Raw genomic sequence first — 55,727 nt, forward strand, 5'->3', positions numbered from 1 at the left:
GGCGCCTTTGGGGCTGCGTCTTCCCATCTATCCGGCCAAGGGGTATTCCGCGACGGTGCCGGTGAAAAGCCTGATTGCCGCGCCTATGGTCAGCATTACGACGAGGCTTGCAAGCTGGTGTTCAGCCGGCTGGGCGACCAGCTGCGCATCGCGGGCACCGCTGAGCTGGCCGGTTATTCCTCCAGCCTCAATCCGGTGCGCTGCCAGGCGCTGATCCGGCGCGGCCGGGCTCTGTTTCCCGATGCTTGCGACTGGGACTCCGCCCGCTTCTGGAGCGGCTTGCGGCCGGCCACGCCGGGCAATGTGCCGCTGATAGGCAAGAGCGCGCTTGGGCGGCTGTATCTGAACACCGGCCATGGCACGCTGGGCTGGACCGAAGGGGCTGGCTCGGGCAGGGCGCTGGCCGAGATCGTCAGCGGCAGGCGGCCGCAACTGGATTTCGCCTTTTTAGGTTTGTAATAGCGGTAGCGGCCGCAAAGCGGAACGGGTTGGAACGGGGGTCGCGGCAGGCGCCTGTCTGAAGGATGCGCCGGGTAGATGAAACCGGCCAATGGAGTGCGAATGAGCGAAGTGCAGGAAATGACGCCGTACCAGTTGCTGGGCGGCGAAGGGGTGGTGCGTTGGTTGTGCGACCGTTTTTACGACATCATGGACAGCGAGCCGGCGGTTGCGCCTTTGCGGGCGATGCATCCGGCCGATCTGGCAGGATCCAGGCAAAAGCTGTTCATGTTCCTGTCAGGCTGGCTGGGTGGACCGTCGTTGTATATGGAAGCCTTTGGCCACCCGCGTTTGCGCATGCGCCACATGCCGTTTGCGGTGGACGAGGCGGCGCGCGACCAGTGGATGTTGTGCATGCGGCAAGCGGTGGGCGAACTGGTGGTGGAAGACTGGCTGAAGCATAAACTGCTGGAGGCGTTCTACAACACCGCCGACTTCATGCGCAACCAGTAAGGTTCAAGATAGGCTTGAAGTCGGCGCGGCCTTGTCCATGATTAGAGTATCCACGCGCGGAGTCTGGTCATGGGACGCTGTCCGCTATCGCCGCTCGCCATCGCCCTGGCGTGCCAGGTTGCTTGGGCTGGCTGTCTGCCGCAGGCGCTGATGTGCGCCTCGCCGCGCGATCCTTCGGTGCAGCAGCAAGAGCTGCTGCCCAAGGGCTTGCAGTTGGGGCCGTTGCGCCTGGAGCAGGATCCGGAAAGCCATGCGATGCGTTTGGCCCCGGCGCTGGATCTGGGCAAGCATACCCACTTGTCGGTCAAGATGAACCACAAGGATGTCGGCTTGCGGCTGAAATTCAATACCGACTGATGTCCCCGCCGCGCCGCCTCAATGCGGCCGGTGGCCGCGTTCGATCTGCACCCCCACCCGCTTGACTCCCGGCAGGATGCCTAGCTTGGTGACCGCCACCGCACCCATGGCGCGCCGAACTCCTCGCGCACCATTTTGGCGATATGTTCCGCCAGCGCCTCCAGCAGCAGGAAGTGCTGTTCCTCCAGCGATTGGCGCAGCCGCTCCACCACCACGCCGTAGTGGATGGTGTCGCCGATATTGTCGCTATGGCAGGGCGTGTCGCTGGGAATGCCGATTTCCAGGTCGATCTCAATGGTCTGAGCGGCTTTGCGCTCCCAGTCATACACGCCGATCACGGTGTCGGCGCGCACTTCGCGCAGGAATATGATGTCCATCTGTCTGTCAGGTGGTTGGGCTTTGCCGCCCGATACCGTAAAATCCGAAGCCTCCTATTCTAATCTAACGGATACTCCTCGACCATGACCACGACAGCATTTGCTTTTGTCATTGCGGCCTACCTGATCGGCTCGCTGTCTTTCGCCGTGATCGTCAGCAAGGCGATGGGCATGGCCGACCCGCGCAGCTACGGCTCGGGCAACCCCGGTGCCACCAATGTGCTGCGCAGCGGCAAGAAGCTGGCCGCGGTGCTGACCCTGATTGGCGACGGCGCCAAGGGCTGGCTGGCGGTGGCGCTGGCATCCTGGCTGGGGCCGCGCTACGGCCTGAGCGATCAGGGCATCGCCATGTGCGCGCTGGCGGTGCTGTTCGGCCACATGTGGCCGGTGTTCTTCGGCTTCAAGGGCGGCAAGGGCGTGGCTACCGCGGTAGGCATTCTGCTGGGCATCAATGTCTGGCTGGCGCTGGCTGCATTGGCCACCTGGCTGTTCATGGCCTTCGTGGTGAAGATCTCGTCGCTGTCGGCTTTGGTCGCCTGCGTGCTGGTGCCGGTGTACGCCTATTTCATCGTCGGCCCCAAGAGCGTGTTTTTCGGCACCTGCATCATCATCGCGATCCTAGTCATACATCGGCACAAGTCCAACCTGATCAAGCTGATGACCGGGCAGGAAGACAAGATAGGCGGCAAGACCGACGCCAGCTGACGCCTGAGCGCCAGCCAAGCAAAAGCCGTCCCTCTGGGGACGGCTTTTTGTTTGTGAATGGATGGTTTAGTGGAAGTCGCTGGCGAAGCGGCTCCAGCGCGGCATCCCGTTGCCGGTGATGTCGGCGGAGGCGATCACGCCCATCGCCCGGCCTATCAGCAGATTGCGCGGCACCGTGCCGAAGTAGCGCGAGTCGGCGCTGTCGTCGCGGTTGTCGCCCAGCATCAGGTACTGCCCGGCTGGCACCTTGAGCGGGCCGAAGCTGCTGCGGGCGTCGACTCCGGCCGGCCATTGCACGCGGTGCGGTGGCAGTACGCCGCTCTCTCGGGAGCGTAGCGCCGGCAGGACGGTATGGGCGGCGACGTTTTCCATCCGCTGCTGCAAGGGCTGGTAATGCGCGGCCTGGCCGTTGATCCGCAGTTCCTCGTTGCGCATTTCCACGATGTCGCCGGGCAGCGCCACCAGCCGTTTGATCAGGCGGGTGCGGTCCTTGGGCGACGAGAAAGTGACGATGTCGCCGCGTTGCGGTTCGCCGGTGCGCTGCAAAATAACGTTGGTCAGCGGCAGCTTCAGGTCGTAGGCCAGCCGGTTGACCAGCACCACGTCGCCCTCCAGCACGGTGGGACGCATCGATCCCGAAGGAATGGTGTTCCAGTCGGCGACGGCGGTGCGGAACAGGCCGAAAACCAGCAGGAAAACCAGGAAGCCGCGGTTGTTTTGCAGCCAGTTCTTCATTGCGTTCCTTGATCGTCAAAAATTGAATCAGCCATCCGACAGCACGCGGATGTGGGCGGCGACGCTGCGGCCCAGCGCCGACAGGTCATAGCCGCCCTCCAGCACCGACACCACGCGGCCGGCGCAGTACTGGTCGGCAATCTGCAGCAGATGGCGGGTGACCCATTCGTAGTCGGCTTCGGTGAGGCCCAGCGAGCCCATGTCGTCCTCGCGGTGGGCGTCGAATCCGGCGGAGATGAACAGCATTTGCGGCTGGAATTCGTGCAAGAGCGGCAGCCAGACGTTTTCTACCGCCTCACGGAATTCGCGGCCGCCGCTGCCGGCCCGCATCGGCACGTGATGCATATTGGGCCCCAGCGGGACATCGCCGCTATAGGGATAGAACGGGTGCTGGAAAATGGACACCATCAGCACCCGCGGGTCGTCGCGCAGGATTTCCTCGGTGCCGTTGCCGTGGTGGACGTCGAAATCCACCACCGCGACCCGTTCGAACTTGTAATGCGCCAGCGCGTGGGTGATGCCGACGGCGATATTATTGAAGAAGCAGAAGCCCATCGCCTTGTCGCTTTCGGCATGGTGGCCGGGCGGGCGGATGGCGCAGAAGGCGTTGGGCGCCTTGTCCTCGGCCACCAGCTCCACCGCCTTGACCACGGCGCCGGCGGCGTGGCGCGCGGCTTTCAGCGTGCCGGGCGACATCGCGGTGTCCGGGTCCATGCGGAACGTGCCCACGCTGGGCGCGCAGGCTTCCAGGTATTCGACATAGCGCGGCGGATGCACGCGGGCCAGTTGTTCGTAGCTGACTTCCGGCGCCTCCACCTCCTGCAGGCTGTCGAAGATCTGCGAGGCCATCAGCTGGTCGCGGATGGCGCTCAGCCGCTCCGGACACTCGGGGTGGCCCACCCCCATATTGTGCTGCAGGCAATCGGCATGGGTGATGTAGGCGGTCAAGCCATTGCGCTGCAAGCGGTTTTTCAGCCAAGTCAACACGAGAGCCCCCTGCGTGCTTACAATGGAATGTCGATTATCTATTTTTGATAAATACTGCGCGCAACCGGGGTCAAATGCAATCACTCTCCCTTGCCTACCGGCAACTGAATACGCTGATTCTGGGCAAGCCGCAGGCTCTGCGGCTGGCCTTCGCCTGCCTGATCGCCCGCGGCCACCTGCTGATCGAGGATGTGCCCGGCGTGGGCAAGACCACGTTGGCGCATGGTCTGGCCACGGTGCTGGGGCTGGATTACCGCCGGGTGCAGTTCACCAGTGACCTGCTGCCGGCCGATATTCTGGGCGTCAGCATCTACCAGCGCGACAGCGCGCGCTTCGAGCTGCACCGCGGGCCGGTATTCACCCAGGTGCTGTTGGCCGACGAGATCAACCGCGCGTCTCCCAAGGTGCAGTCGGCGCTGCTGGAGGCGATGGAGGAGAGGCAGGTGTCGATAGACGGCGACACCCATGCGCTGCCGTTGCCGTTCTTCGTCATCGCCACTCAGAATCCGGGCGAGCAGATGGGCACCTTTCCGCTGCCGGAGTCGCAGCTGGACCGTTTCCTGATGCGCATTTCGCTGGGTTATCCACCGCGCGAGGCCGAGCGCGCGCTGCTGATGGGCGAGGACCGCCGCAGTCTGCTGGAGCGTTTCAAGGCGGTGATGACGCCGGACGAATTGCTGGCGCTGCAGCAGAAGGCGGCGGCGGTGGTGGTGAGCCCGGCGCTGGCCGACTACCTGCTGGCCTTGCTGGAGGCCACGCGCCAGTCCGGCCTGTTCGCCACAGGGCTCAGCCCGCGCGCAGGCCAGGCGCTGGTGGCGGCGGCGCGCGGCTGGGCCTTGCTGGCGGGGCGCGACCACCTGCTGCCGGAGGACATCAAGGCCATCTTCCTGCCGGTGGCGGCGCACCGGCTGCAGGCGGTGGCCGGCAGCGATGCCGAGCAGGAACTGGGGCGCTTGCTCTCGCATGTCGCGATTCCGTGAACGGCTGCAGCGCTGGCTGCTGGCGCGGCTGCCGCTGGAAGAACGCTGCGAACTGTCCCAGCGCCGCATCTATCTGCTGCCCACCCGCTTCGGTCTGCTGCTGCTGGCGGTGGGGCTGGCGGTATGGGTGGGCGCGCTCAATTACCAGGTGAGCCTGGCATACGCGCTGGCGTTCTGGATCGTCAGCCTGGTGCTGGTGGCGGTGCTGATGGCTTATCGCCAGCTGTCCGGGTTGCGGCTGCGGGCGGAGCCGGGCGCGGCGGTGTTTGCCGGCGATCCGGCCTGCTTTCGCCTGGTGCTGGAGAATCCGTCCGCATTGCAGCGGCAGCTGCAGGTGCATTTGCAGGGGGATGACCGGCGCTTGCCGTGCGGCCTGGCGGGGCAGGGCAGCGGCAGCGTCGAGCTGACGCTGCCGACCAGCGGCCGCGGCTGGCTGGCGCTGCCTGCCTGCGTGGTGGCGAGCGAAGCGCCGTTCGGCCTGATCCGCGCCTGGGCGGTATTGCGCTTGCAATCCCGGTTGCTGGTGTATCCGGCCTTGTTGCCGGATGCCGCGCGCGGGGGCAGCGAGGGCGATGGCGGCAGCGGCGGCCGAAGCCGGCCCGGCGGCGACGATTTTTCCCATCTGGACGCATACCGCCATGGCGACACGCCGCGCCAGATCGCCTGGAAAGTGTTGGCCCGGCGCGATGTGCTGACCAGCAAGCGCTTCGCCAGCGAGAGCGGCGGCGACTTGACGCTGATCCGCTGGAGCGACTACGGCGCCGAGGCGGATGCCGAGCGGCGCCTGTCGCGGATGGCCTGGCGGGTGGAGCAGTGCGAGCGCCGCCAGCAGCGCTACCGGCTGAGCCTGCCGGACGACGAGATCGGCCCGCAGCCGCGCCAGCGCGAACAGGCGCTGAGCGCGCTGGCCTTGTTCGGGGGGCGGCCATGACGCCGGACGCCGAGCGGGGACGCAGCTGGCCGGTGCTGCTGGCGCTGGGCTGGACCGCGCTGCCCCTGGCCTGGTATCTGCCATGGTGGCTGCTGGCTCTGTTTGTCGCGGCGCTGGCCGGCAGGGCGCGGCTGGAGCATGGCGGCGGCCGCCTGCCATCGCGCTGGCTGCTGCTGCCGACGCTGCTGGCCGCCATCGCCATGCTCTGGCTCAGCCTGCAGACCCTGGTGGGGAGGGAGGGAGGGGTGGCGCTGCTGGTGCTGCTGATCGCCTTCAAGGCGTTTGAAACCGCCAGTCTGCGCGACTGGCGGGTGTTGCTGGCGTTGGGTTTCTTCCTGGCGGCTATGCCGCTGCTGTTCGACCAGTCGCCGCTGATGGCCGCCTGGCTGGTGGCCAGCCTGCTGCTGCTGACCTGGGCCACGGCGGTGCTGGCGGGGGCCTTGCCGCGCGGCAGCTGGCGCAGCGCCGCGCAGGCGCTGTTGCTGTCCCTGCCGATGATGCTGGTGCTGTTCGTGGTGATGCCCCGGCTGCCGGAGCCGCTGTGGAGCATGCCGGGCCAGGAGCGCGCCGCCGCCAGCGGTCTGGGCGAGGATATGGCGCCGGGCAGCATCAGCCAGCTGATACTCAATCGCGAGCCGGCATTTTCCGTGGCGTTCACCGGCGCGCCGCCGGCCCAGGACCAGCTGTACTGGCGGGTGATGTTGCTGGACGACTTCGACGGGCAGCGCTGGATCAATGTCGGCGGCCAGCGCGGCGAACCCTTGCAGCAAGCCGAAGGCAGGCAGGTTGCCTACAGTATGACGCTGAAGCCGGACAAGGGCCGGTTGCCAGCGTTGGACCTGCCGCAGCGGGCGGCCCAGGGCAGCCACCTGGAGGCGGGAGGCTTGCTGCGCCAGGACGAGAAGCAGGACGAATTGGCCCGCTATGCGCTGGCCAGCCGGCTGGGCGGCCGTTATCCGTCGCCGCTGTCGGCCGCCGGGCAGGCTTTCTACCGGCGGCTGCCGCCCGGCAATCCCCGCAGCCGGGCCTTGGCGGCCAGGCTGGCGCGCCAGGCCGGCAGCGAGCAGGCTTTTGCCGGCGAGGCGCTGCAATATCTGCGGCTGGGCGGTTTCAGCTATACCCTGAAGCCGCCCTTGCTTGGCCAGCAGGCTGTCGACCAGTTCCTGTTCGACAGCCGACAGGGCTTCTGCGAACACTACGCCTCCGCCTTCGCGTTCCTGGCGCGCGCGGCCGGGATTCCAGCCCGGGTGGTGGTGGGATATCAGGGCGGAGAATACAACCCGGTAGGCCGTTTCTGGCAAGTGCGCTCGTCCGATGCCCATGCTTGGGTGGAGATATGGCTGTCCGGCCCGAGGCAATGGCTGCGGGTGGACCCGACCGCAGCGGTGGCGCCTGGCCGGCTGGAACAGGCTGCGGAGCAGGCGCTGCCGGCCTTGCGCAGCGATGGCGGAGCGGCGGGAGTGCTGCCGCCGCAGTGGCTGCGGCGTTGGCGCCAGCAGTGGACGGCCGCCAATTTCGCCTGGCAGCAGTGGGTGGTCGGCTATGACGCCAGCCGGCAGCAGGGGGTGTTCCAGCGGCTGGGCCTGGGGACTAGAGTGGATGGCGGCAGCGTGGTGCGGGGCTTGTTGATCGGCATGCTGCTGGCGGTGTTGCCGTTGATGCTGTGGTGGCGCCGCCGACCGGCGCAAGCGCCGATGGCCGCTGGCTGGGAGCTGATACGGCAGGGTTTGGCGAAGCGCAGCATCGCGGCGGGTCCTGCACTGGGGCCGCTGGAGTTGCTGAAGGCTGCCAGGGGTTTACCGCGCGACGATTATCGCCGTTTGAAGCGACTGGTCAATGAATACATCGAATTGCGCTACCGGCGGCAGGTGGCGGATGCCGGGAGGGAGCGGCGCTGGTTGCGGCAGGCGAGGCGCTGGAAATGACAAAGCCCGGCTGAGCCGGGCTGGGGTACTGCGCGCCGGTTCGGCTCAGAGCAGGAAATCGCGCGAGATGCCCTTGCGGCGCAGGATGCGGCGCAGTTGCTCCAGGCCTTCGATCTGAATCTGCCTGACCCGTTCGCGGGTCAGGCTGAGCGATGCCGCCAGCTCCTCCAGCGTGCAGATCTCGTAGCCGTTGAGGCCGTAGCGCCGCTCTATCACCAGCCGCTGTTTCTCGTTGAGCTGGCTCAGCCAGTCGTGGACGAACATTTCCAGCTGGTTGTTGTGCAGCTGCAGTTCCGGCTCTTCATGCTGTTCGTCGGGGATGGATTCGCCGATGGACAGCATCGGGTCGATGTCCAGCGGGGCGTCCAGCGAGGCCATGCGCTCGTTCAGGTTCATCACCTTGCGCACATCCTCCACCGGCTTGCCGACCAGGTGGGCGATTTCCTCTATGCTGGGCTCGCGGCCGATCTGGCTTTCCAGATGGCGCGAGGCGCGCAGGTAGACGTTGAGTTCCTTGATCACGTGCACCGGCAGGCGGATGGTGCGCGACTGGTTCATGATCGCGCGTTCTATGCTCTGGCGTATCCACCAAGTGGCATAGGTGGAGAAGCGGAAGCCGCGCTCGGGGTCGAACTTCTCCAGCGCGTGCATCAGGCCGATATTGCCTTCCTCGATCAGGTCGAGCAGCGCCAGCCCGCGGTTGATGTAGTGCTTGGCGATGTTGACCACCAGCCGCAGATTGTGCTCGATCATCTTCTGTCGGGCTTCGAACTCGCCGGCAACCACCCTGCGCGCCAGCGCCAGCTCCTCCTGCGGGGTCAGCAGCGCGTTGTTGCCGATGTCGTTCAGATAGATCTGGGTGACGTCGGCGACAACATCCTCAAAGACCGCGGTGCTTTCCGCGGCCTCTTCCGCTTCTGCTTCGGCGGCGGCTTCCTCGCCGCCTTCCTCGTCCAGAAGCTCGTTCTCGTCCAGGATATCTATTTCGTTGCTCATCTCTCTACCCCCGTCGCTGTCTTGTTCTGACGGGGGCTGTGCCTACCCGTTCAGGACTTGTGTTCAAGATACTGCATCGGGTCCACCGGCTTGCCAAAACGGCGGATCTCGAAGTGCAGTTTGACTTGGTCGGCATCGGAATTGCCCATTTCGGCAATCTTCTGCCCTTTCTTGACAGACTGTCCTTCCTTTACCAGCAGCTGGCTGTTATGCGCATATGCCGACAGGAAGGTCTTGTTATGTTTGATGATGATCAGCTTGCCGTAACCGCGCAGCCCGGCGCCGCTGTACACCACCTTGCCATCACCTGCTGCGAGCACCGCTTGACCCATGCGCCCGCTGATTTCAACGCCCTTGTTGCTGTCCGAGTAGCCTTTCACCACCTTGCCCTCGGTCGGCCAGGACCATGCCACAGCGTCTTCTTCCTGCTTGGCGGCCGGCGCGCTGGCATCCTTGGCGGGAGCCGGAGCGACAGTCGCCGCGCTGGCTTCCGGCTTTTTCCCCGGTGCCGGCGAAACCGCAGGGCCAGACGCCTGAGCGCTGTTCTTGCTGCCAGGACGTCCCTCGCTCTGGGCCGCCAGGTCTTTTACCGCTTCGCTGCCGTACGGCAGCTTCAAGGCTTTGGGATAGGCCTTTACCGTTCCGTTGCCCGTTGCCGGCACCGCCGCGGCGTGTTCGACCGCGGCGCTCGCCGCGACCACCGGCGCCGCCTTGGCCGCGCCGTTCTGCGCGGCGCCGCCGGGCGGCGTCAGACGCAGCACCTGCCCCACCTTGATGCCGGTGTCGGGCAGATTGTTCCAGGCGGCCACGTCCTTGTACTTCAGGCCATGGTTCAGCGAGATGCGGAACAGATTGTCGCCCGGCTTCACCACATAGCTGCCGTCGCCGTCGCCGTCGCCGCCGGCGGCCGGCGCGTTGGCTGCCGGCTGCACGTTCAGGCTGCCCTGGTCCCGGTAGGGGGTGGCGACGGTATTGCCGGAGGTCGCCGTCGGGGCCGGTTTGGCCTGGCCGATAGGGGCTGGCGCCGCGTTTTCCACCGGAGCTGCCTGCTGAGCCATGCTGCTGCAACCGGTCAATCCTGCACCAAGTGCGGCAACTAATATATACGCATACCTGCAATGCATTTTTAGCATGTTTTTTTTGTTGAAACGTTGAATAAGAGTTTTGCTTGATTGTCTGACAGCGATAGTGTTGCGTTTTTGCAGTTTCAACTACGCCCGTTCAGCAGCGGAACAAATTTTACCGGGTCCAGCTTGGCCTTCTGAAGGCCTTGCGTGGTTTTTTCCAGCAGCCACAAATGTTGCTCGGTTTCGCCCAGCGGCAGCACCAGCCGGCCGCCTTCCGCCAGCTGTTCCACCAGCGCGTTCGGCACGGCGCGGGCGGCGGCGGTGATGATGATACCGTCGAACGGAGCCGCTTCCGGCAGGCCGACGTTGCCATCGCCATGCACCAGGCGGGCGTGGACCAGCTTGGCGGCGCGAAGATTGCGTCTGGCTTGGTCAAGAATCGCGCCCAGTCGTTCCATCGAATACACTTCGGCGCCGGTTTTCAGCAGCACCGCGGTCTGGTAGCCGCAGCCTGTGCCAATTTCGAGGATCTTTCCCGGTTGGCGCCCCTGCAGCAGCAGTTCGGTCATCCTGGCCACAGTCAGCGGCTGGGAGATGGTCTGGCCATGGCCGATGGGCAGCGACACGTCGTCGTAGGCGCGGGTGGCCAGCGCCTGGTCGACGAACAGGTGGCGGGGCACCTCGTGCATGGCCTTGAGTACTCTTTCGTCGCTGATGCCATGCTGGCGCAAGCGGTCGGTCATGCGCCGGCGGGTGCGCTCGGAAAGCATGCCGTAAGCCTGGCTGTTCGGTATCAGCGGTGAAGCCATGTAGAAATCCTGTCCAATTGCCCATAGGCGGTCAAATCCAGCATCAGCGGGGTGACGGATGCCTGCCCGGCCGCGATGCAGCCGAAATCGGTGCCTGCGCCGGCATCCTGCACGGTTCCCACCGGTCCTACCCAGTATATCGTTTCTCCGCGCGGATTCTGAGATTTGATTACCGGCTGCGCGGCATGGCGGCGTCCCAGACGGCTGACGCACAAGGGACCCAGCGCCTCTTCCGGCAAGTCGGGGACATTGACGTTCAGCAGCATCGGCTGGACGAAAGGCTGCTCCAGGCAGCGCTCCACCAGTTGCTCCACCACTTTGCCGGCGGTGGCGAAGTGCCGCCCGCTGTAGCCTGCCAGCGAGACGGCGATCGAGGGGATCCCCAGCATGAAGCCTTCGGTGGCGGCCGCGACGGTGCCGGAGTAGAGGGTGTCGTCTCCCATATTGGGGCCGTTGTTGATGCCGCTGAACACCATGTCGGGCCGGTAGTCGAGCAGGCCGGTCACCGCCAGATGCACGCAGTCGGTCGGCGTGCCGTTGACGTAGTAAAAGCCGTTGGCGGCCTTGCGCACGGTCAGCGGCCTATCCAGCGTCAGCGAGTTGCTGGCGCCGCTGCGGTCGCGCTCCGGGGCTACCACCACCACGTCGCCGTAGCGTTGCAGCGTCTGGGCCAGCATGGCCAGGCCGGGCGCGGAATAACCGTCATCGTTGCTGAGCAGAAACTTCATACTGTCTTTCGGTTGGTATCGGATGATTGTAGCGCCGCCAGGATGACGGAGAATAGGGTCCGAGCGGCGCGCGAGGCGTAAAAAAACCCGCGGCGGGCGGGTTTCTTGGCCTGGGTCAGGCGTAGTAGCGCTGGCTGAATTCCAGCATGCGCTCGATCGGCACGCGGGCGGCGTCCATCTGCGTGGGCGTCAGGTAGTCGATCTCCAGGCCCAGGCCCTGCTGAGCGCGTTTGACCGCCTCTATGGTGTTCATCTTCATGTACGGACAGGAATTGCACTGGCAGCCGGCGTAGATCGGCGCCTGGCGCAGGTCCAGGTCGGGACGGGCCAGGCCCATGTTGTAGAGGATGCCGTCTTCGGTGGCGACGAAGATCACCGCCTTGGCGCTGCCCTGGTAGTTTTTCACCCAGTTCAGCATGCCGGAGGTGGAGCCGACGTAATCGGCCTTCTTCAATACCGGCAGAGGGCTTTCCGGGTGGGCGATCAGGTATTTGTCGCCGGGAACCGCGGCGAAGGCCTCGCTCAGCGCGGTTTCGTTGAACTTGTCGTGCACCTCGCACACCGCCGACCACAACGGCATGTCGTAGCCGTACTGGTCGTTGAGGTAGCCGCCCATATTGCGGTCGGGAGAGAAGATCACCTTCTTACCCTCGGCGTACAGGTGGGCGATGATGTCGTCGACGTTGCGGCTGGTGACGATCCAGTCGGACACGGCTTTGTGCTCGGCGCTGGAGTTGATGTAGGACACGTGCACATGGTCCGGGTAGCGCTTGCGCCATTGCGTCAGCTCGGCCACGTCGGTCTGGGTGACCAGCGAACAGGTGGAGCCGGCGTCCGGCAGCATCACGGTGGCCTGCGGATTGAGGATCTTGGCGGTTTCGGCCATGAAGCGCACGCCGGCGAAGACGATGATGTCTGCCTGGGCTTCCTTGGCGTACAACGATAATTCCAGGCTGTCTCCCACCTTGTCCGCCATCTGCTGGATTTCGGGCTGGGTGTAATAATGAGCGAGGGTGACGACGCGTTTCGTCATGGTTGAGTCGGCTCCTGCCTGACCGGGCGCATTGGCCGCGGCTGGCTGAATGGTGCAGCGCAATAAAGGTTTGTTGCGAAATAGTAAAGATTAGCAATATTGTAAAGCCAGCGCCACTGGCTGGATACGGCGGCGAGGAAATTTGCCGGCGGCCGTGGCGTGAAATGCATCTGTCGGCGGTTTGTCTGAGGTCAATATGACGTCGAGCTGCCCTGCGCATGATTGAGGGCGGGTGGACTGCGTTTGCGGCGGCGGCCCGATGCCGGTTTTCCCGGCCAGATTGCCGTCCGGCGCGGGCTGTCGCGGCCCGGCCTGGATCGCGTAAGCTTGCCGGCGGAATGGCCGCTGCCCGCCCGCCGGCAAGCCGGCGTCTAATTGAATCGTTTCCTGAGGACAAGCACGCATGAGGCCGCATTATCTGACTCCGCTGTTTTCTCCGCGCACGGTGGCCGTGGTCGGCGCGAGCGACCGTCCCGGCTCCATTGGCCAGGCGGTGTTTTCCAGCCTGCTGGCCGGCTCGTTCCAGGGCAAGCTGTATCCGGTCAACCTCAATCACAAGGTGGTGGGCGGCATTCCGGCGGTGGCTTCGGTGCGGCAGATAGACGAGCCGGTGGAGCTGGCGGTGGTGGTGACCGCCATCCGCTCCCTGCCGGCCATCATCAAGGATTGCGGCAAGAAGGGCGTCAAGGCGGTGCTGCTGGCCAAGGAGTTCTCCGACAGCGAGCAGCTGGAGCAGGAACTGATCAACGAGGCGCTGTCGATCGCCCGCCACTTCGGCATCCGCATCCTGGGTCCCAATGTGCTGGGCCTGATGCGCCCGGTGGCCGGCTTCAATGCCAGCAACTACGCCGGCAAGGTGCGGCCGGGCAATCTGGCGCTGGTGTCGGAGTCGTCGGCCTTGTGCGCGGCGATGCTGGACTGGGCCGACAGCAAGGAAATCGGTTTTTCCAGCGTGATCTCGCTGGGCAAGGCGCTGGATGTCGGTTTCGGCGAAATCCTGGATTACCTAGTAGCGGACAACTTCACCCAGGGCATACTGTTGCATGTTCACCACATACACGACGCGCGCCGTTTCATGTCGGCGCTGCGGGCCGCCGCTCGCACCAAGCCGGTGGTGGTGATCAAGTCCGGCCGTTTCGAGAGCGACGCCAGCGGCCTCACCCATTCCAGCAATCTGGTGGCCAGCGGCGAGGTGTTCGACGCGGCGCTGGCGCGGGCCGGCGTGCTCAGGGTGTCGTCCATCGCCCAGCTGTTCACCGCCGCCAAGGTGTTGGCGGCCAATTACCGCGTCGGCGGCAAGCGGCTGGCCATCGTCACCAACGGCTTCGGTCCGGGCATGCTGGCGGCCGATAGCGCCATAGATTACGGCGTGGAGCTGGCGAAGCTGGGGGAAGCAACCCTCACGCTGCTGGACAGCGTGCTGCCGCGCAACTGGTCGCACGGCAATCCGCTGGACATCATCGGCGACGCCAGTCCGATGCGTTTCCGCACTGCGGTGAAGGCCTGCGTCGACGACTCTGGCGTGGACGGGGTGATGGTGATCTTCACGCCGCAGGCCGGCACCGACCACCTGACCACCGCGCAATTGATGATAGGGCTGCAGCGCGAGACCGCCAAGCCGCTGTTCCTGTCCTGGCTGGGCGACGCCAAGGTGTCGGAAAGCCGCGAGCTGTTCTCCAAGGCCAAGTGCGCGCATTTCCGCGCGCCGGAATACGGGATAGAAGTGTTCCGCCACCTGGCCGCCTATCAGCACAACCAGCAATTGCTGATGCAGACGCCGGGTCCGCTGGAGGGCCGGCGCGCCGATCCGGACGTGGCGGCGGCGCGCAAGGTGATAGACCGGGTGCTGGCCGAGGGCCGCACCATCCTGTCCGAGCGCGAATCCAAGCAGGTGCTGGCCGCCTTCCACATCCCGGTCAACCCGACCACGCTGGCGCGCACGCCCGGCGAGGCGGTGAAGCAGGCCGACAAGATAGGCTATCCGGTGGTGCTGAAGATCGATTCGCCGGACATCATCTACAAGTCGGACGTCGGCGGCGTGGAGCTGAACATCAGCAATGAGGCTACTCTCAAGAGCGCGTTCGACGCCATCCTCGCCCGCACGCGCCAGGCGCGGCCGGACGCGCGCATCGACGGCATTTCGGTGCAGCCTATGCGCAAGCGCCGCTTCGCCCGCGAACTGATGGTGGGAGTGGCGCACGACGCCGCTTTTGGCCCGGTGATCACCTTCGGCGCAGGCGGCATCGCGGTGGAGGTGATGCGCGACTTGGCCTTGGCGCTGCCGCCGCTCAACGATTATCTGGTCGACAATATGGTGGCCCAGACCCGCATCGGCCAGTTGCTGGGGCCGTTCAAGAACCTGCCGCCGGTGGATATCGACGAACTGCGCCATGTGCTGCTGCAGGTATCGGAAATGGTGTGCGAGCTGCCGCAGCTGCGCGAGATGGACATCAATCCGCTGGTGGCGGACGAAAAGGGCGTGATCGCGCTGGACGCGCGCATCTTCGTCGAGCCAGCACGCGCCGACCTCAAGCGCTACGGCCATATGGCCATCATGCCTTACCCCTCGCACATGGTGGTATGCGCCAGGCTGCGGGACGGCACGGCGGTGATGATACGGCCCATCCGTCCGGAGGACGCCGACATGCAGCAGGCCTTCGTGCGCAATCTGTCAGAGGAAAGCCGCTACAACCGCTACCTGTCCAGCATCAAGCAGCTGTCGCAGAGCATGCTGGTCCGCTTCACCCAGATAGACTACGACCGCGAGATGGCGCTGGCGATGACGCGCGACGAGCAGGGCGGCGAGCAGATGCTGGCGGTGGCGCGCTTCATCACCGATCCGGACAACGAGGCCTGCGAGTTCGCGCTGGAAGTGGCCGACGACTGGCAGGGCCGCGGCATTGGCAATCTCTTGATGCAGGCGTTGTTCGACGCGGCGCGCGAGCAGGGGCTGAAGATCATGCGCGGCGAGGTGTTAGCCGGCAACAAGGGCATGCTGAAACTGATGCATAAACTGGGATTTAGCGTCGAGACCCACCCCGAAGACCGAGCGCTGAGCCTGGTGTTGAAGACGCTTTAAGAGGCTGGCGGAACAGGGACTTGCATTAAGCGCTTGCAAGATAAGGGAAATCTGCCCTAAAATCGTGGGCTTTTCTATACACAGTTTTTTTCAAGGACAATCGACAATGGTAGTGATTCGTCTGGCACGCGGCGGCGCCAAGAACCGTCCGTTCTACAACATCGTGGTGACCGATTCCCGTAACCGTCGTGACGGTCGCTTCATCGAGCGCGTTGGCTTCTACAATCCGGTAGCCAACGAAAAGCAAGAGCGCGTTCGCTTCACCATGGATCGCCTGAACTACTGGGTAGGCGTCGGCGCTCAACTGTCCGACTCCGTAGCCAAGCTGCTCAAAGAGCAGAAGGTTGCTGCCTGATCGTTCGTTGATCCAGATTTAACGGACTAAGGGCGCATGCGCAACGAAGATCTCGTACCGATGGGCTTTGTGCGCGGCGCCTTCGGTATCAAGGGCTGGGTGAAAATCCACGCCGATACCGAACACGCTGACGGCCTGTTTGACTACCCGGTCTGGTGGCTGGGCAAGGACGGCAGCTGGAAGCCGTATACATTTGAGAATGGCACCGTCCAGCCCAAGGCGCTCGCCGCCAAGCTGGAAGGCATCGACGACCGCGACGGGGCGGAAGCCCTGTGCGGCATGCAGATCGCCGTGCCGCGCAGCGAACTGCCAGAGGCTGGCGATGGCGAATACTACTGGAGCGATCTGATCGGTCTGGCGGTCGTCAACCAGCAGGGCGAAACGCTGGGCACGGTGGACGGCCTGATGGAAACCGGCGCCAACGACGTATTGGTGGTGAAGGGCGAACACGGCCAAAGGCTGATTCCCTTCGTCGACCAGTATGTGTTGGAAGTGCTACCGGCCGAAGGCCGCATCCTGGTGGACTGGGGTCTGGATTACTGATGCAGATCGACGCGGTTACGCTGTTCCCCGAGATGTTCGACTCCATCGCCCGCTTTGGCGTCAGCCAGCGGGCGCTTGACCTGGCCATCTGGGGCTTCAAGGCCTGGAATCCGCGTGATTTCACCCACGACAACTATCGTCGGGTGGATGACCGGCCCTATGGCGGCGGCCCGGGCATGGTGATGCAGATCGAACCGCTGGAGCAGGCCATCGCGTCTGCCCGCGGCCGCCAGCAGGCGGCCGGCGTCGGGCGCAGCCATGTGATCTACCTGTCGCCGCAAGGCGCGCGGCTCACGCACGCCAAGGCGGCGGAGCTGTCGCAGCGGCCGGGCCTGATCCTGCTGTGCGGACGCTACGAAGGCGTGGACGAGCGCCTGATAGAAACCGTGGTCGACGAGGAGATATCCATCGGCGACTACGTGCTCTCTGGCGGCGAACTGCCGGCTATGGTATTGATGGACGCGGTGGTGCGTTTGCTGCCCGGCGTGCTCAACGACGCGCAGTCGGCCTATGAAGACTCATTTGTGGACGGTCTTTTGGACTGCCCGCATTACACCCGACCCGAAGAGTATCGCGGCATGCGGGTGCCGGACGTGCTGTTGTCCGGTAATCATGCCTTGATCGCCAAATGGCGGCTCAAACAGTCGCTGGGCAGAACGTGGAAACGCCGGCCCGAGCTACTGCAAGACCGCATTTTGACAAAACAGGAATCTCGGCTGCTGGCGGAGTACCAGCAGGAACAAGATATCCGCAAAAAACCGGAGTAAAAAATGGATCTGATCCAGAAACTCGAGCAAGAAGAAATCGCCCGCCTGGGCAAAACCCTGCCGGAATTCGCTCCTGGCGATACCGTAGTGGTTCAGGTCAAGGTAAAGGAAGGCACCCGCGAGCGTCTGCAGGCTTACGAAGGCGTGGTCATCGCCAAGCGTAACCGCGGTCTGAACAGCGCTTTCACCGTGCGCAAGATGTCCGCCGGTGAAGGTGTTGAGCGTACCTTCCAAACTTACTCCCCGCTGGTGGCTTCCGTTGAAGTGAAGCGCCGCGGCGACGTACGTCGCGCCAAGCTGTACTACCTGCGTGGTCGTACCGGCAAGTCCGCACGTATCAAGGAAAAACTGCCGGCTCGCAAGCAGGGTTAATCCTGTCGGCGACAGCCGCTATGATCAAAGCGCAAGGCATGGCCTTGCGCTTTTTTTATTGGGGAGCAGCGCATGGTTTACAGCGCGGTGGTGACAGCGCCGTTTGGGCGGCTGGGGGTCCTGTGCATCGATGGAGAATTGCTGGAGCTGTGCTTCTTGCCAGCCGATCAACCGCTGCAATCGCCGATGGCCGGCAGCCTGGAGGCGGAGGTGGCGCGCCAGTTGAACGCCTATTACGCCGATGCCGGCCACGTCTTCGATCTGCCCTGGCGTTTGCGCGGCACCGCATACCAGCTCAGGGTGTGGCGCGAGATCGCGGCGATACCCTGCGGTCAGACCCGCCGCTATCTGGACCTGTCCCGAGCGTTGGACTCGTCGCCACGTGCGGTGGGCGGCGCTTGCGGCCGCAATCCGATCCCCATCATCGTGCCCTGCCACCGGGTGGTGGCGAGCTCGGGACTGGGCGGTTTCAGCCAGTCCACCGGCGATGCAACCCTGGATATCAAGAAATGGCTGCTGCAGCATGAATACCGATAAGGACAGCATCGACGCCTTCCTGGATCAGCTGTGGCTGAGCGACGGCCTGTCGCAGAACACGCTGGCGGCTTACCGGCGCGATCTGGCGAAGTTGTCGGGCCGTTTGCAGGCGCTGGACTGCTCGCTGCAGCGGGCGGATGCCGATCAGCTGCAACAGGCGCTGCTGGCCGGCGTGGACAGCGAAAAGCCGGCGACGCGGGCGCGGCTGGTGTCGGCGCTGCGCCGCTACTACCAGCACCTGTTGCAAAGCGGGCAGCGGCAGGATGATCCCAGCGCCAGGCTGGCCACGCCCAAACAGGGGCTGCGCTTGCCCAAATCGCTGTCCGAGCAGGCGGTGGAGGCGCTGTTGCTGGCGCCGGAGGTGGACACGCCGCTGGGCCTGCGCGACCGGGCGATGCTGGAGGTGCTGTACGCCAGCGGTCTGCGGGTGTCCGAGCTGGTGGGGCTGACGCTGACCCAGCTCAATCTGCTGGACGGCGTGGTGAAAACAGTGGGCAAGGGCAACAAGGAGCGGCTGGTGCCGCTGGGCGAAATCGCCCAGGAATGGCTGCTGCGCTATATGCGAGAGGCGCGGCCGCTGCTGTTGGCGGGATTGCCGTGCGACGCGGTGTTCGTCACCCAGCGCAAGGCCGGCATGACGCGGCAGATGGCCTGGTACCTGATCTCGCAATACGCCAGGCGGCAGGGCTTGCCAGCGGTCAGCCCGCACGTGCTGCGCCATGCTTTCGCCACCCACTTGGTCAACCATGGCGCCGACCTGCGGGTGGTGCAGCTGCTGCTGGGCCATGCCGACATCTCCACTACCCAAATCTACACCCATGTCGCGCGCGAGAGGCTGAAGCAGCTGCACGCGCGCCATCATCCGCGCGGCTAGGCGGCAATGAAAAACGCCCGCTTGCGCGGGCGTTCTGCCATCGGTTTGAACCGACGCGGGTTCAGGCGGGTTCGGCGGCCAGCGCGGGCTGGTCGAACTGCAGCTCCACCTTGTCGTCCACCACGGTGATGGTGACTTCGCCGCCGGCCACCAGCTTGCCGAACAACAACTCGTCGGCCAGCGCCTTGCGCAGCGTGTCCTGGATCAGCCGTGCCATCGGCCGCGCGCCCATCAGCGGGTCGAAGCCGTTCTTCGCCAGGAAGCGGCGCAGATCGTCGGTGAAGTGGATGTCCACGTGCTTCTCCGACAATTGCTGTTCCAGCTGCATCAGGAACTTGTCCACCACCTGCAGGATGATCTGCTCGTCCAGCACGCTGAACGGGATGATGGCATCCAGCCGGTTGCGGAATTCCGGACTGAACAGGCGCTTGATGTCGCCCATCTCGTCGCCGGCGGCCTTGGTCTGGGTGAAGCCCAGCGCAGGCTTGGACAACGATTCGGCGCCCGCGTTGGTGGTCATGATCAGCACCACGTTGCGGAAGTCTGCCTTGCGGCCGTTGTTGTCGGTCAGGGTGCCGTGGTCCATCACCTGCAGCAGCACGTTGTAGATGTCTGGATGCGCCTTTTCGATCTCGTCCAGCAGCACCACCGCGTACGGATGCTTGTTGATGGCCTCGGTCAACTGGCCGCCCTGTTCAAAGCCGACATAGCCCGGAGGCGCGCCGATCAGCCGCGACACCGCATGGCGCTCCATGTACTCGGACATGTCGAAGCGGATCAGCTCGACGCCGAGGATGTAGGCCAGTTGCCGCGCCAGCTCGGTCTTGCCGACCCCGGTGGGGCCGGAGAACAGGAAGGAGCCGATAGGTTTCTGCGGATTGCCCAGGCCGGAACGCGTCATCTTGATGGCGCTGGCCAGCCCTTCGATCGCCTTTTCCTGGCCGAACACCACGTTCTTCAGATCGCGCTCCAGGTTCTTGAGCACGTTCTTGTCGTCCGAGGAGACGGTTTTGGGCGGAATGCGGGCGATCTTAGCGACGATCTCTTCGATCTCTGACTTGTTGATCACCTTCTTCTGCCGTGACTTGGGCAGTATCTTCTGCGCCGCGCCGGCCTCGTCGATCACGTCGATGGCCTTGTCCGGCAGGTGGCGGTCGTTGATGTAGCGCGCTGCCAGCTCGGCCGCGGTGGACAGCGCCGACTGCGTGTACTTGACGCCGTGGTGGGCCTCGAAGCGCGATTTCAGTCCCTTGAGGATTTCCACCGTCTGCTGCACGGTGGGCTCGGAGACGTCTATCTTCTGGAAGCGGCGCGACAGCGCGTTGTCTTTTTCGAAGATGCCGCGGTACTCGTTGTACGTCGTTGCGCCTATGCAGCGAAGGCTGCCGTTGGACAGCGCCGGCTTCAGCAGGTTGGACGCATCCAGCGTGCCGCCGGAAGCGGCTCCGGCGCCGATCAGGGTGTGGATCTCGTCGATGAACAGGATGGCATTGCTGTCGTCAGTCAGCTGTTTGATCACCGCCTTCAGCCGCTGCTCGAAGTCGCCGCGGTACTTGGTGCCGGCCAGCAAGGCGCCCATGTCCAGCGCGTAGACGGTGGATTTGGCCAGGATTTCCGGCACTTCTCCGCCGACGATGCGCCGTGCCAGACCTTCGGCGATGGCGGTCTTGCCGACGCCGGCTTCGCCTACCAGCAGTGGGTTGTTCTTGCGGCGACGACACAGGATCTGCACCGTGCGCTCAAGCTCGTGCTCGCGGCCGATCAAAGGATCTATCTTGCCGTCACGGGCCATCTGGTTGAGGTTCTGGGTGTAGTTTTCCAGCGCGCCGCCAGGGCCGGCGCTCTGTTCTTCATTCTCTGCGTCGTTGTTGCTGTCGCGCGGCTCCTGCGGCGGCTGCTGCGACCGCTGCTTGGTGATGCCGTGAGAGATGAAGTTGACTACGTCCAGCCGCGAAATCCCTTGCTGATGCAGGTAGTAGACGGCGTGCGAATCCTTTTCGCCGAAGATGGCGACCAGGATGTTGGCGCCGGACACTTCCTTCTTGCCGGACGACTGCACATGCAGGATGGCACGCTGGATCACCCGTTGGAATCCCAGCGTTGGTTGAGTCTCGACCTCGGTTTCGCCGGGCACGGTGGGGGTATGCTCGTCGATGAAGTCGGACAGTTGCTTCTTCAGTTGGTCGATATTGGCGCCGCAAGCTCGCAAGACTTCTGCGGCCGACGGATTGTCGGTCATCGCGAGCAGCAGATGCTCCACGCTGATGAACTCGTGGCGCTTGCGCCGTGCGTCCATGAACGCCATGTGCAGGCTTACTTCAAGCTCCTGGGCAATCATCAGTTTTCCTCCATTACGCACTGGAGCGGATGCTGGTGCGCTTTCGCATATTGCAACACCTGCTCGACCTTCGTTGCAGCCACGTCTTTGGTATAAACGCCACACACGCCGTGACCTTGCGTGTGGACTTGCAGCATGATGTGTGTGGCTTTCTCGCGGTTCAAGTGAAAGAACTGCTGGAGAACCTGCACCACGAAGTCCATCGGGGTAAAATCATCGTTCAATAACAACACCTTATACATCGGGGGCGGGTTTTCCCTAACCCGTGACGCCTCAAGCTGGGCATCGCCTTTGACCGAGGTGGACATGTAGACTTTCATGGAAACGGTGCCTTACTTCAATTTTGGTTCCCTCTGACTTTTTTTCAAGGGGGGCTGCAATCTGGCAATCACTTGACGATACCGTCCGGGTTGCGTAGAAATGCAGCTGGTGCTTGGCTTAACTGTTTGGCATTTTGCATTTCAATGTAATTGTCAAAGTCTATTAAGCTCTAAGTTGGTCGGCTTCACCAGCCTTTTTTCGCAAGGAAGTTAAATGGCATTTGGTACCGTGAAGTGGTTCAATGACGCAAAAGGCTTCGGCTTTATTACTCCGGATGAAGGTGGCGAGGATTTGTTCGCTCATTTCTCGGCCATCAACATGCAAGGCTTCAAGACTCTGAAAGAGGGTCAGCGCGTAAGCTTTGAAGTGGTGTCCGGCCCCAAGGGTAAACAGGCGTCAAACATTCAGAACGTGTAAATACGTTTTGGGTCAGTCCCGCCGTGCGGTGGACTGTCTGGCATATTTCGAAGCCCGCTTACAGCGGGCTTTTCATTTTGCTTCAGCGCTTACGCTGGTTTAGCGTTGCATGCTTCCTGTTTCAGAGTATAGACCAGCGAGGGCGGCCTGCCGGGAATGTCGGACAATAATTCCAAGTAATTAAATCCCAGGCGGTCGAGCACGCGTATGGAAGGCAGGTTGGCCGGTCTGACTCTGGCGTAGATCGCGGCGGCCTTCAGATTCCTGAAGGCCAGGTCCCGCGCCGCATGCCCCATTTCACTGGCCAGCCCTTTTCCCCAGGCCGACGGCGCAAAGCGATAGCCCAGGTTCAGGCGCATCTCTCCGCCATAGTCGGTGAAGGCCAGTCCGCCAAAGCCTATCACCGTCGATGGCGCATCGCGCAAAGCCAGCGCCCATTGTCCAAAACCATCCCGTTGCCAGTCGTCCATCCAGCTATCCAGCCGCTGTCGCGCGAACTCCAGGCTCGGGTAAGGGCCGTTCGGGTTGTAGAGGTTGGTTTGCGGGTCGCCGTAAATTTCAAACAGCGACGCGGCATCGTCGGCGGTGGGCGCGCGCAGCAGCAATCGCGCGGTGAGTATGGCGGACATGGATTCGTTCTCTTTTAGTCTGCTAGCAAGCGGAAGGTCAGCTTGCCCGTTGATCGATGGCGCGGCAGCAGGCCGGCCGTGCTGGCCGTGCTGGCTCCCGCGGCAGCAAATAGCGGCGGGTGGCGGGCATCGGCGGCATGGTGCGTCTCTTGGTTTTTGTCATTATTGCGAAGTAGCCTGATATCATGAAACTGGGCAATTTATGATATTTGCTATGGATTTTTATTATGTCTATCGCGTTGGAGGATCTGGAGCTGCTGCTGGAGGCGGCGTCGCTGGGCAGTTTCAGCCAGGCCGCCGCCCGGCGCGGCTGGTCGCAGCCGCAGGTCAGCCAGCGCATCGGGGCGCTGGAGAGGCTGCTGGGAGTGACGCTGTTTCAGCGCCATCGCCGCGGCGCTGAGCCGACTGCCGCTTGCCTGTCTTATTTGCCGGCGGCCAGAGCGGCGTTGGAGATGCTCGCGCATGGACGCGAGTGCCTACAGGGGATGGAAGCACTGCCAACCGTCAGGCTGGCTTGCCTGGCATCGCTGGCGGGCGTGCTGTTCGGACCCTTGCTGCAAGGATTGGCGGATGCGCCGCTGGAAATCCATTGCGATACCGATCATTCGCCGCAGATCATGCAGCGGCTGCTGACCGGCGAGCGGGATATCGGCTTTGTGCTGGAGCGGCCGGCGGTGGCGGGCCTGCGGATGGAGTGGCTGTGCGATTCGCCGATTGCGGCGGTCTGCGCGGCGGGACATCCGCTGGCGGATAAGGCCCAAGTGACGCTGGGCGAGGTCGCGCGCCATCCGCTGGCGCCGCAGTATTGGGGCGCGGAGTGTGACGAATTGCTGCGCCTTCTGCGCCCGCTGCGCGCCGAGGCCAGGCCCATCCACAGGGTGCAGCCTGCTGCAGCGGCGAGGGACCTGGCGCTGCATCACGGTTTTGTCTCCTTCATGCCGGAGCTGGCGGTGCGCGATGAGTTGGAGCTTGGGATGCTCAAGCGGCTGTCGCTGGCCGGCATCGAACTGGGCGGCTGGCGGCTGATGATGGCCTGGCGCGAGGGCAAGCGGCGGGAGCCGGCCAAGCAGCGGGTGCTGGACGCCGCCAGGAAGCTGGCCCAAAGCTGGAGCTGAAACGGGAAAGGCCCGAGCCAGGCGGGCCTGCCGGTTGTGGGACCGGGCGATTACATGCGTTCTATCATCGCAGCGCCGAAGGCAGAGCAGGAGACTTCGGTGGCGCCGTCCATCTGGCGGGCGAAGTCGTAGGTGACCACCTTGTCGGCGATGGCCGCTTCCATCGCCTTGATCACCAGATCGGCGGCTTCCTTCCAGCCCAGATGGCGCAGCATCATTTCGGCCGACAGGATCAGTGAACCCGGGTTCACCTTGTCCTGGCCGGCGTATTTGGGCGCGGTGCCGTGGGTGGCTTCGAAGCAGGCGTACTGGTCGGAGATATTGGCGCCCGGCGCGATGCCGATGCCGCCCACTTGCGCCGCCAGCGCGTCGGAGATGTAGTCGCCGTTCAGATTAGTGGTGGCGATCACGTCGTATTCGGCCGGACGCAGCAGGATCTGCTGCAGGAAGGCGTCGGCGATGGCGTCCTTGATCACGATGCCGTTCGGCAGCTTCAGCCACGGGCCGCCGTCGATCTCCACGCCGCCGAATTCGCGTTTGGCCAGCGCGTAGGCGGCGTCGCGGAAGTTGCCTTCGGTGAACTTCATGATATTGCCCTTGTGGACAATGGTCACCGATTGGCGCCGGTTGTCGATGGCGTAGTTGATGGCGGCGCGCACCAGCCGTTCGCTGCCTTCCACCGAGATCGGCTTGATGCCGATGCCGGAGCTGTCGGGGAAGCGGATCTTCTTCACGCCCATCTCGTCCTGCAGGAACTGGATGACTCTTTTGACCTTGTCCGAGCCTGCCTGCCATTCGATGCCGGCGTAGATGTCCTCGGTGTTCTCGCGGAAGATCACCATGTCGCACAGCTCGGGCTGCTTCAGCGGCGAGGGCACGCCCTTGAAGTAGCGCACCGGGCGCACGCACTGGTACAGGTCCAGCTCCTGGCGCAGCGCCACGTTCAGCGAGCGGATGCCGCCGCCCACCGGCGTGGTCATCGGGCCCTTGATCGATATCGAGAATTCTTTCAGCGCGTCGAAGGTTTCCTTCGGCAGCCATTCGTCCGGACCATACAACCGGGTGGATTTCTCGCCGGCGTAGACCTCCATCCAGTGGATTTTCTTTGCGCCGCCGTAGGCTTTGGCCACCGCCGCGTCCACCACCTTGACCATCACCGGGGTGATGTCCACGCCTATGCCGTCGCCCTCGATGAAGGGGATGATGGGATGGTCGGGAATGGCTTGCCCGGGAATGATCTTCTTGCCGTCTGCCGGAACCTTGATATGAGATGTGCCCATATTTGCTCTCCTGGTTAGCGTGTGCGATGTCATTGGCCGCCGCTTGCCGTCCGATTATCCATCAAACCACCATGAAAATCCCGGGTGCAAAAAAAGCGCCAGGGCGGGGCCCTGGCGCTTTGGCTTGACGGAAGAAGCCTGCTTCCGACTACCGCTCGGCTTAAACGAGCGCGGCGTTGAAGGTGGCGCTCGGGCGCATCACGGTTTCGCACTTCTTGGCGTCGGGCAGGTAGTAGCCGCCGATGTCCACCGGCTTGCCTTGCACCGCCTTCAGCTCGGCCAGGATCTGCTGTTCGTTGCTGGCCAGGTTCTTGGCGATGGCGGCGAAGCGGGCCTGCAGCTCCTTGTCCTCGGACTGTTCGGCCAGCGCCTGCGCCCAGTACATCGACAGGTAGAACTGGCTACCGCGGTTATCCAGCTCACCGGTGCGGCGCGAAGGCGACTGGTTGTTGTCCAGCAGCTTGCCGGTGGCGGCGTCCAGCGTCTTGGCCAGGATCTTGGCCTTGCTGTTGCCGGTCTTGATGCCCAGGTCCTCCAGCGACACCGCCAGCGCCAGGAATTCGCCCAGGGAGTCCCAGCGCAGATGGTTTTCCTCCAGCAACTGCTGCACGTGCTTGGGCGCCGAGCCGCCGGCGCCGGTTTCGTACATGCCGCCGCCGGCCATCAGGGGAACGATGGACAGCATCTTGGCGGAGGTGCCCAGTTCCATGATGGGGAACAGGTCGGTCAGGTAGTCGCGCAGGATGTTGCCGGTGACCGAGATGGTGTCCAGGCCGCGGGCCACGCGCTCCAGCGTGAAGCGCATCGCGCGCACCTGCGACATGATGTGGATGTCCAGGCCGCTGGTGTCGTGCTCCTTCAGGTAGGTTTGCACCTTCTTGATCAGCTCGTTCTCGTGCGGGCGGTACGGGTCCAGCCAGAACACCGCCGGCATGCCGGAGTTGCGGGCGCGGGTGACGGCCAGCTTGACCCAGTCGCGGATCGGCGCGTCCTTCACCTGGCACATGCGCCAGATGTCGCCCTGTTCGACGTTCTGGCTCAGCAGCACTTCGCCGGTGGCGAGGTCGACGATGTTGGCGACGCCGTCTTCCTGGATTTCAAAGGTCTTGTCGTGCGAGCCGTATTCCTCGGCTTTCTGCGCCATCAGGCCGACGTTGGGCACGGTGCCCATGGTTTTCGGATCGAAGTTGCCATGCCATTTGCAGAAGTTGATCATCTCCTGGTAAATGCGGGCGAAGGTCGATTCCGGCATCACCGCCTTGGCGTCGTACGGCTTGCCGTCGGCGCCCCACATCTTGCCGCCGGCGCGGATCATCGCCGGCATCGAGGCGTCGACGATGATGTCGTTGGGCGAGTGGAAGTTGGTGATGCCCTTGGCCGAATCCACCATCGCCAGGCGCGGACGGTGCTCCTGGCAGGCGTGCAGGTCGCGGATGATTTCTTCGCGCTTGGACGCCGGCAGGGTTTCGATTTTTTCGTACAGCGTGGCGATGCCGTTGTTGACGTTGATGCCCAGCTCGTCAAACAGCTTGCCGTGCTTCTCGAACGCGTCCTTGTAGTAGATCTTGACGCAATGGCCGAACACGATGGGGTGGGACACCTTCATCATGGTGGCCTTCACGTGCAGGGAGAACAGGATGCCGGCTTCGCGGCAGTCTTCCATCTCGCGCTCGTAGAAGTCGCACAGCGCCTTCTTGCTCATGAACATCGAGTCGATGATTTCGCCGACCTGCAGCGCGACTTTCGGTTTAAGCACGATGGTCTGGCCGCTCTTGGTCACCAGCTCCATCTTCACGTCGCGCGCCTTGTCCAGCGTGATGGACTTCTCGCCGTGGTAGAAGTCGCCATGGTGCATATGGGAGACGTGGGTCTGCGACCACTGCTTCCATTCGCCCATCGAGTGCGGGTGCTTCTTGGCGTAGTTTTTCACCGCCAGCGGCGCGCGGCGGTCGGAGTTGCCTTCGCGCAGCACCGGGTTGACCGCCGAGCCCAGGCATTTGGAGTAGCGGTCCTTGATGGACTTGTCGGCGTCGTTGGTCGGGTTTTCCGGGAAGTCGGGAATCGCATAGCCCTTGGCTTGCAGTTCCTTGATGCAGGCGATCAACTGGGCCACGGAGGCGCTGATATTGGGCAGCTTGATGATGTTGGTGTCCGGATTCTGCGTCAGCTTGCCCAGCTCGGCCAGCGTGTTCGGCACTTTCTGCGCGTCGGTCAGATACTCGGGAAACTCGGCCAGGACGCGCGAAGCCACCGAGATGTCCGCCGTGGCGATATGGATGCCGGCGGCGCCCGCAAAGGTCCGGACCACAGGCAGGAAGGCGCTGGTCGCCAGTGCCGGGGCTTCGTCGGTAAGGGTGTAAATGATGCTTGGCTGTTCCGAAGGCATTACTCTATCTCCATGTTATCTTGTGACGACAGAACGGTTGCGCGGGGCGGCTGCGGTCGATGGCGGCATCCGCTGCAGGCGCATTGAAAGACCTTGGAAAGACGGGCTCAGGTTCCGGCGGGCGCGGCTTCGCCTCCGCTGGAATGATGCCGGGCGACTCCCGGGCTGCTTTTCAAATGCGAATTATACCTCTCCTCATCCGCTTGGTTCGCAGCGCAACTGAACTTTATATGCTTTATAAGTGGCCGGCGTCGGTTCGGAAGCGAATTATACGGCATATCGGCCACCGCGTTCGACGCGAGGTAAAGGCGGGGCGGAGGCTTTGCGGCGGCGATTTCCGCATCGCCCCCGGGCGAGAAGCGCGGATGGCGCGCAGTCCGGCAGCCAAACCGCGCTTGATCCGCATGCGGCATGCATGTACGGCGATATCGCCACGACGAGCTCGGCCTGTCCTTGCTATCATCCGCTTAATTGTCCATTGCCTTTGCCCACCACATGTCCCAGCTTATCTTGCTCAACAAGCCGTACGGCGTGATCTGCCAGTTTTCCGAACACCCGCTGCATCCTACGCTGAAGTCCTGCGTCCCGCTGTCCGGCGTGTATCCGGCCGGCCGCTTGGATACCGACAGCGAGGGCTTGCTGCTGCTGACCGGCGAAGGCCCGCTGCAGCACCGCATCAGCGATCCGCGCTGGAAGCTGCCCAAGACCTATTGGGTACAGGTGGAGGGGCAGGCCAGCGACGAGCAGCTGGCGCAATTGCGCGCAGGGGTGGATCTGGGCGATTTCACCACCCAGCCGGCCCAAGCGCGGCGCATCGACGCGCCCGAGCTATGGGAGCGCAAGCCGCCGGTGCGTTTTCGCAAGACCGTGCCGGACTGCTGGCTGGAAATCGTCATCAGCGAAGGCAAAAACCGCCAGGTGCGGCGCATGACAGCCAAAGTGGGCTTGCCCACGCTGCGCCTGGTGCGGGTGGCGATCGGGCCATGGCGGCTGGATGGACTGCTGCCGGGAGAGATGCGCAGCCTGGAGGTGAATCTGGAGGATTTGCCGCGGGTGCAGCATGCCGGCCGGGGCGGCAAGCCTGGCGACAGGCCGCAGCAACGCCAGGCGCCGCAGTCGGCCAAGGGCGTGAAAACGCCGGCATTCCGCTTCGCGCGAGGCAAGAAACCTTAAATCCGCTGATGATCTTTATGCGCTTTGAATCCACTGCGCGGATGATGGTTTGGGTGCCGGTTCCGCCCGGTAAACGGGAAGGGAGATTTGTCTGGCCAAATCGCCCTTCACCCTCAAGGCCGTCCTGCAAACCTGGCCTGCGGCTACCCGCCAGGTCCCGTCAGACTCGAGGCGCGGCTGAACTCGCGATTTGCTAACGTCAAATCGCTCAAACAGGCAGCCGCTTAAAACCTCGAGTCTGCCACCCGGCGGCAGGTTTGAAGGGAGGTGGGCGCGTCGAATACGTGGTTTTTCTTGTGCTCGCAGTCTCAGTCGCAGTCGAAGCCTCAAAGGCCATACAGAAGGGTGTTAAACAGGCTTTGAGTCCGTAGATGCGTTTTGTGGTTTCCGAAAGGCAAGCGCATGCAGATACCCGAGTACTACAACCCGGTGGCGCGCGACATCGCCCAGGCGCTGGTGGACGGCTTCGACAAGCACTACCGGTTGTTCCGCGAATGCAACCGCGGCGCCAAGGCATTGTTCGAGGCGGCCGACTGGCAGGGCGTGCAGAGGGCGGTGCAAGGCCGCATCCAGTTCTACGACGAGCGGGTGGCGGAAACGGTGGCGCGGCTGCACGGCGAATTCCACGCCGAACTGCTGGACGACGAGCTGTGGCAGCAGGCCAAGCTGTACTTCGTCGGCCTGCTGGCCAACCACAAGCAGCCGGAGCTGGCCGAAACCTTTTTCAACTCGGTGTTTACCCGCATCCTGCACCGTGACTACTTCAACAACGACTTCATCTTCATCCGCCCGGCCATCTCCACCGAGTACATCGAGTCCGACCCGCCGTCCTACCGCAGCTATTATCCCAGCCGCCATGGCCTGGCAGGCTCCTTGCTGCGCATCTTCAGGGATTTCGGCTGGCGGCGGCCATTCGCCAACCTCAGACGCGACATCGCGCTGGCGCTGCGCTGCGCCGCCGAGTTTTTGCAGGGGCAGTGGCCGAAGAGAGAGGCCAATTTCCAGATCCAGGTGTTGTCCTCGCCGTTCTACCGCAACAAGGGCGCCTATGTGTTCGGCAAGGTGATCAACGGCGGCGCCGTCTATCCGTTCGCGCTGCCTGTGCTGCACGACGCCGACGGCGGCCTGAGGCTGGACACCGTGCTGCTGGAGCCGTGGCGGATAGGCGTGCTGTTTTCCTTCAGCCGCGCCTACTTCCTGGTGGACATGGAGGTGCCGTCCGGCTACGTGCAGTTTCTGCGCAGCATGCTGCCGACCAAGACCAAGGCCGAGCTCTATACCATGCTGGGCCTGCAGAAGCAGGGCAAGAACACCTTCTACCGCGACTTCATCCAGCACCTGCAGCACTCCAACGACCAGTTCGTCGCCGCGCCCGGCACCCGCGGCCTGGTGATGCTGGTGTTCACGCTGCCGTCCTATCCCTATGTGTTCAAGCTGATCAAGGACGTGTTTGGCAGTCCCAAGGAGGTGGATCATGCCACGGTGATGCGCAAGTACCAGCTGGTGAAGCGCCACGACCGGGTTGGGCGGCTGGCAGATACGCTGGAGTTTTCCAACGTCGCCTTTCCCAGGGCGCGCTTCGCCGACGAACTGCTGCAGGAGCTGCGCCAGCACGCGCCGTCGCAGATCGAGGAGAACAATGGCCGCATCGTGATCCGCCACCTATACATCGAGCGGCGGATGAAGCCGCTCAATCTCTATCTGATGAGCTGCGACGCGGATGAAAAGGCGCGGGTGGTACGCGACTATGGCTTGGCGATCAAGGAGCTGGCGGCAGCCAACATCTTTCCCGGCGACATGCTGTTCAAGAATTTCGGCGTGACGCGCTACGGCCGGGTGATCTTCTACGACTACGACGAGATCGAATACATGACCGACTGCAACTTCCGCGTGATGCCGCCGGCGCCCAATCCGGAGGCGGAGATGTCGGGCGAGCCGTGGTATCCGGTCGCCAGGAATGACGTGTTTCCGGAGGAGTTCGGCACCTTCCTGCTGGGCGACCCGGAGGTGCGGCGGGTGTTCCTGCAACACCACGGCGACCTGTTGCGCGCCGAGTTTTGGCAGCGGCGCCAGCAGCGCATCCGCGATGGCCATCTGGAGGATTTCTATCCCTATCCGGAGGAGATGCGCTTCATCAACCGCTACCCGCAGCGCTTTGGCGCGCGGCCATGAAAAACGGGGAAGACTGGCTTCCCCGTTTGGTGTTGCGCGCTCGGAGGCACGCTATAGTCTGACTCACGGAAGATACCGCTAATGGGAGTGATGGTCCTCGAAATAGGCGATGGGACCGGCGCTGGTCAGGCCGATGTGGAAGTTCGAGTTTTCCGAGAACAACTCGCCGGCGCTTTCCGTGGCGCGGACCAGCTCGAACAGCACTTCGATTTCCTTGAACTTGCGGGCCAGGATCAGGTTGCCGTCCAGCCAGTTATGGATTTCGGCTTGATGCGGATGCTGATTCTCCAATTCCAGCCGACATTGATCATTGCTGACCAGACTGATCGCCGGCGGCATGCTGATGTCGAACTGGTGCAACTCCTGCTGCGCCAGATTGGCGAAGTAGGAGAGTTCCTGGTTGGCCTTTTCCCGAATATCGGAGAGGGCGATGGTTCCGTCGTCCTCGATCTGGCCCAATAGCTGGCTCAGACTGGATACGGCGGAGGCGGTTTCAAACGACATCATATTGCTCCTTTATCAATACTACTATTTAGTAATAATAGATAACGCCCAGCCTGTTAGCTGTTCAATCGGTCAGTTTCTTCAATTCGTACAATATTTCCATTGCTTGGCGTGGACTGAGATTGTCCGGGTTTAGTTCCATCAGTCTGTCCAGCGCCGGATGCGGCTCGGGTTCGGAAGCCGGCGCCGGCGCGGCGAACAGATCCGGCTGCACCCGCGCCGCCGACTGGTTTTCCAGGTCGGCCAGGTGGCGGCGCGCGTCGCGTATCACCTTGCCCGGCACCCCGGCTAGCTGCGCCACGGCCAGGCCGTAGCTCTGGCTGGCCGGGCCGTCTTCCACATGGTGCAGGAATACGATGCGGTCCTTGTGTTCCACCGCCGACAGGTGGACGTTGGCCACCGCCGGATATTCGCCCTCCAGCGTGGTCAGCTCGAAATAGTGAGTGGCGAATAAAGTATAGGCGCGGTTCTTTTCAATCAATGCGCGGGCGATGGCCCAGGCCAACGCCAAGCCATCGAAAGTCGAAGTCCCGCGGCCCACCTCGTCCATCAGCACCAGCGAATGCTCGCTGGCGTTGTTGAGGATGTTGGCGGTTTCGGTCATTTCCACCATGAAGGTGGAACGGCCGCCGGCCAGGTCGTCCGACGCGCCGATGCGGGTGAAGATGCGGTCTATCGGGCCGATGACGGCGGAGTCGGCCGGCACGAAGCTGCCGACATGCGCCAACAGCGTGATCAGCGCGTTCTGCCGCATATAGGTGGATTTACCGCCCATGTTCGGGCCGGTGATCAGTAGCAGCTTGCGCTCGTCTGACAGCCGGGTGTCGTTGGCGATGAAGCGCTCCACCTCGGCCTCCACCACCGGGTGGCGGCCGGCGACGATTTCCAGCCTGGGTTCGGCGACGAACTCGGGCTCGACATAATTGCCGATGCCGGCGCGCTGGGCGAAGGCCGACAGCACGTCCAGCGCCGCCACCGCCTGGGCGATCAGCTTCAGCTCGGCGATGTGCGGCGCCAACTGGTCCAGCAGCGCCTCGTACAGCTGCTTCTCCAGCGCCAGCGAGCGGTCCTGCGCGGTCAGCGCCTTGTCCTCGAATTCCTTCAACTCCGGCGTGATGTAGCGTTCGGCGTTCTTCAGCGTCTGGCGGCGGCGGTAGTCGTCAGGCACCTTGTCCGACTGCGCCTTGGACACTTCGATGTAGAAGCCGTGCACGCGGTTGAATTCCACCTTCAGCGTGCTGATGCCGGTGCGCTCTTTTTCGCGCGCCTCCAGCTTCAGCAGGAAATCTCCGCAGTCGGTCTGGATGGCGCGCAGCTCGTCCAGTTCGGCGTGAAAGCCGTGATTGATCACGCCGCCGTCGCGCAGGAAGGTGGACGGCTCGGGCAGGATGGCGGTTTGCAACAGCTCCACCACCGGCGACCGCTCCGGCAATACCGAGGCCAGCTCCTGCAATAGCTTGGCGTCCAGGCCGGCGGCCAGCGCCTTGACGCCGGACAGCGCCGTGAGCGAGTCGCGCAGCGCCGACAGGTCGCGCGGGCGGGCGGAGCGCAGCGCCACGCGGGCGGTGATGCGCTCGATGTCGGACACTTCGGAGAGTTCGGCGTGGATGTCCTGATGGCGCGCCAGCAGCGCGCGCACCGCGCCGTGGCGGCGGGCCAGCTTGGCATGGTTGCGCATCGGGTGGTGCAGCCAGTGGCCCAACAGGCGGCTGCCCATGCTGGTGGCGCAGTGGTCGAGCAGGGAGGCCAGGGTGGGCGAAGCCTCGCCGCGTATGGTTTCGGTCAGCTCCAGATTGCGGCGGGTGGCGGCGTCCATGCGGATCAGCTCGCCGGCGTCTTCCACCGACAGCGCCGAGATGTGGGCCGGATTGACTCCCTGGGTGGACTTCACGTATTCCAGCAAGGCGCCTGCCGCTCCCACCGCCACCGGCAGGGTGTCGGCGCCGAAGCCGGCCAGGTCGCGGGTGCCGAAGTGGCGGGTCAGCGCCAGCTTGGACGATTCGATGTCGAATTGCCACGGCGGCAGCTTCTTCCGGGGGATGGAAATCTGTTCGAACGCCGCCAGGCCGGTGTCGTCCGGGATCACCAGCTCGGCCGGCTTCAGTCGTTCCAGCTCGCTGGCCAGCTCTTCGGCGTCGGCCTGCATGACCTTGAACTCGCCGCTGGCCAGCGACAGCCAGGCCAGGCCCAGCACGCCCTTGACCATGTTCACCGCCAGCACCAGGTTGTCGCGCTTGTCGTCCAGCAGCGCGGCGTCGGTCAGCGTGCCAGGGGTGACGATGCGCACCACCTTGCGCTCCACCGGGCCCTTGGCCAGCGCCGGGTCGCCGATCTGTTCGGCGATGGCCACCGATTCGCCCATCTTCACCAGCCGCGCCAGATAGCCCTCGGCGGCGTGGTAGGGGATGCCGGCCATCTTGATCGGCGTGCCGGCGCTGGCGCCGCGCGCGGTGAGGGTGATGTCCAACAGCCGCGACGCCTTTTCCGCATCCTCGTAGAACAGCTCGTAAAAGTCGCCCATGCGGTAGAACAGCAGCTTGTCGGCGTGGTCGCGTTTCAGGGCTAGATACTGCTGCATCATCGGGGTGTGCTGGGGCGTGCTCATGGGCGGTCGGGCTCTGCTTGGAATGGTGAGTCAATAAACGGCTAACGCCCCGCAGAACCGGGGCGTTGGAATCGCCGCCATTTTAACGCGTGAGAGCAGGGGTGTCAGCCGCGGCGCTCTGCGGCAGAATGGGAACATTGTCGCCGCGGGAGCCGCCATGACTGTCTTGTCCCAGCCGGAGGCGCTGTTGCGCCAATTGTTCGATGCCGCCGTCGCCAGCGCCAGGTCGGAATGCCTGATCGCGCATCTGCCTTCGCCGCCTCGCGGGCGCACCGTGGCGGTGGGGGCGGGCAAGGCCGCCGCGGCGATGGCGCAGGCGCTGGAGCGCGCCTGGCCGGGAGAGCTGTCCGGCGTGGTGGCGACGCGTTACGGCCATGCGCTGCCGACAGAGCGGATCCGGGTGCTGGAGGGCTCCCATCCGGTGCCGGACGAGGCCGGCTGCGACGCCGCGCGGCAAATTCTGGCGGCGGTGCGGGGGCTGAGCGCGGACGATCTGGTGATCTGCTTGCTGTCCGGCGGCGGCTCGGCGCTGCTCACGCTGCCGGCAGAGGGCCTGACGCTGGCCGACAAGCAGGAGATTAGCCGCCAGCTGTTGGCCTGCGGCGCGAGCATCGACGAAATCAACACGGTGCGCAAGCACTTGTCGCGCATCAAGGGCGGGCGGCTGGCGCTGGCTTGCGCGCCGGCGCGGCTGGTGACACTGGCGATATCGGATGTGGTGGGCGACGACGCGGCGGTGATCGCGTCGGGGCCGACGGCGGCCGATCCGAGCACTTACGCCGACGCCCGCGGCGTGGCCGCCAGGTATGGCCTGGCGCTGCCGCCGGCGGCGCGGGCGCTGCTGGAGGCGGAGCCGGACGAAACGCCGAAACCCGGCGACGCGCGGCTGGCGCGCGCCGAATACCGGCTGATCGCCACGCCGCAGCAGGCGCTGGAGGCAGCCGCCGCCCGGGCGCGCCAGGCCGGCCTCAATGTGCTGTTGCTGGGCGACAGCATAGAGGGCGAGGCGTGCGAGGCGGCGAAAGTCCACGCCGGCATCGTCCGCCAGATGGTCCGCCACGGCGGGCTGGCGGCGCGGCCGGCGCTGATCCTGTCCGGCGGCGAAACCACGGTGACGCTGAAAGGCCAGGGCAGGGGCGGGCGCAACAGCGAGTTTCTGCTGGCGCTCGCGCTGGCGCTGGACGGCCTGCCCGGCGTCTACGCCTTGGCGGCCGACACCGACGGCATAGACGGCAGCGAGGACAATGCCGGCGCGCTGCTTGCTCCGGACACGCTGGCGCGCGCCGCCGCGCTGGGCGTGGATGCCCGCGCGCGCTTGGCCGACAACGACGGCTACGGCTTTTTCGCCGCCTTGGACGATTTGCTGGTCACCGGTCCTACCCATACCAACGTCAACGATTTCCGCGCCATCCTGGTGTTGTAGCGTTTCCTCTCCTCATTGCCGGCGGCCATGCGCAGAGATGGCCACTTGCCTTGGCATGGCAATGTCAAATGGGTATCCGTCAAGCGCACAGATCAGACTTTGTTCGTATTGACCCGGACAATCTTCAGCTATTATGATTCATATCAAAGTTTCAGAAATTACTGAAAATTGAGAAAATCATGAATACACCACCTCTGGTGCAGGCCTTCGTGCTGCACTTCGGCGAGATGGGCAGCCGCTGGGGCATCAACCGCACCGTCGGCCAGATCTACGCCTTGCTGTACGTATCGGAAAAACCGCTGAACGCCGACGAGATCGGCGAGGCGATAGGCTGTTCCCGCTCCAACGTCAGCATGGGGCTGAAGGAGTTGCAGTCGTGGCGCCTGGTCAGGCTGCAGCACTTCCCCGGCGACCGGCGCGAATACTTCTCCACCCCGGAAGACGTGTGGCTGATCTTCAAGACCCTGGCCGAGGAGCGCAAGAAGCGCGAGGTGGAGCCGACGCTGACCATGCTGCGCGGCGCCATCATGGAAAGCCCGGCCAGCGAGGCGGAGCAGCACGCGCAGGCCAGGATGAAGGAGATGTACCAGCTGATCGAACTGGTCACAACCTGGTTCTCCGACATCCAGCACATGGACGTGGAAACGCTGCAGCGGCTGATGAAGTTGGGCTCGCAGGTGCAGAAGGTGCTGCAGTTCACCCAATCGCTGTCCAGGCTGGGCAGCCGTGATCACGACCGGGAGCACATGGAATGATGACCGAAATCGACCCCGTCACGCTGGCGCGCATCCAGTTCGCCACCAATATCAGTTTTCACATCCTGTTTCCCACCATCAATATCGCGATGGCCTGGGTGTTGCTGTTCTTCAAGGTGCGCTTCCGTCAGACCGGCGAGCAGGGCTGGATGGACGCCTACGCCTTCTGGGTGAAGATCTTCGCGCTGTCGTTCGCGCTGGGGGTGGTGTCCGGCGTCACCATGAGCTTCCAGTTCGGCACCAATTGGCCCGGCTATATGCAGACGGTGGGCAATATCGCCGGCCCCTTGCTGGCCTATGAAATCCTGACCGCCTTCTTCCTGGAGGCCGGCTTCCTCGGCATCATGCTGTTCGGCCGCTCGCGGGTGCCGGAGAAGGTGCACACGCTGGCCACGCTGTTGGTGGCGGGCGGCAACACGCTGTCGGCATTCTGGATCATCGCCCTCAATTCCTGGATGCAGACGCCCGCCGGCTTCGTGATGCGCGACGGCCGCGCCCACGTGGTGGACTGGCTGCAGGTGATATTCAACCCGTCCATGCCTTACCGCCTCACCCACATGCTGATCGCGTCCGGGCTGACCGTGGCGTTTTTGATCGCCGGGCTGTCGGCCTACCGCTACCTGAGGGGCGAGTGCGGCCGCGGCGTGATGCTGGCGCTCAAAAGCGGGGTGTTCCTGGCGGCGCTGCTGATTCCGCTGCAGATGTTCGTCGGCGACATGCACGGCCTGAACACCCTCAAGCACCAGCCTGCCAAGCTGGCGGCGATAGAGGGCATCTGGCATACCGAGAAGAACGTGCCGCTGTTGCTGTTCGCGCTGCCCAACGGCGAAACCCGCAGCAACGACTACGCCGTCGCCGTGCCGGAGCTAGGCAGCCTGATCCTCACCCACAAGTGGGGCGGCGAGATCAAGGGCTTGAACGAGTTCGAGCAGCATCCGCCGGTGGCCAAGGTGTTCTGGAGCTTCCGCGTGATGGTGGGCATGGGCATGCTGATGTTGCTGGCTTCGTGGCTGGCGGCCTGGCAGCTGAAGAGGCGCGGCGAATTGGCCAAGCCGCTGGCGTGGCTGCTGGTAGGCATGACCTTCGCCGGCTGGATCGCCACGCTGGCCGGCTGGTTCGTCACCGAGATCGGCCGCCAGCCCTGGCTGGTGACCGGGGTGCTGACCACCGCCCAGGCGGCCGGCAAGGCCACCGCGCCGATGCTGTTCACCTCGCTGGGCACCTATCTCGCGCTGTACGCGCTGCTGCTCTTGGCCTATATCTCGGTATTGTTCCACCTGGCGCGCAAGGCCGGCGAGCATGACGCGGCGGGCGAAACCCAACTGAAGGAGAAACTGGCATGAGCGAGGCATACTACCTGCCGGCGATCTTCGCCGGACTGATGGCGCTGTCCATGCTGGTGTACGTGGTGCTGGACGGTTTCGACCTGGGAGTCGGCATTCTGCTGCCGCTGGCGAAGGACGAAGAGAAAGACTTGATGATCGCGTCGATCGGCCCGTTCTGGGACGCCAACGAAACCTGGCTGGTGCTGGGCGCCGGCCTGTTGCTGGTGGCCTTTCCCATCGCCCACGGCGTGGTGTTCGGCGCGCTTTATCTGCCGGTGCTGGCGATGCTGGTGGGGCTGATTCTGCGCGGCGTGGCCTTCGACTTCCGCGTCAAGGCGCAAGACCCGCACAAGCCGTGGTGGAACGCGGCCTTCGCCGGCGGCTCGCTGCTGGCGGCGCTGGCGCAGGGCGTGATGCTGGGCCGCTATCTCACCGGCTTTGCCGACAGCTCCACCTCCTGGGTGTTCGCGCTGGTGGTAGGCGTCGGCCTGGCGCTGGCCTATGCGCTGCTGGGCGCCTGCTGGCTGGTGATGAAGGCCCATGGCCAATTGCAGGCCAAGGCCATCGTCTGGGCCGAGTACGCGCTGTATGGGGCCGGGCTGGCCGTGCTGGCGGTCTCGGTGGTGACGCCGCTGGCCAATCCAGCCATCGCCGCCAAGTGGTTCGCGCTGCCGCAGTTCCTGCTGCTGCTGCCGCTGCCGCTGGGCTCGCTGGCCCTGTTCGCGCTGCTGGTGATCAGTCTGCCCAGGCTGGCGCGGCGCCAGGCCGCCGGCAACGACAGCTTCTGCTGGCTGCCGTTCGCCGCCAGCGTCGGCATCGTGCTGCTGTCGTTCTGGGGGCTGACTTACAGTGTGTTCCCGGAAGTGGTGCTGGGCAAGATGACCATCTGGCAGGCGGCGGCCGATCCGGAGGCCTTGTGGATAATCCTGTGGGGCGCTGTGGTGGTGCTGCCATGCATCATCGGCTACACCGCCTTCGCCTACCGGGTGTTCTGGGGCAAGGCCGACAAGCTTAGCTATCAATAGTCTGACAATCCGTTTGCCGGAAAATGGCGCGCCTGATGGCGTGCCATTTTTTCATGGCAGCCATGATGATTCGTGCATAAAGACGCTTGCCGTAAATATATTGACATATTAATGTAACGTTCTCGTCATTTCATGCGGCCACAATCCGCCGCTTGATGCCCTGCCGCACCCACGATAAAACGGAGAAACCGATGAGCGTTGCCCTGAGCCGTTCCGCCCGCCGCGCCCAAGCCCTGGCCCCCCTGTTGCTGACGCTGGCGCTGCCGGCCCATGCCCTCACCGAAATCCAGTTCTGGCATTCGATGGACGGCGCGTTGGGCGACCGCGTCAACGCCATCGCCGCCCAGTTCAACGCTTCGCAGAAAGATTACAAGGTGGTGACGGTGTACAAGGGCCAGTACGACGAGTCGCTGGCCGCCGCCATCGCCGCCTACCGCAGCGGCAACGCGCCAGCCATCGTCCAGGTGTTCGAGGTGGGTACCGCCACCATGATTCAGGCGAAAAAGGCGGTCAAGCCGGTATACCAGGTGATGGCCGACGCCGGCGAGAAGCTGGACGAGAAGGCCTTCATTCCGGCGGTGGCCAGCTATTACGCCGACGCCAGGACCGGCCGTCTGTTGTCCTTGCCGTTCAACAGCTCCACGCCGGTGCTGTACTACAACAAGGACGCGTTCAAGAAAGCCGGCCTGCCTGACGCGCCGCCCAAGACCTGGCCGGAGCTGGCCGCCGCCGCCGCCAAGCTCAAGGCTTCCGGCATGCGTTGCGGCTACAGCACCGGCTGGCAGGGATGGGTGCAGCTGGAAAGCTTCAGCGCCTGGCACAGCCTGCCGTTCGCCAGCCTGGACAATGGCTTTGGCGGCAGCAAGGCGACGCTGGAATTCAACAACCCCATCCAGGTCAAGCACATCGAATTCCTGGCCAGGATGGCCAAAGACGGCACTTTCAGCTACGCCGGCCGCAAGGATGAGGCCACGCTGAAGTTCTACAGCGGCGAGTGCGGCATCATGACCGGCAGCTCCGGCTCGCTGGCCAATATCCGCCAGAACGCCAAGTTCGCCTTCGGCATGGGCATGATGCCCTACGACCCGGCGGTGAAGGGCGCGCCGCAGAACGCGCTGATCGGCGGCGCCAGCCTGTGGGTGATGGCAGGCAAGAGCCCGGCGGAATACAAGGGCGTGGCCAGGTTCTTCACGATGCTGACCAGCCCGGCGGTGATGGCCAAGTGGCACCAGGACACCGGCTATCTGCCGGTGGTGACCTCGGCTTACGACCTATCCCGCAAGCAGGGCTTCTACGACAAGAACCCGGGCGCCGACATCGCCACTCGCCAGATGTTGAACAAGCCGCCCAAGTCCTATACCCGCGGCCTGCGCCTGGGCTATATGCCGCAGATCCGCACCGTGATGGACGAGGAGCTGGAAGACGTGTGGACCGGCAAGAAAACCGCCAAGACGGCGCTGGACAACGCGGTGCTGCGCGGCAACGACCTGCTGCGCCGCTTCGAGAAGACGGCCAACTGATTCCGATCCAGAACGGGCGCGCCGCGCAGGCCGCCCGTTGTTCCTGACGAGCCTCGCAGATGCAAAACCGCACCCATTTTCCCCAGCGCTGGCTGGGGCTGGCGCTGATGGCCCCGCAGCTGGCCATCACCGTCGTGTTCTTCCTGTGGCCGGCGCTGGAGGCCTTGTGGCAGTCGGCGCAGCAGCAGGACCCGTTCGGCCTGTCCAGCGAGTTTGTCGGCCTGGCCAATTTCAGCCAGCTGTTCCGCGATCCGCTGTATCTGGGCACTTTTGAAACCACGCTGCTGTTCAGCGCGCTGGTCACCATCATCGGCATGGGCAGCGCGCTGCTGCTGGCGGTGATGGCCAACCAGATCACGCGCGGCCGCCGCGCCTACCAGACCATCCTGATCGCGCCTTACGCCATCGCGCCTTCGGTGGTGGCGGTGCTGTGGCTGTTCCTGTTCAATCCCAGCCTGGGCTGGATCAGCTATCTGCTGCGCGGAGTCGGCTACGAGTGGAACCACGCGCTCAACGGCGGCCAGGCCCTGCTGCTGGTGGTGCTGGCCTCGGCCTGGAAGCAGATCAGCTACAACTTCCTGTTCTTCTACGCCGGCCTGCAGGCGATTCCTGCGTCGCTGATCGAGGCGGCGGCGATAGACGGCGCCGGCCCGGTCCGGCGTTTCCGCGACTTGGTGTTTCCGCTGTTGTCGCCCACCAGCTTCTTCCTGCTGGTGGTCAATCTGGTGTACGCCTTCTTCGACACGTTCGCGGTGATAGACGCGGCAACCGGCGGCGGCCCGGGCAAGTCCACCGAGACCATGATCCTCAAGGTGTATCTGGAAGGCTTCAAGGGCCTGGACCTGGGCAGCTCCGCCGCGCAGTCGGTGGTGCTGATGCTCATCGTCGGCGCGCTGACGCTGGTGCAGTTCCGTTATGTGGAAAGAAAGGTGCAGTACTGATGGTAGAAAACCGCAAGGGGCTGGATCTGTTCTGCCACGCCATGCTGATCGCCGGCGCGCTGGTGGTGGCCTTTCCTTTATATCTGATGCTGATCGCCGCCACCCAGAGCGCCGATCAGGTGACGCAGGTGCCGCTGTCGCTGCTGCCGGGCAGCCGGCTGTGGGAAAACCTGAACACCGTGCTGTGGTCCGGCAGCGGCGGGCTGGCGGTGCCGCTGGCGCGCACGCTGTGGAACAGCCTGTTGATGGCGCTGTTGATCGCGGCGGGCAAGATCTCCATCTCGCTGCTGTCGGCCTACGCCATCGTCTATTTCCGCTTCCCGCTGCGCAGCGTCGGCTTCGCGCTGATCTTCGCCACGCTGATGCTGCCGGTGGAAGTGCGCATCTTCCCGACGGTGGAGGTGGTGACCAAGATGGGGCTGATCAACAGCTACACCGGCCTGACGCTGCCCCTGATCGCTTCCGCCACCGCCACCTTCCTGCTGCGGCAATTTTTCATGACGCTGCCCAAGGAGCTGGTGGAGGCGGCGCGGGTGGACGGCGCTGGACCGATCCGCTTCCTGATCGACATCGTGCTGCCCTTGTCGCGCACCAATATCGCGGCGCTGTTCGTGATCACCTTCATCTACGGCTGGAATCAGTACCTGTGGCCGCTGTTGGTCACCCACGACCCGGCGATGTCCACCGCGGTGATCGCGATCAAGGGCATGCTGGGCGAGGGCGCCACCCAGTGGCATCTGGTGATGGCGGCGTCCCTGTTGACGCTGCTGCCGCCGCTGGCGGTGGTGATAGGCATGCAGCGCTGGTTCGTCAAGGGCCTGGTGGACAACGAAAAATGAGAGGGGCTGCCAGATGGCGCAATTGAAACTGTCCAATATCCGCAAGCGCTATCCCGGCGCCGACAAGCGGGTGCTGGAGGAGATATCGGTAGACATCGCCGACGGCGAGTTCGTGGTGATAGTCGGTCCGTCCGGCTGCGGCAAGTCCACCTTGCTCAGGATGGTGGCGGGGCTGGAAAGCATAGAAGAAGGCGAGATCCGCATCGGCGCCAAGCTGGTCAACCAACTGGAGCCCAAGGATCGCGACATCGCGATGGTGTTCCAGAACTACGCGCTGTATCCGCATATGACGGTGGCGGAAAACATGGGTTACGCGCTGAAGCTGCGCGGCCTGTCCAAGACCGATATCCTGGAGCGGGTCCGCAAGGTGGCGGCGGTGCTGGAGCTGGAGCAGCTGCTCGCGCGCAAGCCGCGCGAATTGTCCGGCGGCCAGCGCCAGCGCGTGGCGATGGGCCGAGCCATCGTGCGCGAGCCGGCGGTGTTCCTGTTCGACGAGCCGCTGTCCAATCTGGACGCCAAACTGCGCGGCCAGATGCGGCTGGAGATCCAGCGCCTGCACCGGCGCCTGGCCACCACCAGCCTCTACGTCACCCATGACCAGGTGGAGGCGATGACGCTGGCCGACCGGGTGATCGTGCTGAACAAGGGCCATATCGAGCAGATAGGCGCGCCGGACGAGATCTACGACCGGCCGGCGTCGACTTTCGTCGCCAGCTTCATGGGCTCGCCCGGCATGAATCTGTTCGATGGCGAGGTGGATGGGCAGGGCGAGCGGGTCGCGCTGGACGGCGGCGTCAGCCTGACGCTGCCGCAGCCGCGCAGAGACCTCGCTGGCCGCAAGTTGCGCGTCGGCATCCGCCCCGAACACCTGCAGGCCGGCGGCGGCCAGACGCTCAGCCTCAGGGTGGATACGATGGAAATGCTAGGCGCCGACAATTACGTCTACGGTCTGATGGCCGGCCAGAACGTGGTGGCGCGGCTCGCCCATGGCCAGCGCCCCGAGCCGGGCAGCCGGCTGGAGCTATCGGTGCAGGCCGGCGCGCTGCACCTGTTTGACGCCCAAACCCAACGGAGAATTGAACATGCCGCAGCACAAGCAGCCCTGGCCGTATCCTGAAGTCGTCGCCCACCGCGGCGGCGGCACGCTGGCGCCGGAGAACACCATCGCCGGCTTCCGCGAAGGCGTCCGTTACGGCTACCGCGCGGCGGAGTGCGACGTGAAATTGTCGGCGGACAATGTCTGTTTCTTGCTGCACGACGACACTGTGGACCGCACCAGCAACGGCAAGGCCCCGGCCGCCGGCATGTCCATGGCCCAGCTGTCGCAGCTGGATGCCGGCCGGTGGAAGGGCGCGGCCTTCGCTGGCGAGGCGCTGCCGACGCTGAGCAATGTCGCCGGCTACTGCCTGGCGCAGAACATGCTGCTGAATATCGAGATCAAGCCCTGCCCGGGACGATTCGAGGAAACCGGCCGCCTGGTGGCGCTGGAGGCCGCCCGCCTATGGGCAGGCGCGGCGGTGCCGCCCTTGCTGTCGTCGTTTGAAATCGACGCCTTGCGCGCGGCGAAGGCCGCCGCGCCGGCATTGCCGCGCGCCTTCCTGTGTGAGGATATCCCCGGAAACTGGCGCGACATCCTGGCGGAGCTGGACTGCGTTGCGCTGCATTGCGACCACCACGCGCTGACGGCGGAATTGGCGCGCGAGGTCAAGCAGGCCGGCTACCAGCTCTTGTGCTACACGGTGAACGATCCCGCCGACGCCCGGCGCCTGCTGGCCTGGGGCGTGGACAGCCTATGCACCGACCGGCTGGACTTGTTGCCGGCGCGGCGCTGAGCGCCGGCTATTGCGGCCAGCGCTGCAGAATGGCCTGCAGCCCGCCGTTCTGCTGCAGCTTCTTCAGCGCGGCCTCGAACTGCCGCGCGCGCGGATCGCCCTTGGCGAAGGCCACGTAGCGCGGCATCTCCACCAGCGGCTTGGACAGCACCCGCACCTGGTTTGCCGCCTGCAACTGCTGGAGGAAATACAGCAGCTGCACCTTGTCGCCGACGATCACGTCCACTCGGCCGGCCAATAGCATGGTCACCAGCTGGCGCGGCGAGGTGGCGTGCAGATCGCGCGCGAGGTCGGCCTTGTCGAAGTCGGTGTCGTAGCTGTAGCCGTGCACCTGACCGATCAGATAAGGTTTGAGATCGTATAGGCCGCGCCAGTAGCGCAACGAGCTCTGAGCCAGGGTGATGAACACGGTTTGCCCCTTGCGCAGCGGTCCCACCAAATCGTATTGGGCGCGGCGTTCGGCGGTGCCAGTGAAGACGAAGCCGGCGTCGGCGTCTTTCAGCGTCAGCTGCAGCTTCACTCTTTCCCACGGCAGCAGGTTGATGCGGAACGGCACGCCGGTTTCCCGCATCACCGCGCTCACCAGTTCCACGTTCAGCCCCTGCGGCGTGCGGCCGTCCTGGTCCAGATAGCTGTACGGTTCGAAACTGGCGTCGGCCACCAGCCGCCACGACGGTTCGCCCGCCAGGCAGGCCATGCACCACAACGCCGTCATCCAATAGCCGATCGTTTTCATCCGCCTTGTCGCCCCCGTTGCCGATGATGCGTTGGCTCCCAGCTTAGCGCCGGCGCAGTAGCAATTGAATCACTCTGAAGCATAAATGAGGTTTCGCTTTAATTCGCCTGTATTCGACCGTTGTCTTGAAATGGGCGGTGTCGGGGCGAGAAGCGCCGCCGAGAAGAGCGCGTGTTGCGGGATGGTTTCACATTGCCATTCGCATGCCTTGTCCGGCCGGGCCTGGCAAAAGCCAGTCGGCGCCGGTCTTGCGTCGCCTTATATAGCGCTGGCGCCGGGCAATGAATTTTGTTTTTAGCGAGGGAGAGTTTTGATGAATTGCCAGCAATCGCTTTCTTTTGCTAGATTCGACCCAATCGCCGCCGTTTGCGCGGCAGACATTCGGTAGGGGCCCGCACCGAATCCCGTGTTGGTTCTCACGGCATCGTTACCATCCCGGCGTCAGACCGGGACTGTTCCAACCTTCCCATCCCACGTTCCGGCGGCAAGCGCCGCCGGCGGGGGATGCTTTCGCTCAGACGTCCAAGGAGAACCATGGAGTTGTTTCATTCTTTGATCAATGCGGTCAACGACGTGCTGTGGGGCAAGATCCTGATTGCCCTGCTGCTGCTGGTCGGCCTGTATTTCACGCTGCGTTCCGGCCTGTTGCAGCTGCGGCTGTTTTCCCGCGGCTGGCAGGAGATGGTGGGCGGCCGCGGCGGCCACCGCAGCCGGGACGACATCTCGCCGTTCCAGGCCTTCGCCACCGGCCTCGCCAGTCGGGTGGGCACCGGCAATATCGCCGGGGTGGCCATCGCCATCGCCGCCGGCGGTCCCGGCGCGGTCTTCTGGATGTGGCTGACCGCCTTGCTCGGCATGTCCAGCGCCTTCGTCGAATCGACGCTGGCGCAGCTGTTCAAGACCAGCCACCACGACAGCACCTTCCGCGGCGGCCCGGCTTACTACATCCAGAAAGGCCTGGGCCAGCGCTGGTTGGGCGTGTTGTTCGCCCTCTGTCTGATCCTGGCCTTCGGCCTGGTGTTCAACGCGGTGCAAGCCAACTCCATCGTCGCTGCCACCCAGGGCGCCTGGGGCTGGCAGCCGTGGGCGGTGGGCCTGGCGCTGGTGGCGTTGACCGCGCCGGTGATCTTCGGTGGCGTGCGCGCCGTGGCGCGGGTGGCGGAATGGCTGGTGCCGGTGATGGCGCTGATCTACCTGCTGATGGCCCTCTACGTGCTGGCCATCCACGCGGCTGAGCTGCCTGGCTTGTTCATGCTGATCGTCAAGAGCGCGCTGGGCCTGGAGCAGGCGGCAGGCGGCGTGGCCGGCTACGCGGTGAGCCAGGCGATGATGCTGGGCATCAAGCGCGGCCTGTTCTCCAACGAGGCCGGCATGGGGTCGGCGCCCAATGCCGCCGCCACCGCCACTTCGCGTCATCCGGCCAGCCAGGGCGCGATCCAGATGTTCGGTGTGTTCATCGACACCATGGTGATCTGCACCGCCACCGCCGCCATCATCCTGCTGACCGGCGTGCACGACCAGGGGCTGAGCGGGGTGGCGCTGACGCAGAAGGCGATAGAGTCGCAGTTCGGGCCGATAGGCGTTTCCTTTCTGGCGGTGGCGATGTTCCTGTTCGCCTTCTCCTCCATCCTGGGCAACTACGCCTACGCCGAGGGCAATGTCGAATTCATCCGCAACAGCAAGAAGGCGCTGTTGGCCTTCCGGCTGGTGGTGCTGGCGATGGTGCTGTTCGGCGCGCTGGCCAGCCTGCCGCTGGTGTGGGACATGGCCGACCTGGCGATGGGTATGATGGCGCTGATCAACTTGGCGGCCATCCTGTTGTTGTCGCGCTTCTTCTTCGTGGTGCTGGGCGATTATCAGCGCCAGCTGAAGGCGGGCGTGGCGGCGCCGGAATTCAAGGTGGAGGGGTATCCCGAGCTGGCGGCCAAGGTGGAGAAGGGGATTTGGTAGCCAGGGGGTGCTTGTTGGCTTGTAGACACCCATGAATATTGTTCACTGAGCGTGTGGGCAACTGAGCTTGGTTTGGTCGCCATCCTCTTCCCCTTCGGCGCGTGCCGATAAAATAGCCTGGAGCCAGGGGATATAAGCCGCCGCATGTTCGACGCCGAAGGCTAGTTCGGCGGCTACTGGCTCCAGGCTGTTTTGTCGGGGTTTCCCGCGCCGCAGCGGCCGCCTAGGGTTGCAAGGAAACTGGCGGCGCAGTTCCCTTGCCCGTCCGGCGGGCGGAACCGTCATCAAAACAATCTTCCGCGTAGCGGAATCCACTGCTTTTCCCGCGTTGGGTGAGCCATGCCGTCGGCTTCGTTTTACGTGAGCGGCATGGCCTTTAGGCTTTCCTTTACACCGTAAACCGGCTCGCCAGCCCCATCAGCCGCTGTGAAATCGCCTGCAACTCGCCTGCGGTCTGGGCGCTGGCCTTGACCTCGCTGGCGTTCTGCTCCGACATCCGCGATACCTGCTCCACATTCTGCGCCAGCACCTGGCTGGCGCTGCTCTGCTCTTGCAAGGACACCATGATCTGGTTGATGCTGCCCAGCACATCGTCCACGCAATGGCGTATCCCCGCCATGCTGGAGCCGGCGTCGCGGCTGCGCTGCAGGCCGTCCATGATGGCCTGCATGCCCACCTGCATGCTCTCGCTGCCTTTTTGCGCGGTGCTCTGGATCCTGGCGACGATATTGCTGATCTCGGTGGTGGACAGCGCGGTGCGTTCGGCCAGCTTGCGCACCTCGTCGGCCACCACCGCGAAGCCGCGGCCCATCTCGCCGGCGCGCGCCGCCTCTATCGCCGCGTTGAGCGCCAGCAGATTGGTCTGGTCGGCCACGTCGCGGATCACGTCGACGATGCTGACGATAGACTCCGACTGCCGGCTCAGATCGCTGATGGTTTCCGATACCGAGGATACGTCGCGCACGATGCCGTCCATGCTGGTGGTGGTGGCGCTGATCACCTTGTCGCCGGCGGTGGACTGCACCACCGCGGTGCGCGACAGTTGATTGGCGTGTTCGGACTGCTCGGCGCTCACCGTCAGGCTGGCGCTCAGTTGCTCGATGGCGGCGGCCATGCTGAAGGCGGCCTCGTTCTGCAGGGTGCTGCTGGTGGTGATGCTGCGCGCGCTTTGCGCCATCTGGGCCGCCGCGTTGTTCACCTCGTTGGAGGTATCCAGCAGTTGGGCGACGGTTTCGCGCAACTGGTCGCGCATCTGGCGTATCGATGCCAGCAGGCTCTGACTATCCTGCCTGCGCAGCTGGATTTGAGTGTCCAGCCGGCCGGCGGCCAGTTGTTCCACCACTTGCTGCACGTAGAACGGCTCTCCGCCCAGTTGCAGGGTGATGGACAGATAGAGTTGCTGGAACAGGAAGATGGCCAGCAGCATGGCGGCGATGCCTATGCCGATGTAGGTGTTGCGCTGCCAGGCGGTGCGGTCTATCCGCGCTTGCAGCAGCTGATCCAGTTGCTTGAGTTCCAGCGCGATGTAGTCGGCGATGGCGGGGGCGTTTTCCGCGGTGTGGCCGGCCACTTTCAGGCCGCCGGCGCCGCTTTTGCCGGCGACGGCGTCGAACAGCGCGGCGCTCTGGCTTTTCAGGATGGCGGCAAGCTTGTCGGCCTGGGCGCTGAGGCCGGTTTTCAGGCTGGCGTTGTAGGCGATGGCCTTGCCGACGTCGCTGCCCAAGCCGTCGCCGGCCTCCGCGATCAGCGGGCGCAATTCCACCAGGCGGTCGCGCTGCGCCGGCGTCAGCGCCTGGTTGGCTTCGGCCAGCGCGGCGATGGCGTTGGCTTCGCCCAGATGGATGAGCACGCTGGTCAGCTTGGTGGTGGCGGCGTCCATCAGATAGTAGGTGTCGATGTCCGGGTCCAGCGTCAGGTTGGAGTTGTCGCTGATCACGCCGATCAGATTGTTCAGCTGGTCGTTGAGCGCGCCGTAGCCGGCGATCAGTTGCGCCGGCGTGGCCGATCCCAGCGCCTGCAGCTTGTCCCAGCTCGCCGCGGCGCCCTTCCAGGCATCGCCGCTGGCCAGGTCGGCGCCCAGTTGTTCATTGACGGTTTTCAGCGCCTGCCACCGCGCCTGCAACTGCGATGCGCCGGCGGCCAGCGCGTTCTTGGCCTGTCCGTCGCCGAGCGCCGCGTGCACCGCCAAGTCCTGCTGCTGCTGGACCGCGGCCAGAAGGCCGGCCAGCGGCTGCATGTAAACCACGCCCACTCTTTCCTTGGTGGTGGAGTCGATATTGTCCTGGTTGCTGTGATACAGGCCGTACACCAGATAGAGCAGGGCCGCGGCGAAAACCAGGCCTATCAGGGCGAAGCGCTGGGGATAGCTCAGGCGTTGCATCAGCCTGACGATGGGGGTGGACATGCAACGGCTCCTTCGAATCAACCATGACTACAACGTTCTGGTTCCAGACATGCGAACGGGGGTTTCTCGCTGTTCACTGTATAAGTGAATTTGCTTAGCGCAAAGCGGAATTCTTGCAGTTTGCGTTAAGCCGTCTTGTGCGAGTGGAGTGTATGCGGTGGAGCGGGGCAAGACGCCGCCGCCGGCAATTCGGGCGGCGGCAATGGTCAGATGGTTTTCGAATAGCGGGCGTGGGTCTGGCGCTCGCGCAGGTGGCGGTCGAAGACCATGGCGATGTTGCGGATCAGGAAGCGCCCTTTGGGCTCCACCATCAGGAAGTCGCCGTCGAAGGACAACAGGCCCTGTTGCTGGAAATCGCGGATCTGTGGCATTTCCGCCGCAAAATACTGGGCGAAATCGATGCCGTGGATCTCTTCGATCGCTTCGACAGACAACGAAAAGCGGCACATCAGCCCCTGGATGATGGTGCGGCGCAGCACGTCGTCGTTGTCCAGCGTCAGTCCGCGCACCACCGGCAGCCGCCCCTGGTCCAGCGCGGCGTAATAACCCTCCAGTGTCTTGTCGTTCTGGCTGTAACAGGAGCCGACCTTGCCGATGGACGATACGCCGAAGCCCAGCATGTCGCAGTCGGCATGGGTGGAGTAACCCTGGAAGTTGCGTTGCAGCCGGCCCTGGCGCAGCGCCACCGCCAGTTCGTCGTCCGGTTTGGCGAAGTGGTCCATGCCGATGAAGACGTAGCCGGCGTCGCTCAGCATCTGCACCGCGTTCTGCAGGATGTCCAGCTTGGCGCCAGCGCTGGGCAGATCGGCCTCATGGATGCGCCGCTGCGGCATGAACACCGTCGGCAGGTGGGCGTAGTTGTACAGCGCAAGCCGGTCCGGATCGAGGGCGATGGCCTTTTCCAGCGTGCGCAGCATGGAGCCGCGGCTTTGCAGCGGCAGGCCGTAGATCAGGTCCAGGCTGACCGATTTCATACCGGCCTCGCGCCCGGCCTCGATCACCTCCCGGGTTTCCTGCTCGCTTTGCACGCGGTTGACCGCCAGCTGCACGGCCGGGTCGAAATCCTGCACGCCGACGCTGATCCGGTTGAAGCCATATTCTGCCAAACTGAACATGGTTTCTCGTTTTACCTTGCGCGGATCGATCTCGATGGAATATTCTCCGTCGCTCAGAAACTCGAAGTGCTCGCCTAGCATGGCCATCAGCCGTTTCAGCTGCGGGTCGGACAGGAAGGTGGGCGTGCCGCCGCCAAAGTGCAGCTGTATCACTTTTTCCCGACAGCCCAGTTGTTCCGCCACCAAGCGGATCTCCTTCTCCAGGTAGTCTAGGTACTGGTCGGCCTTGCCCTTGTTTTTGGTGATGATCTTGTTACAGGCGCAGTAATAACAAACTGTGTTGCAAAATGGTATATGAGCGTACAATGATAAAGGTTTGCGGTTGGCGCCAATCCGGCGCTGCTGCAGCCTGTGCTGGTAGTCATGTGCTGAGAAGCCCGGCGTAAAGCGATCCGCAGTCGGGTATGACGTGTATCTTGGACCCGATCCATCCAGGCGTTCGATCAGTGCTCTGTCGAACTCGAAATGGGCGGGGGAAAACGGATGGGTGGTTTTCATGTCGTATTCGGATGGTAAAACTTCTGGTGGACTGGTAAATTTGCGCAAAACCTGCGAATTCCGCATTGACGAGGGTCAAGCTTCACCAGCTTGCAGCAAACACAGCATGTCTGAACAAAACCATACAGCTCTACACACACTGAAAATATCCTGCTCCAGCTGCAGCCTGCGCGAGCTGTGCCTGCCGGTCGGACTCAACCGCGAGGAGATGAGCCAGCTGGATACGGTGATCCGCCAGAGCCGCCGCCTGAAGCGCGGCGAATACTTGTTCCGCAGCGGCGAGGGCTTCAAGTCGCTGTACGCGGTGCGCACCGGTTTCTTCAAGACCTGCGTCGCCAGCCAGGACGGCCGTGAGCAGGTGACCGGCTTTTTGATGTCGGGCGAGTTGATGGGGCTGGACGGCATCTCCACCAACAACCACAGCTGCGACGCCATCGCGCTGGAGGACAGCGAGGTGTGCGAGCTGCCGTTCGGCCGCATGGAGTCGCTGAGCCGCGACATCCCCAGCCTGCAGCACCATTTCTACCGGCTGATGAGCCGCGAGATCGTGCGCGACCAGAACGTGATGCTGCTGCTGGGCAATATGAAGGCGGAAGAGCGCATCGCCGCCTTCCTGCTGAATCTGTCGCAGCGGCTGTCGACCCGCGGCTTCGCCGCCAACGATTTCATCCTGCGCATGAGCCGCGAGGAAATCGGCAGCTTCCTGGGGCTGAAGCTGGAAACGGTCAGCCGCACGCTGTCCAAGTTCCAGCAGCAGGGCTGGATCACCGTCGACCACAAGCATATCCAGCTGGTGAAGGTGGAGGATCTGAAAAACCTGATCGCCGGCTGCATTCACGCCAGCGGCCACTGAGCCGGGCGTATCACCGAAATGAAAAGGCAGGCCATCAGGCCTGCCTTTTTTCATGGCTGCGGCAGATTGCTTTGCAGCTCCGCCAGCCGCGCGGGGTCGGGCCAGCCGTCGGGGGTGACGAAGCCGCGCGCCACTTCCTGCCACAAGCCGCCGGCGGCGGGCTGCAGCTCCGCCACCAGCTGCGGCGCCTGGCTGGCCTGCAGCCGCGCACGAAGGGCCGCCTGCTGCTGGATGTCGCCTTCGTCCAGCAGCGCCGGCGCCAGCCAGGACAGGCGCGGCAGCCAGGCCCAGCGCGAGCCTGGCTGCGCTTGCGGCCAATCCTGTTCCAGCGGCGCGTACCAGCCGCGCAATTGCCCGCGGGCCAGCAGGGGTGGTAGCGGCCGGCCGGCGGCGTAAAAGAACCAGCCGGTCAGGCGCGCGCCTATCCGGCAGTCGGCGAAACCATCGGGCAATAGCGCTGCGGCGGCTGGATGGCGGCTCAGTTGCAGCTGTGTGGCGAGTTTGGTCGCCTTCAGCCGCCAGGCATCGCGCAGGCTGGGGCCGATCAGCGAAGCGGGATCGTCGTCCAGCTGCAGATAGAATTTGCTGGTGGTTTCCAGATGCCAGGGCTCGCCGTCCAGCCACAGCAGGAAGTCGAACTCGCCCAGCGTGCGGCGCGTGCTGTTGATGACGTTGAGGTTTTCAGCGGCAATCCGTATGTGTGGCGACCATCTGAACCAGAAAGAAAATAGTCTTTCGGCATATTTTCCCAGCTTGTTGCCGCGGGCGAAGGCCAGCCAGGCCAGCAAGGGCGCCGGCTGCTGGTCCAGTTGGCGCAGCAGCGCGCCGCCGTCCGGACCCAGCAGCCGTTCCGGAGGCAGATCGGCGCCGCACAGCCAGGGGGAGGGGGAGGTCAGCAAAAAGGCGAGATCGCGCACCGCCGGGTGCGCGTAGGGCAGGAAGAAATCCGGCTCAGTCTTCATCCCGTTTCAGGCTGCCGTCGGCAGCGCGCTGCACCTGCTTGAAGAAGCCGCGCAGGATGTCGATTTCGTCGCGCAGCAGCCCCGAGCGGTTGAACAGGGTGCGCATGCGGCGCATCAGCCGCTCGCTGTTGCGGCGGCGGAAATAGCCGATCTCCTCCATCGCCTGCTCCAGGTGGCCGCACAGGCCCTCCACTTCGCCCTGGGTGGCGGCTTCACCGTCGGCGCGCAGGTATTCCACGCCGACGCCGGTATGGCTGAACAGCTCGTAGGTCATCACCTGAACCGCCATCGCCAGGTTCAGCGAGAAGTAGTCCGGATTGCCGGGGATGGTGACCAGGCGGTTGCACTGCTCCACTTCCTCTATCGATAGGCCGAAGGTTTCGTTGCCGAACACCAGCGCCACCTGCTCGCCGTCGCGCGCGCGCGCCACCAGTTCCGGCGTGGTTTCGCGCGGGGTGGACAGCGGGGTGGTCAGCTCGCGGCGGCGGCTGGTCAGCGCGCAGGCCACGGTCACGTCGGCAAGCGCCTCGGACAGCGAGGACACCACGGTGGCGCGCTCCAGCACATCCACCGCGCCGGAGGCCAGCGCGTTGGCTTCGTCGCTGGGAAACACCTTGGGTTCCACCAGATAGAGGCGGGTCAGCCCCATGGTTTTCATCGCGCGCGCGGCCGAGCCGATGTTGCCCGGATGGCTGGGCCTGGCCAGCACGATGCGGATGTTTTTCAGAAAATCAGGTACTTGGGGTTTATTCATTGGCGGTTTCACATTAAAATAGCGGGCATATATCAAAAGCCCGCGCCCAGGCGTCGGGTTTTTTTGTTCCTTAACCCAGATTGTTACCAGCAGGCGTCGCGTGATCGAACGCCGCGCCTGCCTATTGTTCAAGTGTAGAGGCCGTCAATGCATCCGATGCTCAATGTCGCGGTAAAAGCCGCTCGCCGTGCTGGCAGTGTTATCCAGCGCGCGTCGCTCAACCTCGATACCATTCGCGTAGAGAAGAAGAAACACAACGACTTCGTTACCGAGGTGGACCGCGCAGCCGAAGAGGCTATCATCCACACCATCCTCGAGGCCTACCCGAAACACGCGATTCTAGCAGAAGAGTCGGGCGCCAAAGGCGTCGGTTCCTCCGAATACGAGTGGATCATCGACCCCATCGACGGCACCACCAACTTCCTGCACGGCCACCAGCAGTACGCGATCTCCATCGCGCTGGCGCACAGGGGCCAGGTGCAGCAGGCGGTAGTCTACGATCCAAGCCGCAACGATCTGTTCACCGCCTCGCGCGGCGTGGGTTCCTTCCTCAACGACCGCCGCATCCGCGTTTCCAAGCGCTTCATGATGAACGAGTGCGTGATCTCCACCGGCTTCCCGGTGTCCGACCAGAGCTATCTCGATCAATACATGGGCATGCTGAAGGACGTGATCGCCAAGACCGCCGGCGTGCGCCGCGAAGGCGCCGCGGCGCTGGACCTGTGCAATGTGGCCTGCGGCCGCGTTGAGGGCTTCTTCGAACTGAACCTGAAGCCGTGGGACATCGCTGCCGGCAGCCTGATCGTGCAGGAGGCGGGCGGCATCGTCACCGACTTCACCGGCGAGCAAGGCTGGCTGGAATCCGGCGACATCGTCGCCGCCAGCCCGAAAGTGCTGGCCCAGCTGTTGCACATCCTGACCCCGCACGTCGCCAAGTAATCGCAAGCAATCAAGCCTTTCATCAGAAAAACGGCAAGCTCAGGCTTGCCGTTTTTTCATTGGCGCGCGGAACCGTTGCCAGCGGCCGCGCTCTAGGCTTCAATATACCTGTGTGGGGTATCTATGGAGTCTGAGATGCAACGTCGTCAAGTGATGCAATGGGGGGCCGCGCTGGCCCTGACTTCCTGGCTGGGCCGGCCGGCGCTGGCCGCGTCCTCCGATGCCGGACACGGTGGGTCGCAACTGGCCGGCGGCATGCCCGATCCGGCCAGCCTGGGTTTGGGACGCGGTGCATCCCTGCCGGCCTTGAGGCGGCTGCCGCTGGAGCTGAAGAACGGCGCGCTGCAAGGCTGCCTGACCGCCGCGCCGCTGAACCTGCCTTTGCTGCCCGGCAAGGCCGCCACCGCTTTCTGGGCCTACAACGACAGCGTGCCGGGGCCGGCGATCGAGCTGTACGAGGGCGAGTCGCTCAGCCTGCGTTTCGACAACCGCCTGCCGCAAGCGACCACTGTGCATTGGCACGGCCTGCCGATTCCGGCCGACCAGGACGGCAATCCGCACGACGCGGTGCCCGCCGGCCAGGGCCGCGACTACCATTTCACTTTGCCGCCTGATTCCGCCGGCAGCTACTGGTATCACCCGCACCCGCATGGCCACACCGCCGAGCAGGTGTATCGCGGCCTGGCCGGAGTGTTCGTGGTGCGGCGCCGCGATGATCCGCTGGCCCATCTGCCCGAGCAGTGGCTGCTGCTGTCTGACCTGAAGCTGGACGATGGCGGGCAGATCGCCGGTAGCAGCGACGCCGACCTTATGGACGGCAGGGAGGGGCAGTTCGTGCTGGTCAATGGCGCTTGGCGGCCGAAATTGACCCTGGGTATGGGCGAGCGCCAGCGCTGGCGCGTCTGGAACGCCACCAGCGCTCGGGTGCTGCGGTTGGCGCTGCCGGCGCATGAGGTGCATCTTGTCGGAACCGATGGCGGTTTGATCGCCAGCCCGCGCCCGCTGGACAGCCTGTTGCTGCCGCCGGGCGCGCGCGCCGAACTGGTGGTGACCGGACGCTTCGCGGTCGGCAAGCCGGCCGGCCTGCTGGCCTTGCCTTATGCGCGCGGCAAGATGATGGGGCTGGAGCAGGAGAGCGCCTTGCCGCTGTTGGCGCTGGAGCGCGGGGCGGATGCCGTCGCCGCGCCCTTGCCAGCCAGGCTGCGCCGCATCGAGGCGCTGGGGTTGCCGCAGGTGAAGCGCCGGGTGGTGTTCAGCGAGGACATGGCCAATCCGGCGGCGATGTTCCTGATCAACGGCAAGATTTTCGATATGGACCGGGTGGACTTCGTCGGCAAGGCCGGGCAGGTGGAGGAATGGGAAGTGGACAACCAGGCCGATATGGACCACCCCTTCCACCTGCACGGCACCCAGTTCCAGGTGGTGGCGCGCCACGACGGTAGGGGATGGCGGGACGAGCCCTATCTCGCCTGGCGCGACGTGGTCAATGTGCCGCCGGAACAGAAGGTGAGGCTGCGTTTCCGCCAGGAGATGGCGGGGGCGCGCATGTTCCACTGCCACATCCTGGAACACGAGGACGCCGGCATGATGGGCGTGTTGGATGTCAGAGCCTAGTCCGGGCACGCTGCCGCCGGATGCGCGATAATGCCGATATTGATAATCCAGGACAAGCCATGACCGATACCCGCCACCCACACGATGATTGCTGTCACGAGCCGCCGGCCGGCGAGCGCACGGTGGTGCAGCCGGGCAAGGCGGCGCTGCTCAAACGGCTGGCGCGCATAGAGGGCCAGGTGCGCGGCATCAGC

51 protein-coding genes and 1 pseudogene (1 of these 52 running past the window's edge) are annotated in these 55,727 nt (G+C 64.1%); 32 read left to right on the forward strand and 20 right to left on the reverse strand.

What is annotated here, in order from left to right; genetic code table 11:
• The 3 genes from BI344_RS14550 to BI344_RS14560 all read left to right on the forward strand — a co-directional run.
• The coding region (locus BI344_RS14550; protein ID WP_241499364.1) for an FAD-dependent oxidoreductase at nucleotides 1–459 on the forward strand (459 nt) is incomplete at its 5' end.
• Between the two features lie 102 nt (nucleotides 460–561).
• Nucleotides 562–951 carry a group II truncated hemoglobin gene (locus tag BI344_RS14555; RefSeq protein ID WP_193430991.1) on the forward strand — a complete coding sequence of 130 codons (390 nt, stop codon included), beginning with the start codon at nucleotides 562–564 and terminating at the stop codon, nucleotides 949–951.
• A gap of 69 nt (nucleotides 952–1,020) precedes the next feature.
• Nucleotides 1,021–1,308, forward strand: a complete 288-nt coding sequence (locus BI344_RS14560; RefSeq protein ID WP_071113613.1) for a hypothetical protein — start codon at nucleotides 1,021–1,023, stop codon at nucleotides 1,306–1,308.
• Nucleotides 1,309–1,326: 18 nt separating this feature from the next.
• Here BI344_RS14560 and BI344_RS14565 read toward each other — a convergent pair.
• Nucleotides 1,327–1,685: pseudogene (locus BI344_RS14565) on the reverse strand (dihydroneopterin aldolase).
• An 84-nt stretch (nucleotides 1,686–1,769) separates the two neighbouring features.
• On the opposite strand from BI344_RS14565, the gene plsY reads away from it, so the two are divergent.
• Nucleotides 1,770–2,390: a glycerol-3-phosphate 1-O-acyltransferase PlsY gene (plsY, locus tag BI344_RS14570; protein ID WP_071113614.1), complete on the forward strand. Its 621-nt coding sequence runs from the start codon at nucleotides 1,770–1,772 to the stop codon at nucleotides 2,388–2,390.
• A gap of 66 nt (nucleotides 2,391–2,456) precedes the next feature.
• Here plsY and lepB read toward each other — a convergent pair whose 3' ends face one another.
• Together lepB and BI344_RS14580 are read right to left on the reverse strand one after the other, a co-directional pair.
• On the reverse strand, nucleotides 2,457–3,125 hold the full coding sequence (gene lepB, locus BI344_RS14575) for a signal peptidase I (RefSeq protein ID WP_071113615.1): 669 nt from the start codon (nucleotides 3,123–3,125) through the stop codon (nucleotides 2,457–2,459).
• Between the two features lie 27 nt (nucleotides 3,126–3,152).
• Entirely contained in the window at nucleotides 3,153–4,112 is a 960-nt protein-coding gene (locus BI344_RS14580; RefSeq protein ID WP_071113616.1) for a histone deacetylase family protein, read from the reverse strand.
• Nucleotides 4,113–4,186: 74 nt separating this feature from the next.
• On the opposite strand from BI344_RS14580, the gene BI344_RS14585 reads away from it, so the two are divergent.
• The 3 genes from BI344_RS14585 to BI344_RS14595 are packed head-to-tail and all read left to right on the forward strand — an operon-like array spanning nucleotide 4,187 to nucleotide 7,948.
• Nucleotides 4,187–5,092, forward strand: a complete 906-nt coding sequence (locus BI344_RS14585) for an AAA family ATPase (protein WP_071113617.1) — start codon at nucleotides 4,187–4,189, stop codon at nucleotides 5,090–5,092.
• On the forward strand, nucleotides 5,076–6,023 hold the full coding sequence (locus tag BI344_RS14590) for a DUF58 domain-containing protein (RefSeq protein WP_071113618.1): 948 nt from the start codon (nucleotides 5,076–5,078) through the stop codon (nucleotides 6,021–6,023). The genes BI344_RS14585 and BI344_RS14590 overlap by 17 nt, the downstream gene beginning before the upstream one ends.
• The gene (locus BI344_RS14595) at nucleotides 6,020–7,948 is read left to right on the forward strand and encodes a transglutaminase TgpA family protein (protein WP_071113619.1); all 1,929 of its coding nucleotides are present in this window, start codon (nucleotides 6,020–6,022) and stop codon (nucleotides 7,946–7,948) included. Before BI344_RS14590 ends, BI344_RS14595 begins: the two co-directional genes overlap by 4 nt.
• 45 nt (nucleotides 7,949–7,993) lie before the next feature.
• Here BI344_RS14595 and rpoS read toward each other — a convergent pair whose 3' ends face one another.
• From rpoS to nadA, 5 genes are all read right to left on the reverse strand, one after another.
• On the reverse strand, nucleotides 7,994–8,944 hold the full coding sequence (gene rpoS, locus BI344_RS14600; RefSeq protein WP_071113620.1) for an RNA polymerase sigma factor RpoS: 951 nt from the start codon (nucleotides 8,942–8,944) through the stop codon (nucleotides 7,994–7,996).
• A 50-nt stretch (nucleotides 8,945–8,994) separates the two neighbouring features.
• Nucleotides 8,995–10,155 (reverse strand): peptidoglycan DD-metalloendopeptidase family protein, encoded by a 1,161-nt coding sequence (locus tag BI344_RS14605; RefSeq protein WP_338152218.1) that lies wholly within the window; start codon nucleotides 10,153–10,155, stop codon nucleotides 8,995–8,997.
• Nucleotides 10,152–10,820, reverse strand: coding sequence for a protein-L-isoaspartate(D-aspartate) O-methyltransferase (locus BI344_RS14610; RefSeq protein WP_071113622.1), 669 nt, complete (start codon nucleotides 10,818–10,820; stop codon nucleotides 10,152–10,154). The genes BI344_RS14605 and BI344_RS14610 overlap by 4 nt, the downstream gene beginning before the upstream one ends.
• A complete protein-coding gene (gene surE, locus BI344_RS14615) occupies nucleotides 10,805–11,548 on the reverse strand; it encodes a 5'/3'-nucleotidase SurE (RefSeq protein ID WP_071113623.1) in 744 nt (247 codons plus the stop codon). The genes BI344_RS14610 and surE overlap by 16 nt, the downstream gene beginning before the upstream one ends.
• 115 nt (nucleotides 11,549–11,663) lie before the next feature.
• Nucleotides 11,664–12,581, reverse strand: coding sequence for a quinolinate synthase NadA (gene nadA, locus BI344_RS14620; RefSeq protein ID WP_071113624.1), 918 nt, complete (start codon nucleotides 12,579–12,581; stop codon nucleotides 11,664–11,666).
• Nucleotides 12,582–12,984: 403 nt separating this feature from the next.
• Here nadA and BI344_RS14625 point away from each other — a divergent pair, with 403 nt between their 5' ends.
• The 7 genes from BI344_RS14625 (at nucleotide 12,985) to xerD (ending at nucleotide 19,108) form a co-directional block, all read left to right on the forward strand.
• Nucleotides 12,985–15,660, forward strand: a complete 2,676-nt coding sequence (locus BI344_RS14625) for a bifunctional acetate--CoA ligase family protein/GNAT family N-acetyltransferase (RefSeq protein WP_071113625.1) — start codon at nucleotides 12,985–12,987, stop codon at nucleotides 15,658–15,660.
• 106 nt (nucleotides 15,661–15,766) lie between these two features.
• A complete protein-coding gene (gene rpsP / locus BI344_RS14630; RefSeq protein WP_071113626.1) occupies nucleotides 15,767–16,015 on the forward strand; it encodes a 30S ribosomal protein S16 in 249 nt (82 codons plus the stop codon).
• Between the two features lie 36 nt (nucleotides 16,016–16,051).
• Nucleotides 16,052–16,558: a ribosome maturation factor RimM gene (gene rimM, locus BI344_RS14635; protein ID WP_071113627.1), complete on the forward strand. Its 507-nt coding sequence runs from the start codon at nucleotides 16,052–16,054 to the stop codon at nucleotides 16,556–16,558.
• Complete coding sequence (trmD, locus tag BI344_RS14640; RefSeq protein WP_071113628.1) at nucleotides 16,558–17,325, forward strand: tRNA (guanosine(37)-N1)-methyltransferase TrmD; 768 nt, start codon at nucleotides 16,558–16,560, stop codon at nucleotides 17,323–17,325. Before rimM ends, trmD begins: the two co-directional genes overlap by 1 nt.
• Before the next feature lie 3 nt (nucleotides 17,326–17,328).
• Nucleotides 17,329–17,697 (forward strand): 50S ribosomal protein L19, encoded by a 369-nt coding sequence (gene rplS / locus BI344_RS14645; protein ID WP_071113629.1) that lies wholly within the window; start codon nucleotides 17,329–17,331, stop codon nucleotides 17,695–17,697.
• A gap of 72 nt (nucleotides 17,698–17,769) precedes the next feature.
• On the forward strand, nucleotides 17,770–18,234 hold the full coding sequence (locus BI344_RS14650) for a methylated-DNA--[protein]-cysteine S-methyltransferase (RefSeq protein WP_071113630.1): 465 nt from the start codon (nucleotides 17,770–17,772) through the stop codon (nucleotides 18,232–18,234).
• Nucleotides 18,221–19,108, forward strand: coding sequence for a site-specific tyrosine recombinase XerD (gene xerD, locus BI344_RS14655; protein WP_071113631.1), 888 nt, complete (start codon nucleotides 18,221–18,223; stop codon nucleotides 19,106–19,108). The genes BI344_RS14650 and xerD overlap by 14 nt, the downstream gene beginning before the upstream one ends.
• 61 nt (nucleotides 19,109–19,169) lie before the next feature.
• Here xerD and clpA read toward each other — a convergent pair whose 3' ends face one another.
• Entirely contained in the window at nucleotides 19,170–21,446 is a 2,277-nt protein-coding gene (gene clpA / locus BI344_RS14660) for an ATP-dependent Clp protease ATP-binding subunit ClpA (RefSeq protein ID WP_071113632.1), read from the reverse strand.
• The gene (gene clpS / locus BI344_RS14665) at nucleotides 21,446–21,766 is read right to left on the reverse strand and encodes an ATP-dependent Clp protease adapter ClpS (RefSeq protein WP_479415224.1); all 321 of its coding nucleotides are present in this window, start codon (nucleotides 21,764–21,766) and stop codon (nucleotides 21,446–21,448) included. Before clpS ends, clpA begins: the two co-directional genes overlap by 1 nt.
• A gap of 214 nt (nucleotides 21,767–21,980) precedes the next feature.
• Between clpS and BI344_RS14670 the strand changes: the two genes are divergently transcribed.
• The gene (locus BI344_RS14670) at nucleotides 21,981–22,184 is read left to right on the forward strand and encodes a cold-shock protein (RefSeq protein ID WP_071113634.1); all 204 of its coding nucleotides are present in this window, start codon (nucleotides 21,981–21,983) and stop codon (nucleotides 22,182–22,184) included.
• A gap of 89 nt (nucleotides 22,185–22,273) precedes the next feature.
• Here the strand turns inward: BI344_RS14670 and BI344_RS14675 are convergent, their stop codons facing one another.
• Entirely contained in the window at nucleotides 22,274–22,789 is a 516-nt protein-coding gene (locus tag BI344_RS14675; RefSeq protein ID WP_241499365.1) for a GNAT family N-acetyltransferase, read from the reverse strand.
• A gap of 251 nt (nucleotides 22,790–23,040) precedes the next feature.
• Here BI344_RS14675 and BI344_RS14680 point away from each other — a divergent pair, with 251 nt between their 5' ends.
• Nucleotides 23,041–23,928, forward strand: a complete 888-nt coding sequence (locus tag BI344_RS14680; protein ID WP_071113636.1) for a LysR family transcriptional regulator — start codon at nucleotides 23,041–23,043, stop codon at nucleotides 23,926–23,928.
• 50 nt (nucleotides 23,929–23,978) lie between these two features.
• Here BI344_RS14680 and icd read toward each other — a convergent pair whose 3' ends face one another.
• Complete coding sequence (icd, locus tag BI344_RS14685) at nucleotides 23,979–25,208, reverse strand: NADP-dependent isocitrate dehydrogenase (RefSeq protein ID WP_071113637.1); 1,230 nt, start codon at nucleotides 25,206–25,208, stop codon at nucleotides 23,979–23,981.
• 160 nt (nucleotides 25,209–25,368) lie between these two features.
• Nucleotides 25,369–27,594, reverse strand: a complete 2,226-nt coding sequence (locus BI344_RS14690; RefSeq protein ID WP_071113638.1) for an NADP-dependent isocitrate dehydrogenase — start codon at nucleotides 27,592–27,594, stop codon at nucleotides 25,369–25,371.
• Between the two features lie 495 nt (nucleotides 27,595–28,089).
• Here BI344_RS14690 and BI344_RS14695 point away from each other — a divergent pair, with 495 nt between their 5' ends.
• Nucleotides 28,090–28,767, forward strand: coding sequence for a pseudouridine synthase (locus BI344_RS14695; protein ID WP_071113639.1), 678 nt, complete (start codon nucleotides 28,090–28,092; stop codon nucleotides 28,765–28,767).
• Between the two features lie 402 nt (nucleotides 28,768–29,169).
• A complete protein-coding gene (aceK, locus tag BI344_RS14700; RefSeq protein WP_071113640.1) occupies nucleotides 29,170–30,939 on the forward strand; it encodes a bifunctional isocitrate dehydrogenase kinase/phosphatase in 1,770 nt (589 codons plus the stop codon).
• A 78-nt stretch (nucleotides 30,940–31,017) separates the two neighbouring features.
• On the opposite strand, the gene BI344_RS14705 is transcribed toward aceK, so the two are convergent.
• Complete coding sequence (locus BI344_RS14705) at nucleotides 31,018–31,443, reverse strand: hypothetical protein (protein WP_071113754.1); 426 nt, start codon at nucleotides 31,441–31,443, stop codon at nucleotides 31,018–31,020.
• Between the two features lie 64 nt (nucleotides 31,444–31,507).
• Complete coding sequence (mutS, locus tag BI344_RS14710) at nucleotides 31,508–34,048, reverse strand: DNA mismatch repair protein MutS (RefSeq protein ID WP_071113641.1); 2,541 nt, start codon at nucleotides 34,046–34,048, stop codon at nucleotides 31,508–31,510.
• A gap of 157 nt (nucleotides 34,049–34,205) precedes the next feature.
• On the opposite strand from mutS, the gene BI344_RS14715 reads away from it, so the two are divergent.
• From BI344_RS14715 to ugpQ, 9 genes are all read left to right on the forward strand, one after another.
• Complete coding sequence (locus tag BI344_RS14715; RefSeq protein WP_071113642.1) at nucleotides 34,206–35,471, forward strand: glycerate kinase type-2 family protein; 1,266 nt, start codon at nucleotides 34,206–34,208, stop codon at nucleotides 35,469–35,471.
• A 179-nt stretch (nucleotides 35,472–35,650) separates the two neighbouring features.
• Entirely contained in the window at nucleotides 35,651–36,226 is a 576-nt protein-coding gene (locus BI344_RS14720; RefSeq protein ID WP_071113643.1) for a GbsR/MarR family transcriptional regulator, read from the forward strand.
• Nucleotides 36,223–37,569, forward strand: a complete 1,347-nt coding sequence (locus tag BI344_RS14725) for a cytochrome ubiquinol oxidase subunit I (protein ID WP_071113644.1) — start codon at nucleotides 36,223–36,225, stop codon at nucleotides 37,567–37,569. The genes BI344_RS14720 and BI344_RS14725 overlap by 4 nt, the downstream gene beginning before the upstream one ends.
• Complete coding sequence (locus tag BI344_RS14730; RefSeq protein ID WP_071113645.1) at nucleotides 37,566–38,576, forward strand: cytochrome d ubiquinol oxidase subunit II; 1,011 nt, start codon at nucleotides 37,566–37,568, stop codon at nucleotides 38,574–38,576. The genes BI344_RS14725 and BI344_RS14730 overlap by 4 nt, the downstream gene beginning before the upstream one ends.
• 191 nt (nucleotides 38,577–38,767) lie before the next feature.
• The gene (gene ugpB / locus BI344_RS14735; protein ID WP_083338711.1) at nucleotides 38,768–40,096 is read left to right on the forward strand and encodes a sn-glycerol-3-phosphate ABC transporter substrate-binding protein UgpB; all 1,329 of its coding nucleotides are present in this window, start codon (nucleotides 38,768–38,770) and stop codon (nucleotides 40,094–40,096) included.
• Between the two features lie 59 nt (nucleotides 40,097–40,155).
• Nucleotides 40,156–41,037 (forward strand): sn-glycerol-3-phosphate ABC transporter permease UgpA, encoded by an 882-nt coding sequence (gene ugpA / locus BI344_RS14740; protein WP_071113646.1) that lies wholly within the window; start codon nucleotides 40,156–40,158, stop codon nucleotides 41,035–41,037.
• Nucleotides 41,037–41,876, forward strand: a complete 840-nt coding sequence (gene ugpE / locus BI344_RS14745) for a sn-glycerol-3-phosphate ABC transporter permease UgpE (RefSeq protein WP_071113647.1) — start codon at nucleotides 41,037–41,039, stop codon at nucleotides 41,874–41,876. The genes ugpA and ugpE overlap by 1 nt, the downstream gene beginning before the upstream one ends.
• A 13-nt stretch (nucleotides 41,877–41,889) precedes the next feature.
• Nucleotides 41,890–42,993 (forward strand): sn-glycerol-3-phosphate import ATP-binding protein UgpC, encoded by a 1,104-nt coding sequence (locus tag BI344_RS14750; protein ID WP_071113648.1) that lies wholly within the window; start codon nucleotides 41,890–41,892, stop codon nucleotides 42,991–42,993.
• Nucleotides 42,959–43,708 (forward strand): glycerophosphodiester phosphodiesterase, encoded by a 750-nt coding sequence (ugpQ, locus tag BI344_RS14755; protein ID WP_071113649.1) that lies wholly within the window; start codon nucleotides 42,959–42,961, stop codon nucleotides 43,706–43,708. The genes BI344_RS14750 and ugpQ overlap by 35 nt, the downstream gene beginning before the upstream one ends.
• 7 nt (nucleotides 43,709–43,715) lie before the next feature.
• On the opposite strand, the gene BI344_RS14760 is transcribed toward ugpQ, so the two are convergent.
• On the reverse strand, nucleotides 43,716–44,444 hold the full coding sequence (locus BI344_RS14760; RefSeq protein WP_083370229.1) for a substrate-binding periplasmic protein: 729 nt from the start codon (nucleotides 44,442–44,444) through the stop codon (nucleotides 43,716–43,718).
• A gap of 534 nt (nucleotides 44,445–44,978) precedes the next feature.
• On the opposite strand from BI344_RS14760, the gene BI344_RS14765 reads away from it, so the two are divergent.
• Nucleotides 44,979–46,394 (forward strand): alanine/glycine:cation symporter family protein, encoded by a 1,416-nt coding sequence (locus BI344_RS14765; RefSeq protein WP_071113650.1) that lies wholly within the window; start codon nucleotides 44,979–44,981, stop codon nucleotides 46,392–46,394.
• A gap of 388 nt (nucleotides 46,395–46,782) precedes the next feature.
• Here the strand turns inward: BI344_RS14765 and BI344_RS14770 are convergent, their stop codons facing one another.
• Both BI344_RS14770 and hemN read right to left on the reverse strand, forming a co-directional pair.
• A complete protein-coding gene (locus tag BI344_RS14770; RefSeq protein ID WP_071113651.1) occupies nucleotides 46,783–48,798 on the reverse strand; it encodes a methyl-accepting chemotaxis protein in 2,016 nt (671 codons plus the stop codon).
• A 206-nt stretch (nucleotides 48,799–49,004) separates the two neighbouring features.
• A complete protein-coding gene (gene hemN / locus BI344_RS14775) occupies nucleotides 49,005–50,411 on the reverse strand; it encodes an oxygen-independent coproporphyrinogen III oxidase (RefSeq protein ID WP_071113652.1) in 1,407 nt (468 codons plus the stop codon).
• 106 nt (nucleotides 50,412–50,517) lie between these two features.
• Here hemN and fnr point away from each other — a divergent pair, with 106 nt between their 5' ends.
• On the forward strand, nucleotides 50,518–51,264 hold the full coding sequence (gene fnr, locus BI344_RS14780; protein WP_071113653.1) for a fumarate/nitrate reduction transcriptional regulator Fnr: 747 nt from the start codon (nucleotides 50,518–50,520) through the stop codon (nucleotides 51,262–51,264).
• Between the two features lie 50 nt (nucleotides 51,265–51,314).
• Here fnr and BI344_RS14785 read toward each other — a convergent pair whose 3' ends face one another.
• A complete protein-coding gene (locus BI344_RS14785) occupies nucleotides 51,315–52,226 on the reverse strand; it encodes a DUF1853 family protein (protein ID WP_083338713.1) in 912 nt (303 codons plus the stop codon).
• Complete coding sequence (locus BI344_RS14790) at nucleotides 52,216–52,980, reverse strand: RNA methyltransferase (RefSeq protein ID WP_071113654.1); 765 nt, start codon at nucleotides 52,978–52,980, stop codon at nucleotides 52,216–52,218. Before BI344_RS14790 ends, BI344_RS14785 begins: the two co-directional genes overlap by 11 nt.
• A 147-nt stretch (nucleotides 52,981–53,127) precedes the next feature.
• Between BI344_RS14790 and BI344_RS14795 the strand changes: the two genes are divergently transcribed.
• The 3 genes from BI344_RS14795 to BI344_RS14805 form a co-directional block, all read left to right on the forward strand.
• Nucleotides 53,128–53,919: an inositol monophosphatase family protein gene (locus BI344_RS14795; protein WP_071113655.1), complete on the forward strand. Its 792-nt coding sequence runs from the start codon at nucleotides 53,128–53,130 to the stop codon at nucleotides 53,917–53,919.
• Between the two features lie 135 nt (nucleotides 53,920–54,054).
• On the forward strand, nucleotides 54,055–55,533 hold the full coding sequence (locus BI344_RS14800) for a multicopper oxidase family protein (RefSeq protein WP_071113656.1): 1,479 nt from the start codon (nucleotides 54,055–54,057) through the stop codon (nucleotides 55,531–55,533).
• Nucleotides 55,534–55,592: 59 nt separating this feature from the next.
• On the forward strand, nucleotides 55,593–55,727 hold the 5' end (the start) of the coding sequence (locus BI344_RS14805; protein WP_071113657.1) for a metal-sensitive transcriptional regulator. It continues 192 nt past the right edge of the window; 135 of the gene's 327 nt are visible here — the first part of the coding sequence; the start codon lies at nucleotides 55,593–55,595; its stop codon lies off the right edge, out of view.

This window comes from Chromobacterium sphagni (genome assembly GCF_001855555.1).
Taxonomy (GTDB): domain Bacteria; phylum Pseudomonadota; class Gammaproteobacteria; order Burkholderiales; family Chromobacteriaceae; genus Chromobacterium; species Chromobacterium sphagni.

Bases quoted from the DNA above. Each gene is read 5' to 3' on its own strand.
- BI344_RS14555 (WP_193430991.1), top strand. From the start codon at position 562: ATGAGCGAAGTGCAGGAAATGACGCCGTACCAGTTGCTGGGCGGCGAA.
- BI344_RS14560 (WP_071113613.1), top strand. From the start codon at position 1,021: ATGGGACGCTGTCCGCTATCGCCGCTCGCCATCGCCCTGGCGTGCCAG.
- plsY (WP_071113614.1), top strand. From the start codon at position 1,770: ATGACCACGACAGCATTTGCTTTTGTCATTGCGGCCTACCTGATCGGC.
- lepB (WP_071113615.1), bottom strand. From the start codon at position 3,125: ATGAAGAACTGGCTGCAAAACAACCGCGGCTTCCTGGTTTTCCTGCTG.
- BI344_RS14585 (WP_071113617.1), top strand. From the start codon at position 4,187: ATGCAATCACTCTCCCTTGCCTACCGGCAACTGAATACGCTGATTCTG.
- BI344_RS14590 (WP_071113618.1), top strand. From the start codon at position 5,076: ATGTCGCGATTCCGTGAACGGCTGCAGCGCTGGCTGCTGGCGCGGCTG.
- BI344_RS14595 (WP_071113619.1), top strand. From the start codon at position 6,020: ATGACGCCGGACGCCGAGCGGGGACGCAGCTGGCCGGTGCTGCTGGCG.
- rpoS (WP_071113620.1), bottom strand. From the start codon at position 8,944: ATGAGCAACGAAATAGATATCCTGGACGAGAACGAGCTTCTGGACGAG.
- BI344_RS14610 (WP_071113622.1), bottom strand. From the start codon at position 10,820: ATGGCTTCACCGCTGATACCGAACAGCCAGGCTTACGGCATGCTTTCC.
- surE (WP_071113623.1), bottom strand. From the start codon at position 11,548: ATGAAGTTTCTGCTCAGCAACGATGACGGTTATTCCGCGCCCGGCCTG.
- nadA (WP_071113624.1), bottom strand. From the start codon at position 12,581: ATGACGAAACGCGTCGTCACCCTCGCTCATTATTACACCCAGCCCGAA.
- BI344_RS14625 (WP_071113625.1), top strand. From the start codon at position 12,985: ATGAGGCCGCATTATCTGACTCCGCTGTTTTCTCCGCGCACGGTGGCC.
- rpsP (WP_071113626.1), top strand. From the start codon at position 15,767: ATGGTAGTGATTCGTCTGGCACGCGGCGGCGCCAAGAACCGTCCGTTC.
- rimM (WP_071113627.1), top strand. From the start codon at position 16,052: ATGCGCAACGAAGATCTCGTACCGATGGGCTTTGTGCGCGGCGCCTTC.
- trmD (WP_071113628.1), top strand. From the start codon at position 16,558: ATGCAGATCGACGCGGTTACGCTGTTCCCCGAGATGTTCGACTCCATC.
- rplS (WP_071113629.1), top strand. From the start codon at position 17,329: ATGGATCTGATCCAGAAACTCGAGCAAGAAGAAATCGCCCGCCTGGGC.
- BI344_RS14650 (WP_071113630.1), top strand. From the start codon at position 17,770: ATGGTTTACAGCGCGGTGGTGACAGCGCCGTTTGGGCGGCTGGGGGTC.
- xerD (WP_071113631.1), top strand. From the start codon at position 18,221: ATGAATACCGATAAGGACAGCATCGACGCCTTCCTGGATCAGCTGTGG.
- clpA (WP_071113632.1), bottom strand. From the start codon at position 21,446: ATGATTGCCCAGGAGCTTGAAGTAAGCCTGCACATGGCGTTCATGGAC.
- clpS (WP_479415224.1), bottom strand. From the start codon at position 21,766: ATGAAAGTCTACATGTCCACCTCGGTCAAAGGCGATGCCCAGCTTGAG.
- BI344_RS14670 (WP_071113634.1), top strand. From the start codon at position 21,981: ATGGCATTTGGTACCGTGAAGTGGTTCAATGACGCAAAAGGCTTCGGC.
- BI344_RS14680 (WP_071113636.1), top strand. From the start codon at position 23,041: ATGTCTATCGCGTTGGAGGATCTGGAGCTGCTGCTGGAGGCGGCGTCG.
- icd (WP_071113637.1), bottom strand. From the start codon at position 25,208: ATGGGCACATCTCATATCAAGGTTCCGGCAGACGGCAAGAAGATCATT.
- BI344_RS14690 (WP_071113638.1), bottom strand. From the start codon at position 27,594: ATGCCTTCGGAACAGCCAAGCATCATTTACACCCTTACCGACGAAGCC.
- BI344_RS14695 (WP_071113639.1), top strand. From the start codon at position 28,090: ATGTCCCAGCTTATCTTGCTCAACAAGCCGTACGGCGTGATCTGCCAG.
- aceK (WP_071113640.1), top strand. From the start codon at position 29,170: ATGCAGATACCCGAGTACTACAACCCGGTGGCGCGCGACATCGCCCAG.
- BI344_RS14705 (WP_071113754.1), bottom strand. From the start codon at position 31,443: ATGTCGTTTGAAACCGCCTCCGCCGTATCCAGTCTGAGCCAGCTATTG.
- mutS (WP_071113641.1), bottom strand. From the start codon at position 34,048: ATGAGCACGCCCCAGCACACCCCGATGATGCAGCAGTATCTAGCCCTG.
- BI344_RS14715 (WP_071113642.1), top strand. From the start codon at position 34,206: ATGACTGTCTTGTCCCAGCCGGAGGCGCTGTTGCGCCAATTGTTCGAT.
- BI344_RS14720 (WP_071113643.1), top strand. From the start codon at position 35,651: ATGAATACACCACCTCTGGTGCAGGCCTTCGTGCTGCACTTCGGCGAG.
- BI344_RS14725 (WP_071113644.1), top strand. From the start codon at position 36,223: ATGATGACCGAAATCGACCCCGTCACGCTGGCGCGCATCCAGTTCGCC.
- BI344_RS14730 (WP_071113645.1), top strand. From the start codon at position 37,566: ATGAGCGAGGCATACTACCTGCCGGCGATCTTCGCCGGACTGATGGCG.
- ugpB (WP_083338711.1), top strand. From the start codon at position 38,768: ATGAGCGTTGCCCTGAGCCGTTCCGCCCGCCGCGCCCAAGCCCTGGCC.
- ugpA (WP_071113646.1), top strand. From the start codon at position 40,156: ATGCAAAACCGCACCCATTTTCCCCAGCGCTGGCTGGGGCTGGCGCTG.
- ugpE (WP_071113647.1), top strand. From the start codon at position 41,037: ATGGTAGAAAACCGCAAGGGGCTGGATCTGTTCTGCCACGCCATGCTG.
- BI344_RS14750 (WP_071113648.1), top strand. From the start codon at position 41,890: ATGGCGCAATTGAAACTGTCCAATATCCGCAAGCGCTATCCCGGCGCC.
- ugpQ (WP_071113649.1), top strand. From the start codon at position 42,959: ATGCCGCAGCACAAGCAGCCCTGGCCGTATCCTGAAGTCGTCGCCCAC.
- BI344_RS14760 (WP_083370229.1), bottom strand. From the start codon at position 44,444: ATGAAAACGATCGGCTATTGGATGACGGCGTTGTGGTGCATGGCCTGC.
- BI344_RS14765 (WP_071113650.1), top strand. From the start codon at position 44,979: ATGGAGTTGTTTCATTCTTTGATCAATGCGGTCAACGACGTGCTGTGG.
- BI344_RS14770 (WP_071113651.1), bottom strand. From the start codon at position 48,798: ATGTCCACCCCCATCGTCAGGCTGATGCAACGCCTGAGCTATCCCCAG.
- hemN (WP_071113652.1), bottom strand. From the start codon at position 50,411: ATGAAAACCACCCATCCGTTTTCCCCCGCCCATTTCGAGTTCGACAGA.
- fnr (WP_071113653.1), top strand. From the start codon at position 50,518: ATGTCTGAACAAAACCATACAGCTCTACACACACTGAAAATATCCTGC.
- BI344_RS14785 (WP_083338713.1), bottom strand. From the start codon at position 52,226: ATGAAGACTGAGCCGGATTTCTTCCTGCCCTACGCGCACCCGGCGGTG.
- BI344_RS14790 (WP_071113654.1), bottom strand. From the start codon at position 52,980: ATGAATAAACCCCAAGTACCTGATTTTCTGAAAAACATCCGCATCGTG.
- BI344_RS14795 (WP_071113655.1), top strand. From the start codon at position 53,128: ATGCATCCGATGCTCAATGTCGCGGTAAAAGCCGCTCGCCGTGCTGGC.
- BI344_RS14800 (WP_071113656.1), top strand. From the start codon at position 54,055: ATGCAACGTCGTCAAGTGATGCAATGGGGGGCCGCGCTGGCCCTGACT.